Origin of the sequence: Streptomyces sp. NBC_00285, assembly GCF_036174265.1 — a bacterium.
Classification (GTDB): Bacteria; Actinomycetota; Actinomycetes; order Streptomycetales; family Streptomycetaceae; genus Streptomyces.
In genome coordinates this window covers 5,426,244-5,483,914 of record NZ_CP108055.1, presented here as the reverse complement: position 1 = coordinate 5,483,914, position 57,671 = coordinate 5,426,244, and the positions used below count along the sequence as shown (strand labels likewise).

Below are 57,671 nucleotides of genomic sequence, written 5' to 3'. Positions count from 1 at the left end.
GAGATGACCATCGGCATCCTCCAGGCGCTGGAGTACTCGCACCGGGCCGGCATCGTCCACCGCGACATCAAGCCCGCGAACGTCATGCTGACGCGCAACGGCCAGGTCAAGGTCATGGACTTCGGCATCGCCCGCGCCATGGGCGACTCCGGGATGACGATGACGCAGACCTCCGCGGTCATCGGCACGGCCCAGTACCTCTCGCCGGAACAGGCGAAGGGCGAGCAGGTCGACGCCCGTTCCGACCTGTACTCCTCGGGCTGCCTGCTCTACGAGCTGCTGACGGTACGGCCGCCCTTCGTCGGGGACTCCCCGGTCGCGGTGGCCTACCAGCACGTCCGGGAGGAACCGCAGCCCCCGAGCGTCTTCGACCCCGAGATCACGCCCGAGATGGACGCCATCGTCCTCAAGGCCCTGGTCAAGGACCCGAACTACCGCTACCAGTCGGCTGACGAGATGCGCCTTGACATCGAGGCCTGCCTCGACGGCCAGCCGGTCGCAGCCACGGCGGCGATGGGCTCCGTTGGCTACGGCGGCTACCCCAACGACCAGCCGACGACGGCCCTGCGCTCCGACGCGGGCGCGACCACCATGCTGCCGCCGATGAGCCCGGACGACGGCGGCTTCGGCTACGACGACCGCCCCGACCGGCGCCGCCAGAAGAAGTCGAACACCTCGACGATCCTGCTGGTGGTGGCGGGCGTCCTGGTGCTCGTCGGCGCGATCCTCATCGGCAAGTGGATCTTCAGCGGCGACGGCGGCGCGAACAACGGCACAGTGTCCGTGCCGAACCTCGTCAACCAGTCGCAGGCCGACGCGGAGAAACTGCTGACCAACAGCGACCTCAAGCTCGGCACGGTCACCCCGAAGGCCTGTGAGAACGCGGCCAAGGGCAACGTCTGTTCGCAGGACCCCGCGAAGGGCCAGACGGTCGACAAGCAGACCAGCGTCAACATCGTGGTGTCCACCGGCGCACCGAAGGTCGCCGTCCCCAGCGTCCTCGGCGATGACGTCGACGAAGCCACGCAGACGCTGCAGGACGACAAGTACCAGTTCGTCGTGAAGACCAAGCAGAAAGTGTCCACCGAGAAGGCGGGCACCGTCCTGGACCAGGACCCGGATCTGGGCGCGGAGGTGGAGAAGGGTTCCACCGTCACCCTCACCATCGCCAAGGCCGAGGAGAAGTCCACGGTCCCGGACGTCACCGACCAGTCCTGCGACGACGCCAAGGCCCAGATGCAGGCGAACAACCTCGTCGGCAACTGCACCGAGGTGGAGACCGACGACACCAACAAGATCGGCAAGGTCATCTCGACCTCGCCGCAGGCCGGCACCCAGGCCGACAAGAACTCGTCGGTGAACATCCAGATCGGCAAGGCGGCGGACAAGACCGAGGTCCCGGACGTCCGCAACCAGACGGTGGGCCAAGCCAAGCAGACCCTTCGCGCGGCCGGCTTCAACAACATCCAGTTCGCGAACGGGAGCGACCAGAGCGACACCGCCCTCGTGATACAGCAGAGCCCGAACGGGGGCGACGAGGTCGATGATCCGGGCAACACCCAGATCACCCTGGCCAGCGTGAGCGCCGGCAACGGCAACAACGGCGGCAACAACGGCGGAGGCTTCTTCGGAGGCACCACCGGAACGGCGGCCCGCACGGAGGACTGACACCCTCCCCGCGTCACGAACAGCGGCCCCGGACCTCGCTACTCACGGAGGTCCGGGGCCGCTGTCGCATACCTGTGCGTCATTCGATCATGTCGTCATACCTGATGACTCGTTGATCGGACGGGGAGGGTTCCACAGCTCTGCCCTGACCACACAAGCGAGTGAGCATCCTGGAAGGGGAAGCGCCCGCGGACAGCGTGAGGCACAACCTCAAAGCAATGACCTGGCAGGCGTTCGAGCATCACGTGGCCGAACTCCTGCGACGTGACGGCTGCACGGATGTCGTCGTACGCAAAGCCCACACCGACCGGGGCATCGACATCACCGCTCGCACCGCCGACGGCCGAACCGTCGCCGTGCAGTGCAAGAACCGCTCCGGCCGCTGGACCGTCCCCAGCGCCGATATGCAGAAGTTCGCCGGCGCGGCCCGAGCCATCGACCGAGTCGACATCGCCCTGTTCGTCGCCACCTGTAACTTCAGCAGCGAAGCGCAGACTGTCGCCGATCTGAGCGGGGTCATCACGGTGAACCGGGACGACTTGGAGACCTGGAGCGCGGGAGCCCGGCTCAAGGCGCTGCGCTGAGCCCAGGGCAAGAGGCCCGAAGCCGCAATAGATGGTTGCGGCTTCGGGCCTCTGTCACCGCAGTTCCTTCGGCAGCGTCCGCTCGCTGTCCACCTTCTCCGTGCGGACCAGCTCGCCCCACACCACGTACCGGTACCGCGAGGTGTACACCGGCGTGCACGTCGTCAGCGTGATGTAGTGGCCGGCCTTCTTCTTGCCGGACTCCTTGGGGATCTGCCCGAGGACCTTGACGTTGTACTTGGAGGTCTCGGCGAGGACCGCGTAGACCTTGTAGACGTACCACTCGTCCTTGGTCTCGAAGACGACCGCGTCGCCCTTCCTGACCTTGTCGATGTTGTGGAACTTCGCACCGTGGCCGTCGCGGTGGGCGGCGAGGGAGAAGTTGCCCTTCTTGCCGCTGGTGGGGAGCGCGGCCTTGACGGGGTCCGTGTAGTAGCCGGCGACGCCGTCGTTGAGGATCTTCGTCGAGGTGCCCTTCTCGACCAGGACCTCGCCGTTCTTCATCGCGGGGACGTGCAGGAACCCGATGCCGTTCTTGGTGTCCAGCGCTCCGGGACCGCCGGTGGTCCGTTCGTTCCAGCTGTCGCGCACCTTGTCGGCCTGTTTGTCCGCCTCGCGGTCGGCGACGACGTTCGTCCACCACAGCGAGTAGACGACGAACAGGCCGAGCACCAGCCCGGCCGTGATGAGGAGTTCACCGAAGACGCTCACCGCCATGGCGATCCGGCCGGTGCCGCGGCGGCGCGGCGCGGGCTGCTCGGATCTCCGGATGTCGGTGTGCTCTGCGGTGCCGTCGGTGGTCGGTGCCACTAGTCATCTGCCCTTACTGGACGAGCTCATCCGGTTTGCCCTTGCTGCGCGGCCGTTCCTCGACCATCTTGCCCCAGACGATCAACCGGTACTTGCTGGTGAACTCCGGTGTGCACGTGGTGAGAGTGATGTAGCGCCCGGCCGTGGTGAACCCGGACCCCTTGGGGATGGGGGCGATCACACTCGTGTTGCTCGGGGCCGTCACCGGGAGCGTCGACGTCATCTTGTAGACGAAGTACTCGTCCTGCGTCTCGACGACGATCGAGTCACCCGGGCTGAGCTTGTTGATGTAGCGGAAGGGCTCGCCGTGCGTGTTGCGGTGGCCGGCGAGAGAGAAGTTGCCGGTCTTGGCGTCGGGCATCGCCGTCTTCAGCGCGCCCTCGCTGTAGTGCCCGACCATGCCCTTGTCGAGCACCTTCTTGTTGCTGACGCCCTCGGCGATCGGCACGACCACGTCCAGCTTGGGGATGTGCAGCAGCGCGAAGCCCTGGCCCGGCTCGAAGGAGCCCGGGGCGCCCTTGCCGCTCGCCCAGTCGTTCTGGAGGCTGCTCGCCTCCTTGTCCGCCGCCGCGTGCGCCCGGACGTTGGTCCACCACAGCTGGTAGCTGACGAACAGCAGCATCAGCACGCCGGTGGTGATGAACACCTCACCCACCGCCCGGCTCGCGACGACGGCCGGACCGGGTTTGCGTGCCTTGGCCTGCCGACGGGCCTCGACGCGGGAAAGCGGCTTCCCGTCAGGCGACCCCGCCGCCCCAGACGACTCCGACGACTCCTGCTCCGACTCGGGGAGAGCCGCGCTGCCATGACGCCCGTGACGCCCCTTGGCGGCCTTTCTACGGGCCGCACGGCCACCATGTGGGGTCCCAGTGGCGGATGTGACGGAAGAGCCCTCAGAGGCGGATATCGGGGGCGGCGGCGGATCGGGTATCCGCAGCGCCACCGTCTCGTCGTCGCCGAGGGGTACGTACGGCGCCCGCGCCCCGCCCGAGGGCGCTCCGCCCGCGGGTCCCGCGGCATGGGACCGCCGCCTGGTGCCGGAACCGCCGAAGGACTCCCCGCTGTAGGGATCGCCGCCGTAGGACTCGTACGACGCATCGCCGTGCAAGTCCTCGCGCTCGGGGCGCAGGGCCGTCACGCCGTGGCCCTGCCCACCACCGGGGCGAGCCCCACCGACCTCGCCACCGCGCCCTGGTCCCCGCACTCCACCAGCCAGTTGGCCAGCATCAGATGGCCGTGCTCCGTCAGCACCGACTCGGGGTGGAACTGCACACCCTCGACGGGCAGCTCACGGTGCCTCAGCCCCATGACGATCCCGTCGTGCGTCCGCGCGGTGACCTCCAGCTCGGCCGGGACCGTCGCCGGCTCAGCGGCCAGGGAGTGGTACCGGGTCGCCGTGAACGGCGTCGGCAGACCGGCGAAGACGCCCTTGCCCCCGTGCTCCACGAGGGAGGTCTTGCCGTGCAGCAGCTCGGGCGCGCGGCCCACGACACCGCCGTACGCCACCTGCATCGACTGCATGCCCAGGCAGACACCGAAGACCGGCACCCCGGTCGAGGCACAGTGGCGGACCATGTCCACGCACACGCCCGCCTCCTCCGGCGTCCCCGGACCCGGCGACAGCAGCACGCCGTCGAAGCCGTCCTGGGCGTGCGCCGTCGACACCTCGTCGTTGCGCAGCACCTCGCACTCGGCGCCCAGCTGGTACAGGTACTGGACCAGGTTGAAGACGAAGCTGTCGTAGTTGTCGACGACGAGAATGCGCGCGCTCACTGGTTGTCCACCGTCACATCGTTGAAGGGCAGCAGTGGTTCGGCCCACGGGAAGACGTACTGGAAGAGGACGTAGACCACAGCAAGCGCCAGCACGAGTGAGAGCAACGCCTTCACCCATGCGTTCCCCGGCAGATTCCGCCAGATCCAGCCGTACATGCCGTCCCTTCCGTCGCATCACGGCACCAGACACCCGCCGTACCACACCAGACTAACGGCGCAGGGCAACAGGCTTGCCGTCCTCCACAGGCTGTGTGGAGTCCAGGTGTGCCCAGACGATCAGCCGGTGACTGTGTCCCCACTCCGGATCGCACGTGGTCAGCGTGAGATAGCGGCCAGGCCGCGTGTACCCGGAATTACGTGGCACAGGATCGATCACCTCAATGTCGGTGGGCACTGTTTTGTAAGGCCCTTTGTCGATCCGATACGTGAACCAGGTCGACCCGTCGGTCAGCACCACGGCGTCACCCCGCCGCAGCTTCGGGAAGTCCTTGAACGGATCGCCGTACGTGCGCCGATGCCCGGCGACGGAGAAGTTGCCCTGCTGCCCGAGCTGCGCGGTGTTCGCGTAGTGGCCGAGCCCCTTCTTCAGGGTGCCGACCTCGGTGCCCTGAAGAACCGGCTTGTTCCACGTGAAACCAAGCCTCGGGATGTACATGATCGCGAAGGGCTTCCCGCTCCGGTACGGCGCCGGTTCGGACGCAGCCGCGGACGCGGTGGCACCGGCGGTCACCTTCGGCTGCTGCACGCTCCCCTGCGACCACTGGTTCTGCAACTGGTCGATCTGGTCGTTCATGACGGTGTCGGCCTGCACTCCGGTCCAGAAGAGCACATAGGTGACGAACAACACGATCAGGGCGCCGACGGTGATGCACAGCTCGCTGACGGTCCTGACGACGACACGCACCGGCGACTCCAGGGACTCACACCGTGCTCACTCCACGGGCTTGGCGTACTGCAGATCCACTGTGCCCGAGTAGCCGGGAAGAGTCACCGTGCCGTCGTCGACGACATTCCAGCCGAGGCCGTAGACGTTGACGTAGACCATGTAGTTCTGGATCGCCTTGGAGTCCGCGAGCGCCTGCTTCAGCTTCCCCGGGGCGCCGACCGCCTGGATCTTGTACGGCGGCGAGTAGACGCGGCCCTGGAGGATCAGCGTGTTGCCGACACAGCGCACGGCACTGGTGGAGATCAGCCGCTGGTCCATCACCTTGATGCCCTTGGCGCCGCCCTTCCACAGGGCGTTGACCACGGCCTGGAGGTCCTGCTGGTGGATGACCAGGTAGTCGGGCTGCGGCTCGGGATAGCCGGGAAGCTTGGCGGTGGCGTTCGGCGGGGCGTCGTCGAGCGTGACCGTGACCGCGTCGCCCTTGATCTTCTGGGTGCCCGCCCTGTCCTCCAGGGCGGCGAGCTTGGCGTCCTCGGCCTTGGTGCTGCCGTCGTCCCGCTCGGCGAGCGACTCGACGTCCCGGCGCAGCGAACCGTTGGACTCGTCGAGCCCGGCGTTCTTGTGACTGCGCTCCTGGATGAGGTCCGAGAGCTTCAGCATGGACGCGTCGGTGCGGATGTCGGTGCCCTTGGCCGTGTTGAAACTCGTGAAGAAGATGAGCCCCGCGAGAGCGAAGACGCCCACCGTGAGCACCCTGACCGGCCGGAAACCCCGCCTTTGGACAGGACTGGATCCGGACTGGGGAGAGTCGGCAGAATTGCTCAACGTACCCTTATCTCCTTCGGCGCCGCGGAAGCACTACGCTAACGGACGCCCGGGGGAGTGCTCAGTGTCCCCTTGTACGCTGCCCGGAGCCCGACCCAGTTACCTGCGCGGCCACGCAGCGCATCGACAGGAGAGACCCTCGTGCCGAAGTCACGTATCCGCAAGAAGGCCGACTACACGCCGCCCGCGGCGAAGCAGGCGACCGTCATCAAGTTGAACAGCCGTGCCTGGGTCGCCCCTGTGATGCTGGCCATGTTCCTCATCGGGCTGGCCTGGATCGTCGTCTTCTATGTGACCGACGGTTCGCTGCCCATCGATGCTCTGGACAACTGGAACATCGTGGTGGGATTCGGCTTCATCGCCGCCGGATTCGCCGTCTCCACCCAGTGGAAATAGCTCTGCCCACGGGTATCCACTGAGTTATCCACAACCCCTGTCCACACGCTGGGGAAAAAAGAAGACGATCTGTGGATAACTCCTCGGGTGTTGACGCTGGTACGACCATCGCACCACCCCCGCAAGCTTGTTCGCCCCCTGTCTGACCTGCAGAAACACTGGTCGATGGCAGGGGGCACAGCTGTTCCCGCACTGTATGCACAAGATTCGCCACTCACTGTGGACAACGTGCTGGTCAGGTGAGCTGCGAGGTCCTCACGAGGGTCACGACCACGACGACCAGCAGGACCAGCGCACTGGTGCCGTACTGCACCAGCGACCGCCGCTCACGCGGGGCGTGGACCATCCCGTACCCCGTGACGATGCCGGCGACCAGCCCGCCGATGTGGGCCTGCCAGGAGATGTTGAACGCCGGGTTGAAGGTGAAGATCAGGTTGATCACCAGCAGCGCGATGATCGGCCGCAGGTCGTAGTTGAGCCGGCGCATCAGGACCGCGGTCGCTCCGAAGAGGCCGAAGATGGCACCGGAGGCGCCGAGCGTGGCCGTGTTCGGGGAGGCGAGTAGATAGGCCAGTGCGCTGCCCGCGAGTCCGGAGACGAAGTAGACCGCGAGGTATCGGGCACGGCCGAGGGCGGCTTCGAGGGGACCGCCGAGCCACCACAGGCTCATCATGTTGAAGCCGATGTGCCAGTACTCCTGGTGCGCGAACATCGAGGTCACCAGGCGGTAGTACTGCCCGTCGGCGACGCCCTCGGTGGGCGCGAAGGGCGCCGGCGGCCAGGCGCCGAGCAGCACCACGTCGTTCAGGAGCGACGGACGCGCCTTGATGGCGATGAACATCGCGAGGTTGATCCCGATCAGGATCTTGGTCAGCAGCCGGGGGTCCGCCGTGACGGTGCCGCCCGCGATGGTGCGGGGCCGGGACGCGGCCGGAGCGGGTCCGGTGCCGCCGCCGTCGCGCACGCAGTCGGGGCAGTGGAAGCCGACGGAGGCGTTGACCATGCACTCGGGGCAGATCGGGCGGTCGCAGCGGGTGCAGCGGATGCCGGTCTCGCGGTCCGGGTGCCGGTAGCAGCCGGGCAGGCTCTGCGCCTGAGGTGATCCGCCTGCCGCCTGTTCCATGACATCCCCTAGATCGTCGTACGCACATGCACCGCCCCGCTCATCCTTACGGTTGAGCGGGGCGTTCGGTTCCCTTCGCGGAGTTTTCCGCGGGACCTCAGCGGGTCTCGACGACGACCGACTCGATGACGACCTCGTTCACCGGGCGGTCGTTGGGCCGGCTGGTCTTGACTCCGGCGATGACGTCCACGACCTTCTGGCTGGCCGCGTCCGTGATCTCGCCGAAGATGGTGTGCTTGCGGTTTAGCCAGGCCGTCGGGGAGACGGTGATGAAGAACTGCGAGCCGTTGGTGCCCGGGCCGGCGTTCGCCATGGCGAGCAGGTAGGGCTTGTTGAAGCCGAGGTCGGGGTGGAACTCGTCCTCGAACTCGTAACCCGGGCCGCCGATTCCGGTGCCCAGGGGGTCGCCGCCCTGGATCATGAAGCCGCTGATGACGCGGTGGAAGACCGTGCCGTCGTAGAGCTTCTTCGTGGACGTCTCGCCGGTGCCGGGGTGGGTCCACTCGCGCTCGCCCTGGGCGAGTTCGACGAAGTTCCTGACGGTCTTCGGGGCGTGGTTCGGCAGCAGCCGGACTTCGATGTCGCCGTGATTGGTCTTCAGGGTGGCGTAAAGCTGCTCGGCCACGATCTGCCTTCCGTTGTCTTCTCTTGCCCCACCGATCCTCGCACGGATCCGGCCGAGGAGGCTCCGGACAGGGGCGCGGAGCGGCGATCCGTGGCATTGTCGTCGACAAGCTCCTGTTGCCACGTATTCATCCGCTATTGATCCGGATGCCCACCCCTCAGGTGCCGGGTTGTGCCCCGGCATGCATGATCCGGAAAAGGGTGGAAAGTCGAAATACCGTACGCCACCGAGGAGGAGGATCCCGTGACCCGCATTGACAGCGTGCGCGCCGCGACCGGCTCGGCGAAGGACAGCGTGCTGCACGCCGCGGAAGTGGTGGCGCCCTACGCCGACACGGCCAAGGACAAGGCCTCGCACTATGCGCAGGAGGCACGCGTACGGCTCGCGCCGAAGGTCACCCAGGCGGCCGGCCAGGCGCGTGTCCAGTACGGCGCCCATGTCGCGCCGCGTCTTGAGCAGGCTCGCACGCATGTTCCGCCCAAGGTCGATCAGGCCGCCCACGAGGCGGCCGTCCGTACCCGCAAGGCGGCCCGCCAGGCCGCCGACTACTCACGTCCGAGGATCGAGCAGGCCGTCGCCGCGGCCGGACCGGTCCGGGAGGAGGCCACGGCACGGAGCGCGGCCGCACTGGCCGCGCTGCGTGGCCAGGTCACGCCCAAGGAGGTCCGGAAGCTGGTCCGCAAGCACGAGCGGCGGGCCCGCGCCGGACGGCTCGCCAAGGCGCTGGCCATCGCGGGCGTCGTAGCCGGCGGGGCCTACGCCGCCTGGAAGTGGTGGGACAAGCAGGCCAATCCGGATTGGCTGGTCGAGCCCCCCGCCGCGACCGAGATGCCCGAGACGGGCCGTCTGACGTCCGTGGACGGCAGCGGCCAGTCCGTCCTTGACCCGGAGGTCCAGGTCAAGGAGGCCGAGGAGGACGCCGCAAAGCACGACGAAGGGCGCTGACGCCGTTTCGACGGCGTGTGTACCAGTGGTGGGGCGGAAAAGTTCCGCCCCACCGTTGTGTTCACCCGACGGTGTGGCCGAGCCGGTACGGGAGGGCTCGGGTGCGTCACAGTCTCGGGACCATGTCCCCCGACCGGATGGACCCGCCGTCTCATGAAGCCCTCGCGCCGCGGGCCGGCCGCCCTGGCCGCCGTACTGCTGCTCCTGGCGGCCTCCGCCTGTACCGCTCGCGCCCCTGAACCGGCTTCGGTGTCCGCGTACGGCGCCTACGTCGGATACGAGCCCTCCGACGTGGGGCGCCTGGGTGAACTCGGTGCCTGGCTCGGCGGGCCCGCGCCCCGGGTGGGACACGTGTATCTGCCCGGTGACCGCTGGAGCAACATCGAGGGCGCTCCGGGCTATCTGGAGTCCTGGGCGGCGTGGCGGCGGGCCGCTCCGCAACGGATGTTCGTCCTCAACGTGCCGATGCTGGAGCGCACGGAGGCCCACCTTCCGGACAGCATGGTCCGTGCGGAGCTCCGGCTCGGGGCGAGCGGCGCCTACGACGGTCATTTCCGCGCCCTGGCCCGGCGGTTGGTGGATCTGGGCGTACCGGACACGATCGTCGTGCTGGGCTGGGAGATGAACGGCACCACCTACACCCACCGCTGCGGCCCGGACCCGGCCGCTTGGAAGGCCTATTGGACGAGGATCGTGCACGCGATGCGCTCGGTTCAGGGAGAGCGTCTGCGCTTCGAGTTCACGCCCAACCGCGGCCGCGACGCGATCCCGTGGCCGCGCTGCTATCCGGGCGACAAGGTCGTCGACATCATCGGCATGGACGCCTACGACGCCCCGCGCGGCCTGCGCTTCGCCGCTCAGGTCGATGAGCCGTACGGCCTGCGCGCCCATGTCCGCTTCGCCCGCGCCCACGGCAAGCCGATCTCGTACCAGGAGTGGGGCCTGTACAGGAACGGTGACAATCCGGCCTACATGCGCGGCATGCTCACCTGGTTCGCCCGCCAACGCCCTCTCTACCAGTCGCTCAGCGACTACTGCCCGCACGGCGTGTGGGAGTGCCGTTCCCATCCGAGGTCGGCGGCGGTGTACCGCTCCTTGATGGGCGGCGGGTCGGCCGCACGGTGAGCGAGGGTGCGCGGGAAGGCGCCGGGTACGTGGTCAGTCGGGTGCCGCCCGCGCCAGGTCCAGTGCGTACTCCGGCCACCAGTGACCGGCCGGCGGTCCGCCCCGGCAGGTCCCGTCCGACTCCCCCGGCCGTTTGATCCACAGGTAGGCGTCCACGCCAGGGACTCCGGTGTCCGTCGTGGGCGGGCTGCCCAGCGCGCGGCCCGGCGGATTGCACCACGCGTCGACGCCTGTGTAGGGGCCGTTGCCGTTTCGGCTGGTGTCGACGACGAAGTGCGCACCGCCGCCGAGCGCGTCCGCCACGCGTCGTCCGTACGACAGGACGCTCTGCGTGGTCTGGAAGTTGGAGACGTTGAGCGCGAAGCCGTCGGCCCCGTCCACGCCCGCCTGACGCAGCCCGCGGGCCAGCCAGGACACGTCAGGCATCCAGTCGGGGTTCCCGGCGTCGACGTAGACCCGGGCACGGGGCTGCTGCTTGAGGCGCTCGACGGCGTGGGCGAGCAGTGCGAGAGGGTCCGCCGTGCCGGTCTGGGGGCAGTCGGCCAGGGCCTGCGGCACGGCGTCGGGTTCGAGGACGACGAGGGCGCCCCGGTCGCCGAGTCCCTCGGCGAAGGAGTCGATGTAGGCCCTGTAATCCCGCTCGTTGTCCGCGCCGCCCGCGGAGAAGGATCCGCAGTCGCGGTGGGGGAGGTGGTAGGCGACGAGCAGCGCGGTACGCCCGGCGAGGGCGGCTTCCGTGGTGAGGGCGCGCACGGCGGGGCCGGGGTTAGCACCGGTCAGCCAGGTGGCCTGCGGGCGGGTGGCGATCCTGTCGATCAGCGCCGCGTCCTCGGTCCGGCCCAGGCGACGGTATGCGGCGGCCTGGAGCGCGGCGGGGGTGTTCGGATCCAGCCAGAGGGACAGCGGGTCCGGGGCTTGCGGTGCAGGGGCTTGCAGTGCGCGAGCTTGCGGCTCGGGGGACGTCGGGTGGCCGACGGCGGGTGCCGCGGCCACGGACAGCAGGCCGAGGGCCGCGAGCAGTCGGGGGAGGGATCGGACGTGGCGTCGGTGCATGGCGTATCCGCTGTGCGTCGGGGCGGTCGAGTGCCGTCGAGTGCCGTCGAGTGCCGTCGGGGAGGGGGAGAGCGGCCTGGTCCGATCATGTCCCGACAACACGCCACCGGCATTCCGGACTACTCCCACCCCACCTCACGCACCAAAAACCCCTCCGCCTGCGTTTCCGCAGGTCGGAGGGGTTTTGTGGAGTGGAGCCTAGGGGAGTCGAACCCCTGACATCTGCCATGCAAAGACAGCGCTCTACCAACTGAGCTAAGGCCCCGAGAGGAGATACGTCCGCCGGAAGAACCACGTACCGGTGGGCGTCGCAGACCAGAGTACCGGGTCACCCCGGGTATTCCGCAAAATGATTAGGGCTCCCCGCGAACGACCACTCTCCGTAAGATGCTCGGCGTGGTTCGCTGTCGCGAACCACGGATTTTGGGGAAGCGATGGGGAGACGCACATGGACGCCGCACAGCAGGAAGCGACCGCAAGAGCGCGGGAGCTTCAGCGGAATTGGTACGGGGAGCCGCTGGGGGCGCTCTTCCGTAAGCTCATAGACGACCTGGGCCTCAACCAGGCTCGTCTCGCGGGGGTACTGGGACTGTCCGCGCCGATGCTGTCACAGCTGATGAGCGGTCAGCGGGCGAAGATCGGCAATCCCGCCGTGGTCCAGCGCGTGCAGTTGTTGCAGGACCTGGCGGGGCAGGTCGCCGACGGCAGCGTGAGCGCGGCCGAGGCGACCGAGCGCATGGATGAGATCAAGAAGTCGCAGGGGGGCTCGGTGCTCAGCAACACCACGACCACGACGAGTAGTTCGGGTGCGCCAACGGTCAAGCGGGTCGTTCGCGAGATCCAGTCGCTGCTGCGCTCGGTGGCCGCCGCCGGAGACATCATCGACGCGGCCGACAGCCTCGCCCCGACCCACCCGGAACTGGCAGAGTTCCTCCGGGTCTACGGTGCCGGCCGCACTTCCGACGCGGTCACGCACTACCAGTCCCACCAGAGTTGAGCCGTCCGCCCGGCCGCCGGAGGGGGTTCGGCAGCCGGGCCGAGGGCCGTACGCGGGCCACGGGGGAGCGCGAGGGGGTCGCGCTCCCCACCGGTGACTGACACACGGGGGTGTGTCAGTCACCGAGGAGACGAGGAACACGGGCCGTATCTCTCATCAGGGAGGCCACGAGGGGTCGTATCGCTCATCGAGGGGGAAGCAACGGGGGTAAGCGCAGGGGGAGGAGCGACGCACAGCCATGGGTGAGGTGTTCGCCGGCCGGTACGAACTGGCCGATCCGATCGGACGCGGAGGCGTCGGCGCCGTCTGGCGTGCCTGGGACCATCGGCGCCGCCGTTATGTGGCCGCCAAGGTTCTGTTGCAGAGCGACGCGCACTCCCTGTTGCGCTTCGTCCGCGAACAGGCCCTGCGGATCGACCACCCCCATGTCCTCGCGCCGGCCAGCTGGGCCGCCGACGACGACAAGGTCCTGTTCACCATGGACCTGGTCGCCGGCGGTTCGCTCGTCCATCTGATCGGGGACTACGGTCCCCTGCCACCCGCGTTCGTCTGCACCCTGCTCGACCAACTCCTCGCGGGGCTGGCCGCGGTGCACGCGGAAGGCGTCGTCCACCGCGACATCAAGCCCGCCAACATCCTGCTCGAAGCGACCGGCACCCGGCGCCCCCGGCTGCGCCTGTCCGACTTCGGCATCGCCATGCGGCTGGGCGAGCCGCGCCTGACCGAGACCAACCTCGTCGTGGGCACGCCCGGCTATCTTGCCCCCGAGCAGATGATGGGCGCGGAACCCGACTTCCCCGCCGACCTGTTCGCCGTCGGCCTGGTCGCGCTGTACCTCCTGGAGGGCGCCAAGCCCGACGCCAAGGCACTCATTCAGTACTTCGCCGCCCACGGCACCCCCGGCGCGCCCCAGAGTGTCCCCGAGCCTCTCTGGCAGGTCGTGGCCACGCTCCTCCAGCCGGACCCCCAGGCCCGCTTCCGCACCGCCACAGGCGCCCGCAAAGCCCTCGCCGCCGCCAGGGAGCTCCTCACGGAGCCCGGCGCCGACGACGAGTCGATCGAGATATTCGACCAACTCGGGCCCCTGCCCCCGGGATTCGGCCCGGAGGGTCCGCTCAAGCCGGCCCCGGGAGTGGATCCGAGCAGGACGCGGCATGGAGGCACGGGAGCATCGGGAGAGACCCGCTTCCGGACCGGTGACGGTAGTGGGCCACCGTCGGGGAGCAGTGAGGGCAGCGGGGTGCCGTCCGGGAGCGGCGGGGCAAGCGGGATGCCGTCCGGGGTTGGCGGACAGAGCGCGACGCCACCCGGGGTGGGTGGAGGAAGCGCGGATTTCGACGCGCGGGGCGAACACGGGGGTTCTTCCTGGCCCGGTTACGAGGCTGGTGCCGATGCTGGTTCCAGTGCTGGTGCTGGTGCTGGTCCCGGGCACGCGGGTGGGATGCCTCCCTGGCCCGACGAGGGGAACAGGTTGGCGCCCCGGACCGGGGAGGCGGGTGGGGCGTCCTCCTGGTTCGGCGAGGGGAGCGGAAGGCATTCCCAGGCGCGCGAGCCAAGTGAGGCGCCTTCCCATCCCGGTGGAGCGCACAGGGTGCCTCCTCGGCCCGGTGAAGGAAACGGGGAGTCCAGGCCCGGCGAAGGAAACGGGCCGTCCTGGCCCGGCACAGGAAACGAGGTGTCCAGGCCGCCCGGCACAGGAAACGACGAGTCCTGGCAAGCGGCAGGAAACGCAGCCGCCCGGCCCGGTGAAGGAGGTCCACAGTCCTGGCCCGGTGAAACGAGTTCGCCTTCCTGGCCAGGGCAAGCGAGTCCGCCGCCTTGGTCCGAGCAGGCCGACCCGCCGTCCTGGCCCGCCGGGACGAGCCTCCCGCCCTCTCCAGGTGCCGCCCCCTTCGGCCCAGGTGCCAACGCCCCGTCCGCCCCTTCCGGCAGCAACGCATCCTCCCCGACCACCGACCCCGGAACGGACTCCAGAACTCCCTGGGCCACGCACCACACCCCGCCCGCTCCCGCCAGGCCGCCCTCGACGTCGGACACCGGCAGCTTCCATCTGCCACCGCCCCAGTCCCAGTCCCCGTCCCAGCCCTCGGTCCCGCCGGAGCACGAGCAGCAGCCCTACCAACACCGTCCACAGGCGCAGGCCCACTCCGCCTACGCCTCCCCCCACGACCCCACACCCCCCACTCACGTCCTGCCCTCCCCCCAACCTCACGCCCCACGCTTCCCCACGCAGGCTCAGAAGCCGATCCCGCACCAGCCCCGTGCCGATGCCTCTACTGCTTCGTACACCGCTCAGAGCCCGCAGGTTCCGCCTTCCGCCCGGGCAATTTCGCGAGCACGCCGCAGCGGGCCGCCCGCCAAGGTGGCGATCCCCCTCCTGATCCTGGCCCTGGCCTGCTACGCCGTGGGGTTCTGGGCACTCACCCAGATCTGAGAGCCCGGCATCCCGGAAGAACCCACCAGCCGGAGCTGCCCGCGCGACGGGCGCCCCGCGGTCCTGAATCACGCCTGGTTTCAAGTCCCCCGCGGTGTGAGGTCACCCGCGTCCTCACATCCCCGCGAGCCCCAGCCGCCCGGGTTCCTGGATCAAGCACAAGCCCAAACGTCACGCAATCCGAAACAGGTGCCCGGTGCCCAACCCCCTGCCCGCCGGCGCCCGACCCCCGCCGCGTCACACACCGGCAGCCCTCCGCCGCCCCACCGCGGTCCACACCCCGAGAACCACCAACACCACGGTCCCCGCCCCGATCCCCCCGACAGCCACCAGCTTCATCCCGGCGCCGGCGCCCCCGCCGCCGTTCCCCGCGGCCGCGCCGTCCCCAGCGTCCGCCCCCTGCCCAGGAGGCCCGACCTGGAAGATCCCCGAGGGCTCGGACTGCCCCGCGTAGCCGGGCCCTTCCGTCGCCTCCCCCTTCACCCGCACCCGCAGCGTCAGCCCGAGCGGCCCGTCGCCGAACTCCCCGCCCACCCGCGCGGCGAGATGCACGACGAGGTAGTAGGCCCCGGCGAACCGCATCCCGCTGACCCGGTCGGAGACGGCGTACCGGTTGGCGTACCCGACCGGCGGCAGGGCGGCGAGAGCCCCCGACTTCTGGCTGCCGTTGTAGCTGACGCTCGTGGTGTCGACGAGCCCGCGCACGGGGTTGTACAGGGCCAGATTCACCGCCCCCGGCACGAAGGCGCTCCCGCTCGGCCCGCCATCGCTCGAACTGCTCAGATCGGCGGTGGCGTACAGCTGCTGCCCCCAGCCGACCGGCACCTTGTAGAACACGGTCTGCCCCGGCCGTAGGTCATCCCGCCAGACCCCCTGTTCCAGCACCGCCGCCGAACCGAAGCCCGCACCGCCCCGGAGCTGCGTGGCCGCACCACCGGGAGGTGAGGGGGTGGCGGAGTCCCAGGCCTCGGGGGCGCTGGTCGAACCTGCCTGACGCAGACGGGGTTCCCGGACGGGCGAGAGCTCCAGGCCCCAGACGCCGGGCGAGGACTCGGTGCGCAGTACCCGTTCGACGACGACGTAGTACGTTCCGGAGCCCTGGCACAGGGACCGGTTGGACGGGAGTACCCGCGCGCCCCACGCGGTCAGGGGGCGCGGGCTGCGGCCGGCGCCGATGGTGGCCGTGTCCGCCGCGGAACAGGAGTGGCCGTCGGAGTCCTGCACGGACACCCTGACGCCTTCCGTGGCGGTGACCACGGCATCCGCCGGAGGTACGGCCGTGGCGGCGACGTACACGGTCGACGTGCCGTCGAGTTCGAGGCGGTAGCGGACCTTGCCGACGCTCGGCAGCGAACTCCGGTAGGTCGTGCCGGGCTCCAGGAGTTCGGCGCCCGCGGTGTCCACCGCGCCCGTTACCGACAGGGCGCCCTCGGCGAAGGCGTACGAGGAAGCCGTAGCAGAGGAAGAGGGAGAACTCGGAAGGGAGTCGGAGGTGGACACGGAAGGAGAAGGAGAGCCGGAGGCAGCGAAGACGGGAACCCCGGGTGCACCGGCCACCGCTCCAAGCACCGCCACCACGACGGCCGCCCGCCACCACGCCGTACGCCGCCCCATCCCGCGCCACCCCTCCGTGCCCGCGCCCAAGCTCCTCCGGCCGTCCACACGACGTGACCGAGACAGACCGCTCATACGACAGAAGCGACGTACGACCTGAACTCTGCTGCGACCCTGCCGGGTCGCCTCGCCGCCTCGCTACCTCGTCGCTGACAGATCGCACAGCCGACCGTGGCCCATCCTGCCCCGCCGGACGCCCACCCACCCTTGCAATCCGCACGGCCGTCCGAAACCCCAACCCGGCCCAGGCAACACAAAACCCCGACCGCAACCACGGCCGGGGTCTGCTCAGAATCGAATCTCGGTACTCACGAACCCGTGGGCACGGAGTCAGTTGCCTCCGTCCACAGGTCCTGCTCGGCGCGATCCGCCTGGATCTGGCGGTACACGAGGAGCCCGCCGATAGCGGCCAGTGCGACCAGGAGAAGCTTCTTCACCGCGCGACCTCGTCTTTCCTTGACGTTGGGGACCTCTGGCGCCCGACTATACACACCGACCGAGACCGATCGGTGACCTGCGTCAGGCCCTCAACTCCCGTCCGGGACAGCCCAGTAGATGCGGAATAAGGACCTCCGATCAGAGGGTGATCACATCTCCACGGAAGGTCACTTCGGCCTCGATCGCCCCGCTTCTCCTCTTTTTCTACCGGCTTGCACCCATCCGTGTGGTGTTCATCTGAAGATCGACGCGCCACAGGCGCCGGTCCGTGATTTCGCGGCGCATATACACATCATGAGGAAAGTACGCAAATCGCCCAAGCCGAAAGTGAGGGACCATGGCTCAGAACAAGGTCATGAAGTTGTGGACCGTCGTCATCACCGCCTTCCTCGCGCTGTTCACCGCGCTCGGACTCATCACGACCACCGCCGCGGCCGCCGTACCGCAGACCCAGCCGGCCCGCAACAGCAGCGCCGTGCACCCGGAGTCGCCCGCGGTGTCCCCGGCACTCTGGTCCCACCCCCGGTCTCTGCCTCCGACGATGAAGCAGCGCATCCGCGCCGAGGCTCACGGCAAGACCCCCCACGGCCGCCACCGCTCCCCCGCGGACACGGAGAACGACGCGGACACGGCGGCGACCGAGGCCCTTGCCGACCGTGCCTCCGACGCCCTCCGGGACCACTGACGGTGCGGAGCCACATGCGCCGGCGCCCACAGAACCGCGACGCAGTGGCGGTCCCGAGTACACCACCCCCCGGAAACACACCGGGAAAAGCCGAAGACCCCCAACCGGAATCGGCTGAAGGTCTTCGTGGTGGTGGGGCTAACAGGATTTGAACCTGTGGCCTCATCCTTATCAGGGATGCGCTCTAACCAACTGAGCTATAGCCCCGCCGCGCTCTGCGGGGTGTGACCCGCGCGCTGACTCCTGAAGATTAGCGCACGACGTGGGCAGTCCCAAAATCGGTTACCCGAGGACCGCCCCCACAGGTTTGAAGCACTGGTTACTCGTCTTCGGCCAGCGTCAGTTCGACGCCGCCGACGAAGCCCGCGGAGAGGTTGTAGATGAACGCGCCGAGAGTCGCGAGTGCCGTCGCGAGGACGACGTCGATGACCGCGATGATCGACGTGAACATCAGGACGTTCGGCAGGGAGAGGAACGCCTGGAGGTCGAAGCCGTTCGACTCGTTCGAACCGGTCGCCTCGGAGATCGTCCCGCCGACCGTCGAGAAGACACCCATCGCGTCCATGACCATCCACAGCACGGCGGCCGCGACGATCGTGCAGATGCCCAGCGCGATGGAGAGCAGGAAGCTGACCTTCATGACGGACCACGGGTCGGCCTTGGCCACCCGCAGACGTGCTTTGCGCGTACGGGGCGTGGTGCGCGCACCGGTGCGCGGGCGGCGTACGGCACCGGCCGGGGTGGCCTGTGTCGGGTAGGCCTGCGGCGGGTGGTACGGACCGGTCTGCTGCTGCGGCTGGCGTTCCCCCGGCAGCGGAGAGGGCGCCTGGGGCTGAGCCGCGGGATGCGGCTGGGCCGCCGCCTGCGGCGGTGCGGCGGGCGCCGTCGGCCGGGCCGGCGGCTGGGTGTCCGTCACAGGTCCCCCCTGGGATCCATGCGTCTCAGGCGAGCGCGGCTCCGTCGCGGGAGGCTTGATCGCCTTGAGTTGAGTCGTGTGCGTATCCGTCGTGTTCGCTTCTGTCGCACGCGCGGCAGAGCCACGGCCGCCGCCGTCCGCCCCCGTGCCGGGGGAAGACCCCGTAGAGGTTCCGGTCGATCCGGCGCCCGTGGCTCCGCTCACGATGACTCTCTCCTCGTGCTACTCGACCGAGGGTGCCTCACCCTCGTCCGTGCCGATGGTCTCGACGGCATCCTCGGCGGTCTCGTCGTCGGCCACATCGCCGTCGATCTCCTCCGCCTCCCGTCCCGCCTCGGCGTTACGCGCAATGCCGACCACGGCATCGCGCTTGCCCAGGTTGATCAGTTGGACGCCCATGGTGTCACGGCCCGTCTCCCTGACCCCGCTGACTCGCGTACGAATCACACCGCCGGACAGCGTGATGGCAAGGATCTCGTCACTCTCCTCGACCACCAGCGCACCGACGAGCGATCCACGGTCCTCCACGATCTTGGCGGCCTTGATACCGAGGCCACCGCGACCCTGGACGCGGTACTCGTCGACAGGGGTCCGCTTCGCGTACCCGCCGTCCGTAGCAGTGAACACGAACGTACCGGGTCGAACAACATTCATCGAGAGCAGCTCGTCGCCTTCGCGGAAGCTCATGCCCTTGACACCGGAGGTCGCACGGCCCATGGGACGCAGTGTGTCGTCCGACGCCGTGAACCTGATCGACTGTGCTTTCTTGCTGATCAGAAGCAGATCACTGTCGGCCGAGACGAGTTCTGCTCCGATCAGTTCGTCGTCCGAACCGTCCTCGCGCTCACGCAGGTTGATGGCGATGACACCACCGGAACGCGGAGAGTCGTAATCCTTCAGTGACGTCTTCTTGACCAGACCCGCCTTCGTCGCGAGCACCAGGTAGGGCACCGCGTCGTAGTCGCGGATCGCGAGGATCTCGGCGATCGCCTCGTCCGGCTGGAAGGCCAACAGGTTGGCGACGTGCTGGCCACGCGCGTCCCGTCCGGCGTCCGGCAGCTCGTACGCCTTGGCCCGGTAGACGCGGCCCTTGTTGGTGAAGAACAGCAGCCAGTGGTGCGTGGTCGACACGAAGAAGTGGTCGACGATGTCGTCTTCCTTGAGCTTCGTGCCGCGTACGCCCTTGCCGCCGCGCTTCTGGGCGCGGTAGTCGACGGCCTTGGTGCGCTTGACGTAACCGCCGCGCGAGACCGTGACGACGATGTCCTCTTCGGCGATCAGGTCCTCGACGGACATGTCACCGTCGTAGGGCACCAGCATGGTCTTGCGGTCGTCGCCGTACTTCTCGACGATCGCGGCCAGTTCCGCGCTGACGATGCCGCGCTGGCGGACCGGCGAGGCCAGGATCTCGGTGTACTCGGTGATCTTCGCCTGGAGCTCGTCGTGCTCCTGGATGATCTTCTGGCGCTCCAGGGCGGCCAGTCGGCGCAGCTGCATCTCGAGAATGGCGTTGGCCTGGATCTCGTCGATCTCCAGGAGCTGCATCAGGCCCCCGCGCGCGATGTCGACGGTGTCGCTGCGCCGGATCAGCGCGATGACCTCGTCGATGGCGTCCAGGGCCTTCAGCAGGCCGCGCAGGATGTGCGCCCGCTCCTCGGCCTTGCGCAGCCGGAACTTCGTCCGCCGGACGATGACCTCGATCTGGTGCGCCACCCAGTGCCGGATGAACGCGTCGAGCGAGAGGGTGCGCGGGACGCCGTCGACGAGCGCCAGCATGTTGGCGCCGAAGTTCGACTGGAGGTCCGTGTGCTTGTAGAGGTTGTTCAGTACGACCTTGGCGACCGCGTCCCTCTTGAGCACGATGACCAGACGCTGACCGGTACGGGAGCTGGTCTCGTCCCGGACGTCCGCGATGCCGCCGACCTTGCCGTCCTTCACCAGGTCGGCGATCTTCTGCGCGAGGTTGTCGGGGTTGGTCTGGTACGGCAGTTCCGTGACCACCAGGCACTGGCGGTTGTGGATCTCCTCGACCGCGACGACGGCGCGCATGGTGATCGAGCCACGACCGGTGCGGTAGGCCTCCTCGATGCCCTTGCGGCCCACCACAAGGGCGCCGGTCGGGAAGTCGGGGCCCTTGATGCGCTCGATGAGCGCGTCGAGCAGCTCCTCGTGACTCGCCTCAGGGTTCTCCAGGTACCACTGGGCGCCGGACGCGACCTCGCGCAGGTTGTGCGGCGGGATGTTGGTCGCCATGCCGACCGCGATGCCGGCGGAGCCGTTGATCAGCAGGTTGGGGAACCGGGCCGGCAGGACGGTCGGCTCCTGGGAGCGGCCGTCGTAGTTGTCCGTGAAGTCGACGGTCTCCTCGTCGATGTCACGGACCATCTCCATGGACAGCGGCATCATCTTGCACTCGGTGTACCGCATGGCGGCCGCCGGGTCGTTGCCGGGAGATCCGAAGTTGCCGTTGGAGTCCACCAGCGGCATCCGCATCGACCACGACTGCGCGAGGCGGACCAGCGCGTCGTAGATCGAGGAGTCGCCGTGCGGGTGGTAGTTGCCCATGACGTCGCCGACGACGCGGGCGCACTTGTAGAAGCCCTTCTCGGGCCGGTAGCCGCCGTCGTACATGGCGTACAGGACGCGGCGGTGGACGGGCTTGAGACCGTCCCGGACGTCCGGCAGCGCACGGGACACGATGACGGACATCGCGTAGTCCAGGTACGAACGCTGCATCTCCGTCTCGAGCCCGACGGGCTCGACACGCATCACGAATTCGCCGCCCTCTGCAGGGGTGACGGGAGTCTTCTCGTCGGCCATTGCTGGTGAAGATCCTTTCTGGTGCGGTCAGCTGAGACCGACTCAGATGTCGAGGAACCGGACGTCCTTGGCGTTGCGCTGGATGAACTGGCGGCGGGCCTCGACGTCCTCGCCCATCAGGACGGAGAACAGGTCGTCGGCCTGGGCGGCATCGTCCAGGGTGACCTGGCCGAGGACGCGGTGCTCCTGGTCCATGGTCGTGATGCGCAGCTCCTCGGCGTTCATCTCGCCGAGGCCCTTGAAGCGCTGGATGGAGTCCTCGCGGATGCGCTTGCCGCGCTGCCGGCCCATCTCGATCAGCGCGTCGCGCTCGCGGTCTGAGTAGGCGTACTCGATGTCGTCCCGGCCCCACTTGATCTTGTACAGCGGGGGACGGGAGAGGTACACGTGCCCGGCCTCGACCAGCGGCCGCATGAAGCGGAACAGGAAGGTCAGCAGCAGGGTGGAGATGTGCTGTCCGTCGACGTCGGCGTCCGCCATCAGGATGATCTTGTGATAGCGCAGCTTCGCGATGTCGAAGTCCTCGTGGACTCCGGTACCGAAGGCCGAGATCAGCGCCTGGATCTCCTGGTTCTGCAGGATCTTGTCGATCCGCGCCTTCTCGACGTTCAGGATCTTGCCGCGGATCGGGAGGATCGCCTGGTACTCGGGGTTACGGCCGGACTTGGCCGAACCCCCGGCGGAGTCACCCTCGACGATGAAGATCTCGCACTTGATGGGGTCGTTCGACTGGCAGTCGGAGAGCTTGCCCGGCAGGGACGCGGTCTCCAGCAGGCCCTTGCGCCGGGTCAGGTCACGGGCCTTGCGGGCCGCCACGCGCGCGGTGGCCGCCTGGATGCTCTTGCGGATGATGTCCGCGGCCTCGACGGGGTTGCGGTCCAGCCAGTCGGTGAGGTGCTCGTAGACGACCTTCTGGACGAAGGTCTTCACCTCGGTGTTGCCCAGCTTGGTCTTGGTCTGGCCCTCGAACTGCGGCTCGCTCAGCTTCACCGAGATGATCGCGGTCAGACCCTCGCGGATGTCGTCACCCGTGAGGTTGTCGTCCTTCTCACGGAGCAGCTTCTTGTCGCGCGCGTACTTGTTGACGAGGTTCGTCAGCGCCGCGCGGAAGCCCTCCTCGTGCGTACCGCCCTCGTGCGTGTGGATGATGTTCGCGAAGGAGTAGACGCCCTCGGTGTAACTGCTGTTCCACTGCATCGCGACTTCGAGGGAGAGGAGCTTGTCCTTGTCCTCGGCCTCGAGGTCGATCACGGTGGGGTGCACCACATCGCCCTTGCGGGAGTTGAGGTACTTCACGAAGTCGACGATGCCGCCCTCGTAGTGGTACTCGACGGTCTTGACCTCGGCCTTGTCGTCGGCGCCCGCTTCGTCCGCACCGGTGGTGGCCTTCGCCGACTCACGCTCGTCGGTGAGTTTGATCCTCAGACCCTTGTTGAGGAACGCCATCTCCTGGAAGCGCCGCGAGAGCGTCTCGAAGGAGTACTCGGTCGTCTCGAAGATGTCGCCGTCGGCCCAGAAGGTGACCGACGTGCCGTGCTCGTCCGTCGCCTCGTGCTGGGCCAGCGGAGCCGTCGGGACACCCAGCTTGTAGTCCTGTGTCCAGCGGTAGCCGTCGGTCTTGACCTCGACGGCGACCCTGCTGGACAGGGCGTTCACCACGGAGACGCCGACGCCGTGCAGACCACCGGAGACCGCGTAGCCGCCGCCGCCGAACTTGCCGCCCGCGTGCAGGACCGTCAGCACGACCTCGACGGCCGGCTTCCCCTCGGAGGGGACGATGCCCACCGGGATACCGCGGCCGTTGTCGATGACGCGGACACCGCCGTCGGCGAGGATCGTCACGTCGATGGTGTCCGCGTGTCCGGCCAGCGCCTCGTCGACGGAGTTGTCGACGACCTCCTGCACCAGGTGGTGCAGGCCACGCTCACCGGTCGAGCCGATGTACATACCGGGTCGCTTGCGGACCGCGTCCAGACCCTCGAGGACGGTGATGGCGCTGGCGTCGTACGAGGCGGTGACCTCGCCGTTCGACGAGGTCGCCGCGGCGTCGGTGGACGGGATGTTCTCGTTGGGGTTGCCGGAATCGGCCACGAAGCGCCCTTTCTGGCACAGCACGAGCCAGGCTCGTCGGCGGGTTGCCGGAGCGGCTGCGGCATGTTGCGTTGGTAAGCCTTGATCAGCGTTGCTCAGCGTTTCCCGGGCGGTCCCCACGTTTGGGGCGGGATTGGCTTCCAGTCTACCGGTAGCGCCGACAGTGATGGGGGTTTGCCGGTACCTGAGTCCTCATGTGCCGCCCTCAACCGGCGTCTTCCGGGTCCCCATATACGGAGCGGGGCTCCAGGAGGCTCAAGGAGGCTTTCAGCGCTTCGGGCTGTCAACCCTTGGCTACTTGGGAGTCACGTCGCGATTCGCAACCGCGCGCGGTGCTACGACAAAGGCGTCGGCGGCGCCCCAATGGCACCGCCGACGCCCTTGATGTGATGTCTGTCACCCGTAGGTGTCACCGGGTCCCACGCTGCCGGGGGCGCGCAGCGGGCCGTAGCGACGGGGGGCACCACCGGGGCCGTTCACCTTGATCACCTTCACGGCGCCGTGGCCGAGATCCTCGTTCAGACGGGCCACCAGCTGCGGCGCGAGCAGTCGCAGATTCGTCGCCCACGCCGTCGAGTCGCAGCGCACCACCAGCACCCGCTCGTCCTCGTCGTACGTCTGCGGCGCACAGTGCTTGGCCAGGTCCTCGCCCACGATCTGCGGCCAGCGCCCCATCACCCCGCCCACCGCGGCGGGCGTCTCCCAGCCGCGCTCGGTGATCAGACGGTTGATGGCGGCGCCGAAAGCCATGGGGTCGCGACCGTCGGCGCGCGCCCCGGAGCGCAGGCCGCCACCACGGCGTGCCTGCTTCTTCTGCTGCGCCGCGTCCCCACGCGCGCGTGCCTGCTCCTTGGCGGCCCGCAGCGCCACGCGCGCGAGGTCGACACCGGACGGCTCGGCCGGCCCCGGGGGGGTCTTGGCCTCTTCGTCGCTCATACGCGCTCCACCGCCCCCTCGGACACCGCGTACCGCGTCCCCGTCAGCACGTGCGGCACGTCGTCGTCCACCGCCGCCGTCACCAGCACCTGCTCACCGGGCGCGACCAGCTCGGCCAGGCGTTCACGGCGCCGGGTGTCCAACTCGGCGAACACGTCGTCCAGGATCAGCACCGGCTCGTTTCCCTCCGCCCTGAGGAGGTCGTACGACGCAAGGCGCAACGCCAGCGCGTACGACCAGGACTCGCCGTGCGAGGCGTACCCCTTGGCGGGCAGCTGACCGAGTTTGAGATTCAGATCGTCCCGATGCGGCCCCACGAGGGTCACGCCCCGCTCGATCTCCTGCTTGCGCACCTCCGCGAGAGCGGCCATCAGCTGCTCCAGGAGATCCTCGCGCGTGTGCGCCTCACCCGGCGCGGACGGCTTGTACTCCAGTGCGACCGGACCACCGCCGGGCGCCAGCTGCTCGTACGCCTTGTCTGCCAGCGGCTGCAGCGCGGCGATCAGATCGAGCCGCTGGGCGAGCAACTCCGCACCCACGCGCGCGAGATGCTGGTCCCAGACGTCGAGCGTCGACAGATCCATCGAACGGCCGCCGTGCCGTCGCGCGAGCGCGGCCGACTTCAGCAGCGTGTTGCGCTGCTTGAGAACACGCTCGTAGTCGGAGCGCACACCCGCCATGCGCGGGGAGCGCGCAGTGATCAGCTCGTCCAGGAAACGGCGCCGCTCACCCGGATCGCCCTTCACCAACGCGAGATCCTCCGGCGCGAACAGTACGGTCCGCACGATCCCGAGCACATCACGCGGCCTGACCTGCGAAGACCTGTTGATCCGGGCCCGGTTCGCCCGGCCGGGGTTCAGCTCCAGCTCGACCAGCTGCTGCCGCTCACCCTGTCTGACCTGCGCCCGCACGATGGCACGGTCGGCGCCCATGCGGACGAGGGGGGCGTCGGAGGAGACCCGGTGACTGGCGAGCGTGGCGAGATAGCCGATCGCCTCGACCAGGTTCGTCTTGCCCTGCCCGTTGGGACCCACGAACGCGGTGACGCCCGGGTCCAGCGGAACCTCGACCCGGGCGTACGAGCGGAAGTCGGCAAGCGACAGATGCGTGACGTGCATGGTCGGGCGCCGACCTCCCCCAGCTTGTGGACCGTCGGCCTGAGATCGCCGAACAGCCCTGTGGATTACTTCGTCTCGACCGCGTGGCCGCCGAACTGGTTGCGCAGCGCCGCGATCATCTTCATCTGCGGCGCGTCGTCCTGGCGGGACGCAAACCGCGCGAACAACGACGCGGTGATCGCCGGCAGCGGCACCGCGTGGTCGATTGCGGCCTCCACGGTCCACCGGCCCTCGCCGGAGTCCTGTGCGAAACCGCGCAGCCTCTCCAGATGCTCGTCCTCGTCAAGGGCGTTGACCGCGAGGTCGAGCAGCCAGGAACGGATGACTGTGCCCTCCTGCCAGGAGCGGAAGACCTCCCGGACGTCGGTCACGGAGTGGACCTTCTCCAGGAGCTCCCAGCCCTCGGCATAGGCCTGCATCATCGCGTACTCGATGCCGTTGTGGACCATCTTCGCGAAGTGGCCCGCACCGACCTTGCCCGCGTGCACCGCGCCCGCGTCGCCCTTGGGCTTGAGGGCGTCCAAGACCGGCTGCACCTTGGCGACGTTCTCCGTGTCGCCGCCGTACATCAGCGCATAGCCGTTCTCCAGGCCCCACACACCGCCGGAGACACCGCAGTCGACGAAGCCGATGCCCTTGGCGGCCAGTTCCCCGGCGTGCTTCTCGTCGTCCGTCCAGCGGGAGTTCCCGCCGTCCACCACGACGTCCCCCGGCTCCAGGAGCTCGGCCAGCTCGTCGACGGTGGCCTGGGTCGGCGCACCGGCCGGGACCATCACCCACACGACCCGCGGGCCCTCAAGCGCGTCCACAAGCTCCTTCAGGCTGTGGACATCGGCGAGGTCCGGGTTGCGGTCGTATCCGATCACGGTGTGGCCTGCGCGGCGGATCCGCTCGCGCATGTTGCCGCCCATCTTGCCGAGGCCGACGAGACCGAGCTCCATCAGATGTTCCTTAGGTTGCGGTGGCGTGTGAGGCACTTTCGTACCCACGTCCGAGCCTAAACCCGGACGCTCACGCACACCTGTGGGCATACGCGCTCAAACGTATGCCCTCACCTGGGGCTTTCGGACAGCGACCGCCCAGCCGCTGCGAGCGTATGGGGGAACAACCCCCCGCAGCCCCGGCAGGCGTCCCGGCCTAGCGGCCGACATGCTCAGCCGCTGAGGCGCACCGGCATGATCAGGTACTTGTAGGCCTCGTCAGCCTCGGCGTCCAGGGCCGGCTTGCCGCTCAGCAGCGCGGGCTTGGTGGACGTCGTGAAGGAGAGCTGGGCCACCGGGGAGTCGATCGCGCTCAGGCCGTCCAGCAGGAAGGTCGGGTTGAAGGCGATCGACACGTCGTCGCCCTCCAGCTGGGCGTCGACCCGCTCCACAGCCTGTGCGTCGTCGCTGGAACCGGCCTCCAGGATGAGCACACCCTGCTCGAAGCTGAGCCGCACGGGGGTGTTGCGCTCGGCGACCAGGGCCACACGCTTGACGGCCTCCACGAACGGGGCGGTCTCGATGACGGCGATGGAGTTGAACTCCGTGGGGAACAGCGAGCGGTACTTCGGAAGGTCGCCCTCCAGGAGCCGCGTCGTCGTACGACGGCCGGCGCCCTCGAAACCGATCAGCCCTTCGCCCGCACCCGAGCCGGACAGCGCCAGGATGACGCTGTCGCCGCTCGTGAGCGCCTTGGCGGTGTCCAGGAGCGTCTTGGCGGGCACCAGGGCCACCGCGGACGCATCGGGGTTCTCCGGCTTCCACAGGAACTCACGGACCGCGAAGCGGTAGCGGTCGGTGGAGGCCAGGGTGACGGTGTCGCCCTCGATCTCGATGCGCACACCGGTCAGGACGGGCAGCGTGTCGTCACGGCCGGCCGCGATGGCGACCTGGGCGGCGGCGGAGGCGAAGACCTCACCGGGGACGGTGCCGGTGGCGGTCGGCATCTGCGGCAGCGCCGGGTACTCCTCCACAGGCAGGGTGTGAAGTGTGAACCGCGAGGAGCCGCACACCACCGTCGCCCGCACACCGTCTGTGGAAATCTCCACCGGGCGGTTGGGGAGGGCACGGCAGATGTCGGCGAGCAGGCGGCCGGAGACCAGCACCGTGCCCTCCTCCTCGACCTCGGCTTCCACCGACACCCGCGCGGAGACCTCGTAGTCGAAGCTGGACAGGCTCAGCTGGCCTTGCTCGGCCTTCAGGAGAAGGCCGGCGAGGACAGGCGCCGGCGGACGGGCCGGGAGGCTGCGTGCCGCCCAGGCCACTGCCTCCGCGAGTACGTCGCGTTCCACCCGGATCTTCACTGTTGCCGCCTCCTGCTGTTGCCGGCGCTGCTCGGCCTGCCTGGCTTCGTCGTCTGTCTCGGTGTCGTCGGCCCCTGTGGCGGGAAGGACACCGGGGAACAGTCTGACGCACCCCACTGACAGTAGGTGCCTCTCGGGTCAAGTCGTGACGAGGGGCAGCCGGGCACCGGACAGCGAGTTGTGCACAGGACCCCCTTCTAAACGGATTCCTAGCTCTCTCTAGTTGGGAGTAGTAGTAGGGGCTGTGGATACCGTGGATAACCCTGTTTTCCCAGCTCAGAGGGGAAATTTTGTCCACTGGCCCTGTGGGCGGAGGCGGTGGACAACCAGGCGTCTCTGTGGAGAACGAAAAGTTCTGCACACTCCGTGCACAGCTTGAGGCGAGTTCTCCCCAGCGCCGTCCCCAGCTTTACCCCCGTTTCCCACAGGCCGACCCGGCACCTTCGTGTGACGCCTTTCACTCGACCCGGTGAGGAGGCGCGTCGCGTTGCCGAACAGTGGACAGGCATGTGGAGAAGCCACTGATCGCTGGGGACAACCAGGCCCAGCCTGTGGGTTGTCGGTGGACAACTCGACGCACAGCCTGTGGATCATCTCGCTGTCCACAGTCTGTGGAGATCCTTCGTCCACGAATCCACAGCCAGCTGACCTGGGCCGACGGTCTTTCGGCAGCCGGCCTGTGGACCGCGATCTGGACAACTTCGCAGTCCCCAGGATGTGGACGGGAGAAAGTGCCCGAATCTGTGGAGGGAGGCCGTAACCCGGCGGCTAATCGAACAGCCGGCTACGGCGGCATGACGAAGGGCGCCCTCGGGATCTCGTCCCCAGGGCGCCCTTCCGTGCCGAAAACCGGCTGACTCCGCTGGTGTCAGCCGTTCTTGATGCGGTTCGTCAGCTCGGTCACCTGGTTGTAGATGGAGCGCCGTTCGGCCATCAGATTGCGGATCTTGCGGTCGGCGTGCATCACGGTCGTGTGGTCACGGCCGCCGAACAGCGCGCCGATCTTCGGCAGCGAGAGGTCCGTCAGTTCGCGGCACAGGTACATGGCGATCTGGCGGGCGGTGACGAGCGCGCGGCCGCGCGAAGTGCCGCACAGGTCCTCGATGGTCAGGCCGAAGTAGGCCGCCGTGGCGCTCATGATGGCGGTGGACGTGATCTCCGGGGCCGAGTCCTCGCCGCCGGGGATCAGGTCCTTGAGCACGATCTCGGTGAGGCCCAGGTCCACCGGCTGCCGGTTGAGCGAGGCGAACGCCGTCACCCGGATCAGCGCGCCCTCCAGCTCACGGATGTTGCGCGAGATGCGGGAGGCGATGAACTCCAGGACCTCCGGCGGCGCGTTGAGCTGTTCCTGCACCGCTTTCTTGCGGAGGATCGCGATCCTCGTCTCCAGCTCGGGCGGTTGGACGTCGGTGATCAGGCCCCACTCGAAACGGTTCCGCAGCCGGTCCTCCAGCGTCACCAGCTGCTTGGGCGGCCGGTCGCTGGAGAGCACGATCTGCTTGTTGGCGTTGTGGAGTGTGTTGAACGTGTGGAAGAACTCCTCCTGCGTCGACTCCTTGTCCGCGAGGAACTGGATGTCGTCGACGAGCAGGATGTCCATCTCGCGGTAGCGCTTGCGGAAGCTGTCGCCCTTGCCGTCGCGGATGGAGTTGATGAACTCGTTGGTGAACTCCTCCGAGCTCACGTACCGCACGCGCGTGCCGGGATACAGGCTGCGCGCGTAGTGCCCGATCGCGTGCAGCAGGTGCGTCTTGCCGAGTCCGGACTCCCCGTAGATGAAGAGGGGGTTGTACGCCTTGGCCGGCGCCTCGGCGACCGCGACGGCGGCCGCGTGTGCGAATCGGTTGGAGGCGCCGATGACGAACGTGTCGAAGAGGTATTTCGGGTTCAGCCGAGCGGTGGGCTCCCCGGGCCTCGTCGCCGGTGCGGGCTGTGCGGCCAGCGGACCGGGGGCGCCGGTGGTGGGCAGGCTGGAGCCGACGGGTCCGCCGCGGTGCACTCGCCCGGTGCCGGAGGGAGGCTCGGACAGGTCGCGGCGGTTGTCGCGCTGGTCGTAGTCGCGCGGCTTGTCGTAGTCGGGACGGGGCTTGTCGTAGTCCGGCCGCTGATCGTAGTCGGGGCGCGGGTTGTCGTACGGCTGCCGTTCCATCGGCTGTGGCCGGTAGTCCTGTGACGGGGCGCCGTAGGGCTCCTGCGGGTACGGCTCCTGCGACGGCGACGCGTACGGGTCGCGCTCGGGGAAGCCGAGCCGCTGTTGCTGCCAGCTGTACTCGTCCTGCGCGGGGCGCGGCCAGGCACCGGGCTCGGGGCGCTGGTACTCCGAGGGGTACGCGGGGCGGGGGGTGGGGAGCTGGTCCGCACGTGGGGCGTGGTCACCCTGGGGCCCGGGGCGTGTTTCGCCGCGGGACGGCCTGGAGTCGTCGGCGCGGTGGCGGCCGTAGCCCTTGTACTGGTTGTTGTCGTACTGGCTGCCGTACCCGTCGTCGTACTGGCCGGAGGGGAGCTCGGGCTCCTCGTAGCGCTGCTGATGCCGGGGGGCCGGGGGCCCGGGCGGCGGCGCGGGTTCACCTGCGGTGTCGTCGACGGTGATCGCGATCCGGATCGGGCGGCCGCACTCGCGGCTCAGCGTCTCGCTGACGGCCGGAGCCAGTCGGCCCTCCAGTACGCCTTTCGCGAACTCGTTCGGTACGGCGAGCAGGGCGGTGTCGGCGACCAGCGCGAGCGGCTGGCAGCGCCGGATCCAGTGCTCGTCCTTCGCCTCGACCCCCTGTACGCGGTCCTCTCCGAGGAGTTGATCGAGTACGCGTGGCCACACTGCGGCAAGATCGGCAGGTACGTCAGCCACAGGGCACGCTCTCTCACGGGTCCCACGAACGTGTGGTTGTGGGACGAGTCGGGATTCAAAAGGGGTGGAGCCGAAATGAAGGGGTCAGGGGAACGAGTCGGAGTTCAGCCACGGTAGTCAGGGCGACGGGTGCGGTTCAAGTTGTTGTCCCCAGCCTGTGGATAGTGTCTCCTGGTGACCGCTGGTTTGACCGGATGGCGTAGCCCCGCGTACCGTGACCAGGTCGAGTTGTCGATGGCTGCTGCCGCCTGCCTCCGATGGGCACAGATCGCTTCGGGTGATCGGGAAGCGGTGCACTCGGGCGTTACTGCGAGCTTCTCGTGGGCGCACGGTGACAGCTAGGACGGCACCCGCCACTACCGATTTATTTCTGGAGCCCCCGAGTGAGCAAGCGCACCTTCCAGCCGAACAACCGTCGCCGCGCGAAGACCCACGGTTTCCGCCTGCGGATGCGTACCCGTGCCGGTCGCGCGATTCTCGCGAACCGCCGTGGCAAGGGTCGCTCGAGCCTGTCCGCCTGATTCTGATCAGGTCATGACGTCGTGCTGCCTACCGAGCATCGGCTGAGGCGGCGCGAAGACTTCGCGACCGCGGTACGACGGGGGCGCCGGGCAGGCCGCCCGTCCCTCGTCGTCCATCTTCGTAGCGGTGCCACGGACCCGCACGCGCCTGGGGAGAGCGCTCCCCCGACGCGTGCGGGTTTCGTCGTGAGCAAAGCAGTGGGAGGCGCGGTCGTGCGCAACAAGGTGAAGCGCAGGCTTCGCCATTTGATGCGCGACCGCGTCGCACTGTTGCCCCCCGGTAGCCTGGTAGTCGTACGGGCGTTGCCCGAGGCGGGCGACGCCGATCATGAACAACTGGCCCGAGACCTGGATGCCGCCCTACAGCGGCTGCTGGGAGGGGGCACACGATGAAGTACCCGCTGCTGGCGTTGATCAAGCTGTACCAGTGGACCATCAGTCCGCTGCTCGGACCGGTGTGCAAGTACTACCCGTCGTGCTCTCACTACGGCTACCAATCCATCGATCGGCACGGTGCGATCAAGGGCACGGCGCTCACCGCCTGGCGCATCCTGCGGTGCAATCCGTGGTCGCTGGGGGGTGTGGATCATGTCCCGCCACGCAAGCGGCCCCGGTGGCACGAAATGCTGCGTAACGCCTGGCGTGCACGCAGGGGCGGGCCCCCCGCCGCCGACTCGGCCGCCGAGGGACAGACTCCTTCGAGCCCGGCCGCCGAGACTCCGTCCCATGCCCAAGGAGCATGATTAGTGGACACGATTGCCAGTCTTTTCAGCTTCATCACGACACCCGTCTCCTGGGTCATCGTCCAGTTCCACACGGTGTACGGCAAGCTCTTCGGCCCTGATACCGGTTGGGCCTGGGGCCTGTCGATCGTGTCCCTCGTGATCCTGATCCGTATCTGCCTGATCCCGCTCTTCGTGAAGCAGATCAAGTCGACGCGGGCCATGCAGACGCTCCAGCCTGAGATGAAGAAGATCCAGGAGCGCTACAAGAACGACAAGCAGCGTCAGTCCGAAGAGATGATGAAGCTGTACAAGGAGACGGGTACCAACCCGCTCTCCTCGTGTCTTCCCATCCTGGCGCAGTCCCCGTTCTTCTTCGCCCTGTACCACGTGCTCAACGCCATCGCGACGGGTGACACCATCGGTGTCATCAACGAGTCGCTTCTGGCCAGCGCTCGCAAGGCGCACATCGTCGGCGCCCCGCTCGCCGCGAAGTTCAAGGACGGTTCCGCCACCGTCCAGGCGCTGGGCGCCACGGTCACCGATGTGCGGGTCGTCACCGCGATCATGATCGTCATGATGTCGGCGTCGCAGTTCTACACGCAGCGCCAGCTGATGACGAAGAACGTCGACACCACGGTCAAGACGCCGTTCATGCAGCAGCAGAAGATGCTGATGTACGTCTTCCCCGTCATGTTCGCCGTCTTCGGTATCAACTTCCCGGTCGGTGTCCTCGTCTACTGGCTGACCACCAACGTGTGGACCATGGGCCAGCAGATGTACGTGATCCACAACAACCCCACCCCGGGTTCCAAGGCTCAGGCCGCCTACCTGGAGCGCCTGACCAAGCACGTCACGAGCCATGGCAAGACGCGCAAGCGCAGCGAGCGCACGATCATCAAGGCGATCGTCGCCAAGGGCCGTGACCGCAACGAGTTCGAGCGCAAGTTCATCAACGGTCTGAACAAGTCGGGTCTCGCGGCCCAGACCGACGGCAACGTGATCCAGAGCGAATCCCAGGCCGTGGTCCAGACCGAGGACGGCTCGCCGGCCGGTACGGCCACGCCCAAGCGCCAGCAGCCCAAGCGGCAGAGCAAGTCCCAGCGCCAGTCGGGTGGTGCGGTGGGTGCCGCTGCGGGCGGCTCGACGGCCGCTGATGACACCCCGTCGTCGGAGCCGACCTCGCTGACCAAGTCCGACGAACCCGAGGACGCCAAGCCTGCCGCTCCCGCCAAGAAGCAGCCCGGCGCCGGCACCCGCAGTAAGGCCCAGTCCGGACAGCGCAAGGGTCCGCAGCGGCCCAAGTCCCCGTCCAAGAAGTAAGAAGGAGTCCATCCCGTGACGGAAGGCACCACCACCTCCGCCGCTGCCGAGGGCGCAGACACACTGAACCGCCTGGAGCAGGAAGGCGAGATCGCGGCGGACTACCTCGAGGGTCTGCTCGACATCGCCGATCTCGACGGCGACATCGACATGGACGTCGAGGCCGACCGTGCCGCTGTCTCGATCATCAGCGACTCGGGCGGCCGTGACCTCAACAAGTTGGTCGGCCGTGACGGCGAGGTGCTGGAAGCCCTCCAGGAGCTCACGCGCCTGGCCGTGCACCGGGAGACCGGCGACCGCAGCCGACTGATGCTGGACATCGCCGGTTACCGGGCCAAGAAGCGCACAGAGCTCTCCGAGCTGGGCGCCAAGGCCGCTGCCGAGGTCAAGAACACCGGCGAGTCCGTGAAACTCAGCGCGATGACGCCGTTCGAGCGCAAGGTCGTGCACGACGCCGTCAAGGCCGCCGGCCTGCGCAGCGAATCCGAGGGCGAGGAGCCGCAGCGCTTCGTCGTTGTGCTTCCCGCCTGATCGGTTCGTACGTTCCTCCGGCCCCGTCTGTAGAGCAGGCGGGGCCGAACTTTGTCAGCCTGATAGTTCTGGTGGTCGGCGCCCGGTGCGCTGATGCGCTACGGAAGGACGGTTCCCCGTGACGGAGGCAGCGGAGCTTCCTCCCGCGCCCGAACAGGCGCGAGAGGTGTTCGGTGATCGCTACGCGGACGCGGTGCGTTATGCCGAGCTGCTGGCGGAGGCAGGTGTGCAGCGTGGTCTCATCGGCCCGCGAGAAGTGCCCCGTCTGTGGGAACGGCATCTGCTGAACTGCGCGGTGCTCTCAGAAGTTGTTCCCGAGGGCGTGACGGTGTGCGATGTCGGCTCCGGCGCAGGCCTGCCCGGTATCCCACTGGCTCTCGTCCGTGAAGACCTGAAGATCACGTTGCTGGAGCCACTGCTGAGGCGTACGACCTTCCTGACCGAGGTCGTGGAGATGCTGGGCCTGGACCATGTGACGGTTATCCGGGGCCGGGCTGAGGAGGTCATGGGCAAGGTGACGCCGGTACACGTGGTGACAGCACGAGCTGTCGCCCCGCTGGACAGGCTGGCGGCCTGGGGCATCCCTCTGCTGAGGCCCTACGGGGAGATGCTTGCGCTCAAGGGCGACACCGCGGAGGAGGAGCTCAAAGCCTCGGCCACGGCGCTGAGCAAGCTCGGTGCGGTGGAGACGTCCATCCTGCATGTGGGTGAAGGAGTGGTGGATCCGTTGTCCACGGTGGTGCGAGTCGAGGTGGGGGAGAGCCCCGGTGGTGTGCGTTTCGCAGCCAAGCGAGCCAAGGCCGCCCGGACCGGACGCACTCGTCGACGTCGTTGATCCGTCCTGACGACGAGACGTACTCCACACAAGCTGCCAAACCTACGCACGCCGGAGTGTCGCGGCAGAACGGCCCCGACTGCTGTGCATCGTGTTTCACGTGAAACGTCGCTCACTGCTGCACGGCATCATCAGCCGGGGCCGCGCCGCGGCCGAACCCCGCGACCGGAAGCCTCTCGGGTCACTCAGAGAGGTAACGGAGTTGTCCACAGAGGTGGATTTCTCCACAGAACAACAGGCCTCACTGGTTCATGACCCCGAAGACATGGGAGGCTCTGTTCATTGCGAGCCTGAAGTCGAGGAGAGTGAATCCGTGCGGTCCGACGCCAACATCGCGGGACCGATGACCGATCCGGTCCCCGGTCCCCGAACCGAGTCGATGGGGGACGATGTTTCACGTGAAACACCGCCCCCGATGGACGACACTCCGATCGGTCGTGCTGCCCAACTGGCAGTGGAGGCTTTGGGTCGTGCCGGCGAAGGTCTGCCACGGCCCGAGCAGACCCGGATCATGGTCGTCGCCAATCAGAAGGGTGGCGTGGGCAAGACGACGACAACCGTCAACCTTGCTGCTTCGCTGGCTCTGCACGGCGGCCGTGTCCTGGTGATCGACCTCGACCCCCAGGGCAACGCGTCCACCGCACTGGGTATCGACCACCATGCCGAAGTCCCTTCCATCTACGACGTTCTGGTCGACAGCAGGCCGCTGGCTGAGGTCGTCCAGCCGGTCTCTGATGTCGAAGGCCTCTTCTGTGCCCCTGCCACGATCGATCTCGCCGGTGCGGAGATCGAGCTGGTGTCCCTGGTGGCACGTGAGAGCCGATTGCAGCGAGCGATCCAGGCGTACGAGCAGCCCTTGGACTACATCCTCATCGACTGCCCGCCCTCGCTCGGCCTGCTGACGGTCAATGCGCTGGTGGCCGGTGCGGAGGTCCTCATCCCGATCCAGTGCGAGTACTACGCACTGGAGGGCCTGGGCCAGTTGCTGCGCAACGTCGACCTGGTGCGGGGCCACCTCAACCCCACCTTGCACGTATCAACCATCTTGCTCACCATGTACGACGGCCGGACGCGTCTCGCGTCGCAGGTCGCGGACGAGGTGCGTACCCACTTCGGCAATGAGGTGCTACGGACGAGCATTCCCCGCTCGGTCCGTATCTCCGAGGCGCCGAGCTATGGACAGACGGTGCTGACCTACGATCCCGGATCGAGCGGTGCGCTGTCCTACCTTGAGGCGGCGCGAGAGATCGCGTTGAGGGGCGTCGGAATCAGCTACGACCCGACGCAGGCGCACATCGGCGCACAGAGCAACCCGAGCATGGTGGAAGGGATCCAGTGAGTGAGCGACGGAGGGGTCTGGGTCGTGGTCTCGGCGCACTCATCCCTGCTGCCCCGACAGAGAAGACGCCTACCCCAGCAGCGATGGGAGGCGCTGGTTCCGCGTCCCCGACGTCGGTCCCGGTATTGACGACCGACCGTGGAGTGGCTGCGGCGAAGGTGGCCATGCTGCCGCCTGTTTCACATGAAACCGAGGAGCCGTCGGTCAACGGCTACGGAGACACGCCCGCTCCTCCTGTGGGCGCGTACTTCGCGGAACTCCCCATCGACTCCATCACCCCGAACCCGCGCCAGCCGCGTGAGGTCTTCGACGAGGATGCGCTTCAGGAGCTGGTGACCTCCATCCAGGAGGTCGGTCTTCTCCAGCCGGTCGTCGTGCGGGAGCTGGGCGCCACCCGTTACGAGCTCATCATGGGTGAGCGCCGCTGGCGAGCGTGCCGCGAGGCGGGCCTGGATGCGATCCCGGCGATCGTGCGGGCCACGGACGACGAGAAGCTTCTCCTGGACGCGCTCCTGGAGAACCTGCACCGCGCTCAGCTGAACCCGCTGGAAGAGGCAGCCGCCTACGACCAGCTGCTGAAGGACTTCAACTGCACGCACGACCAGCTGGCGGACCGCATCGGCCGGTCCCGCCCGCAGGTCTCGAACACTCTGCGTCTGCTGAAGCTCTCACCGGCTGTGCAGCGTCGAGTGGCTGCGGGAGTGCTCTCCGCCGGACACGCCCGGGCACTGCTCTCCGTCGACGACTCGGAGGAGCAGGACAGGCTGGCTCACCGGATCGTGGCCGAGGGACTCTCGGTGCGCGCCGTCGAGGAGATCGTGACCCTCATGGGGTCGCGGCCGCAGACTGCCCAGCGTCCCAAGGGGCCTCGGGCCGGCACTCGGCTCTCTCCGGCCCTGAGTGATCTGGCCGGCCGTCTCTCGGACCGCTTTGAGACGCGGGTGAAGGTCGATCTGGGGCAGAAAAGGGGCAAGATCACGGTCGAGTTTGCCTCCATGGAGGACCTCGAGCGCATCCTCAGCAGCCTCGCCCCCGGTGAGGGGCCGGTCCTCCAGAAGAGCCTGCTGGACGGCGACGACGAGGAGACGGAAGGCTGAAACCGGGCCTCGCCGGGGTGATGCCACTCGGGCAGAGCACGAAGAGCGGGCCGTGGCCGGTACACACCGGCCACGGCCCGCTCTTTGCGTTCAGGCGGTTTCGATGGAATCGCTGTGTGGATACGATGCGACTGGGTGCGGTACATCCACCCGGCAGTCCCTCTGAGGGGAGGCAGGGGTTATGCGAACGATGAGCCGAAGCGGATTGGTGAGCGCGGGCCTGGGAATCGGGGCGGTCGGCGGATTCGTCGGCAGCTTGTTCAGGGAACGGAATGCTCTGACTGCCGCCCGCGACGCTGCGGGCGAAGGAAGCGAGGAACAGCCTTCATGGGGCGTCGGCTCGTACCGCTCACGCTGGACAACCTTCCGGACCTTCCCAGGCGTTGTCGCTCGTGCGTCTTCTGGGAGTTGGACCCAGTCAGTGGAGAAGCCGCGGTAAAAGCGGGAACCCCTGCTGTGGAGAAGGAATCCTGGATCTCAGCCGTCCTGCTGGACTGGGGATCGTGCGGTCGGGTCGTCTACGTCGACGACGTGCCAGTCGGCTTCGTCCTCTACGCTCCTCCCGCGTACGTGCCCCGCGCGACTGCGTTTCCCACGAGCCCGGTCTCTCCGGACGCCGTCCAGTTGATGACATCGTTCATCATGCCGGGCTACCAGGGACAGGGACTGGGGCGAATGATGGTGCAGACGGTCGCCAAGGATCTACTGCGGCGGAACTTCAAGGCAATCGAGGCCTTCGGTGATGCCCGCTGGAAAGAGCCCGCCTGTCTCCTACCCGCCGATCATCTCCTCGCGGTCGGCTTCAAGACGGTCAGGACGCATCCCGCATACCCCAGGCTGAGGCTGGAGCTGCGTACGGCGCTCTCCTGGAAGGAAGATGTGGAGATGGCACTGGACCGGCTTCTTGGAGCGGTACAGAAGGAACCAGCGCTGCGACCCCTGTAATACGACGGGGGCCGACCCTTCCGGGTCGGCCCCCACCGTGTTTCACGTGAAACATCACTCGGCGATGAAGTCCTCAAGGTCGCGGACGATCGCGGCCTTCGGCTTGGCACCGACGATGGTCTTGGCGACCTCGCCACCCTGGTACACGTTGAGGGTCGGGATGGACATGACGCCGTACTTGGCGGCCGTACCCGGGTTTTCGTCGATGTTCAGCTTGACGATTTCGATCTTGTCGCCGTACTCGGCGGCAATCGCCTCGAGGGACGGCGCGATCTGGCGGCACGGACCGCACCAAGCGGCCCAGAAGTCCACCAGGACGGGCTTGTCGCTCTTCAGGACGTCCTGCTCGAAGGAATCGTCGGTCACATTCTTCAGGGTGCCGGCCACGGCGGGCTCCTTAACTATTTGGTGCGGTGGGGCGGGACGGGGGGATCAGACAGCGGTCTTCTCGGGTTCGGCCTTCTCCGCGTCCGCGAGGGCGGCGAGGAAACGCTCGGCGTCCAGAGCGGCGGAACAGCCGGTGCCGGCTGCGGTGATGGCCTGGCGGTAGGTGTGGTCGACCACGTCACCGGCACCGAAGACACCCGTGACGTTGGTGTGGGTCGAGGGCGCCTCTACCTTGAGGTAGCCCTCACCGTCCAGGTCGAGCTGGCCCTTGAAGAGCTCCGTGCGCGGGTCGTGGCCGATCGCGATGAACAGGCCGGTGACCGCCAGGTCCGAGAGCTCGCCGGTCTTGAGATTGCGCAGCTTCAGGCCCGAGAGCTTCGGGTCACCCTGGATCTCGGCGACCTCGCTGTCCCACACGAACTTGATCTTCGGGTCGGCGAAGGCACGCTCCTGCATCGCCTTGGAAGCGCGGAGGGTGTCCCGACGGTGGACGATCGTCACGGACTTGGCGAAGCGTGAGAGGAAGGTCGCTTCTTCCATCGCGGTGTCGCCACCGCCGATGACGGCGATGTCCTGGTCCTTGAAGAAGAAGCCGTCACAGGTGGCACACCACGAGACACCGCGGCCGGAGAGGGCGTCTTCGTTCGGCAGGCCGAGCTTGCGGTGCTGCGAACCGGTGGTGACGATCACGGCCTTCGCCCGGTGGACCGTGCCCGAGGTGTCGGTGACGGTCTTGATCTCACCGGTCAGGTCGACGCTGACGATGTCGTCCGGAATGAGTTCGGCACCGAAGCGCTCGGCCTGGCCGCGCATGTTGTCCATGAGCTCGGGGCCCATGATGCCGTCCTGGAAGCCGGGGAAGTTCTCCACCTCGGTGGTGTTCATCAGCGCGCCGCCCGCGGTGACGGCGCCCTCGAACACCAGCGGCTTCAGCGACGCGCGCGCGGTGTAGAGCGCCGCCGTGTAGCCGGCGGGCCCGGAGCCGATGATGATCACGTTACGAACGTCGCTCACGGCTTGGTTCCTCGTCTCTGGACTGCGTCGTCGGACCGGTGGAGCCCCTCTCAGAACTCTCACCCCACCCAACGGATCCTAAGGGGCGCGCATTCCCGGTGTGTCCGGGCACACGGAGAGGCCACACGGTACGAAATACCACGCGTGACGGAGACGAAGCGTGAACGCTCAGGAGTGTGCGTAGGACTGCTTCAGAAGAATCTTCGCTGTACCGGCCGGAGCGTTCTTCACGCAGGACGCATCCATGATGTAGGCGTTCACCCGCGTGCTGTCGGAGGGGTCGCGCAGTACGACAAGCAACGCGTCCGCCCCCTTGTAGATGCCGCCCTCGGTCGCGAGGGCCGTGCCGTTGTTGTGCATGCCCCTTTTGATGCACGCGGGGACCAAGGGCTCCTTCTTCAGGAAGGGTTGACGGTCGCCACTGGGGACGGACTCCACGCCCATGCTGTTTGTGTCCTGCGGGGAACGGGACCCACTGGTGGCGGATCGGTCCGCAGCGAGGAGATCGGAGATCTCCTTCTCAAGCGTGCTGTCGGAGAAGGTGTCGGCCGCGGAGACCGGGCCGTTCGACTGCTTGCCGTCGTCCAGCGATGACAGCAGTACGGAACCGAATCCCAGAGCTGCGACCGCGAAGACAGTGCCCAGAACAACGGTCCTGCGTCGGCCGTTCCGCTGACGTTCCTTGCGGCCGGGTCCGGTGGTCGTTGTGCGGGCGTGTCCTGTGGGTCGGTCGGCGGTGGGCGATGTTTCACGTGAAACATGCGCGCTCTCGACCGGTGGTGGGGCGTTCACCGTCCCAGGAGCCGTTGCGTGCAGGAGAGCTTCCGCGGCTAGAGCAGCGTCGATCCTGCCAGCGACGTCGGCGGGCATACGCGGGGGGCCCGGAAGCGTGCCGAGCAATCCGCGGATCTCCTCCAGGGACGCGTGGACGTCCGCGCAGAGTTCGCATTCGTCCAGATGCCGACGTACATCCGCGGTCCTGGACACTGGGAGGATGCCTTCGGTGAGGTCGGAGAGCTCCGCGACATCCGGGTGCCCGGCTGTGTCTGTCGTGGAAGTCACGCTCGCCCACCTCCGCCCTTCACTACAGCTGAATCGCTTGGTCCCGAATCCGGCGGACCCTCTGACGGAGGTTCCGCTGCGGGTGGGACGGAAGTCCCCTGCGTCCGGTTCCGTCCTGAGCCCCTCTGAGTGCCGTCTCTGGCGTTTTCCGGCCGGAGGTGGGTCAGGAGGGGGAGGAGTCTGGCTCTGCCTCGGGCGCAGCGGCTCTTCACTGTCCCCGTCGGCACGTCGAGTATGTGAGCGGCTTCGGCGACCGGGTACCCCTGCATGTCCACCAGAACGAGAGCGGCGCGCTGGTCAGGTGGAAGTGTGCCGAGTGCCTCCAGCAGTTGGCGGTGGAGGTCGTTGCGCTCGGCAGGCGCCGAGGCCTCCTCGTGCGGCTCCAGGAGCTGTTCCAGGCGCTCGGTGTCATCGACCGGAGAGGTCTTGCGGGAGGCAGCCTTGCGGGCTCGGTCCAGGCAGGCGTTCACCGTGATCCGGTGGAGCCAGGTCGTGACGGCCGACTGACCCCGGAAGGTGTGGGCGGCCCGGTAGGCGGATACAAGGGCGTCCTGGACGGCGTCAGCGGCTTCCTCACGGTCCCCGAGAGTCCGGAGAGCCACGGCCCACAACCGATCCCGATGTCGGCGAACGATCTCACCGAAGGCGTCGTGGTCGCCCGCTACATGGCGGGCCAGGAGGTCCTGATCGCTGGTGTCGCCATACGCGGTGTCATCTGCCATCGGACCCCCTCCCCTTGTCTGCGGTGAACTCTCAGCCGGTGAACTTCACGTTGGTGATGGCCTGTTTGTAGCCGGCGTCGCTGTAGTTGGCGGAATCGGCTCCGGAATACGGCAGGGCGGTCAGCCAGACCAGCACGTAACGGCTCTTCACCGGCTTGTCGACCTTCACGTTCGCTGAGGCGCTGTTTGTCTTCGTCCTGCCCAGCTTCTGCATCGAGCTCAGTGGTGTGGACGAGCTGAGGGAGTCGGTGGCATACAGCTCAACCGTCGTGTGGTTGCCGCCGTATCGGAACGACAGGGTCGCTGCGGACAATTCCTGGGCGGAGCCGAGGTCGTAGACGATGCCGACGCCGGGCTTTATCACCATGTCCGGACCGTTTGTGTAGCTGCTGGTCCGCCATCCTGTGGTCGAGCTGCCGTCGTAGGTCAGCTTCACGTCGCCTGGATGCTGTGCGTCACCCTTGGCGACGTACTCTTCGGCGTCATCGATGCTGAGCGTCTTCGTCGGTTTCGGCGTCGCGCTGTTCTTGTCGCCGTCGTCGGTCGTCTGGTTTTGGTTCTCGTTCGACTTTCCGCCCTGATCCATCAGAGCGTCCGCGAGCTGCCAACTGCCCAGGCCCAGCGCGGCGATGAGGAGGGCCGAGACCGCCCACTTCAAGGCTCGGCCGGTGCGGCTCTGCAGTGGTGGGGGCGGCACCGAGACCGGCTGGGTGAAGCCAGGACGCGGTGCGGGGCGGCCGTACGTCCCCTGTTGATACGTCGTGCGCTGGTACTCGGGCGGGGCCGTGAACACCGGCTCCGGCGGGCGGATGCGGGGCATCTCACCGATCGCCTTGACCAGTTCCTCGGGTGTGGTGCACGCCGACTCGTGACGGGAGGCCGTCGCACCGTCGTTGGAGAGGGCCCTCATCGCCAGCTCGGACAGCCCGCGGTGGACGCCCGCCCGCACCTGGTCGGGTGCGATGAGGCCGACGTCCTTGGGCAGACCGGCGAGGCCGTAGGCGTCGTTCTCGTACGGCCAGCGCTGGGTGAGCGCCGCGTACAGGAGGGCGCCGATGGCCTCCGTGTCCGTCCGCTGCGGTGTCTCCGAACTGGCACCGCGCAGCGCGGCGTTCACGGCGAGACCGCGGATGCGCCACTGACCGCTCGATGTCCGCAGGATCGCGTTCGGATTCAGCCGCAGGTGCGCGAGGCCTTCACGGTGGGCAGCTGCCATGGCGGAGGCCACCTGACTGACCATCTGATAGGCATCGAACACCTCCAGCGGGCCCGAGGCGAGGAGTGCGGTCAGTTCGGTCGCGTCGGGAAGCCACTCGTGGACGACGTAGACGAGATCGTTCTCCTCGACGGCGTCCAGGACCTGCACGAACCGCGGGTCGCCCAGCAGCGCGGAGGAACGGGCCGCGGCCAGGACGGAACGTGCCCGTGCATGGTCCGCGGGCAGGATGTGCACGCCGACGGCCCGACGGAGTTTCTCGTCGACGGCCCGCCAGCTGCTGAAGCCGTCCAGACGGGTGACGCACTCCTCGAGACGGTAGCGTCTGGCGAGTTTGTGGCCGCTGTGCAGTTCCGGCGGTGATGCCTTGCCGGGATTGTCGGTCCCGCCACTCCCCTGTGCCTCGACGTCTTCCGTGTCCCGCTCCCGGTTCTTGGCCACGCCGTCGGCCGTGGACTGGTCCGCCTTGGCGGTCAGCGGTTCGTCACCGCTGTTGTCTGCCACGTCGACGGCAGCCGTGCTCCGTTCCGCCACCGTCGTTCCCTGCCTCCCCATTCATTGCGCGTCGTGTGACGCAGAACCCAATTGTGCCCACAGTCCGCCGCTATGCACGACACACGGTGGCGGACGATGGTTGTGCGCGTACCCCCGCCTCAGCGCCCCAGACGCCCCCGGACCATGCCGACCAGGGAGTTCAGCTCCTCGATACGCATCTTGCGTGCCGCGACAAAGAAGATCCCGAGCAGAACAGCTCCGCCCGCGATCAGCGCGGCGAACGAACCGATGACGCCCTGACCGAGCGAGTGACCGATGCCGTAGCAGGCCGCCCCACTCAGCAAAGCCGCCGGTACGGAGGCGATGCAGAGACGGGCGTAGGTCCGCAGGACGCGCTTGCCGTCCAGGTCGCCACCGAGGCGCTTGCTCAGCCGGCGCCAGGCCACGCCGACCCCGATCGAGTAGGCCAGACCGTAGGCGGCGGCCATGCCGACCACAGCCCAGCGGGGCGGCAGGACGGCGTAACAGACGGCGGAGGCGGCGGCGTTGACGGCTGCCACGATCACGGTGTTGTAGAAGGGCGTCCGGGTGTCCTCGTAGGCGTAGAAGGCACGCAGGACGACGTACTGCACCGAGTAGGGGATCAGACCGAGGCCGAAGGCCATCAGCATGTAGCCCATGTTCGTGGCGGCGCCGGTGCTGGAGGCACCGAAGATCAGGGTGCACATCGGGATGCCGAGTGCGAGGAAACCGAAGGCGATCGGGACGATCGCGACCGCCGTGGTGCGCAGCCCCTGGGAGATGTCGTCGCGGACTGCCCCGGCGTCGTCCTCCGCGGCCGAGCGGGAGATACGCGGCAGCAGGGCGGCCATCAGCGAGACGGTGATGATGGCCTGCGGGAGCCCCCAGATGAGCTGGGCGTTGGCGTAGGCACTGAAGCCCGTGCCGGGAATCTTGGTGTCGGCGACGGCCGCGGTGGCGAGCTGGGTGACGACGAGGGCGCCCGCCTGGTTGGCGAGGACGAACAGGATGGTCCACTTCGCGAGCATGGCGGCCTTGCCGAGGCCGTGGCCCTTCCAGTCGAAGCGCAGGCGAAGCCGGAAACCCGTCTCGCGCAGATACGGGATCATCGCGAGCGCCTGCACCACGAGTCCGAGCAGGATGCCCACACCGAGCAGCCGTTGCCCCTCCGGCGGGATGTTCGTGACGTTCATGCCGGAGTGCCTGGCGGTGCCGTACACCCAGAGGAACATCCCGAGCGTCACGATGATGACGATGTTGTTGAGGACCGGAGTCCACATCATCGCGCCGAACTTGCCGCGCGCGTTGAGGATCTGCCCCATCACCACATGGATGCCCATGAAGAAGATGGATGGCAGGAAGTAGCGGGTGAAGGTGATGGCGACATCATTGGCGGCCGGATTGGTCGCCACGGAGTTCGACAGCGCACGCACCAGGAGTGGTGCCCCGAGCATCGTGAGTGCGGTGAGGGCGGCGAGAGCCACGATGACGAGCGTCAGGAGCCGGTTCGCGAACGCCTCACCGCCGTCGTCGTCCTCCTTCATGGCGCGCACGAGCTGTGGCACGAAGACGGAGTTCAGACCGCCGCCGACGGTGAGGATGTAGATCATGGTCGGCAGCTGGTAGGCCACCTGGAAGGAGTCGCCCAGCAGGGCGGTACCGAGCGCCGACACGATCAGCGCCGAGCGGATGAAGCCGGTGAGGCGGGAGACCATCGTGCCGGCCGCCATCACGGCGCTCGACTTCAACAGGCCCGTGGCCTTCCCGCCCTTCTTGGCGGGAGCCGTGGGAGCAGCGGGGGGTGCCGTCTGCGCGAGGGCCGGCGCGGTCCCGAGGTTCATGGTCTCGTCGGCCGAGGGCGTGGGCGCCGCGGGTGCCTGGAACTGCGGGGTCCGTGACGGGCCGCCAGGGGCCGGTGTCGGGCCGGGTACCGACGGGGGATCCGTCGGGCGGCCGCCACCCTGCTGCTGGTCGCGGAAGAGGTGCGCGAAGGCGTCCGGCTCGTGACGCTCCTCGCCGGCCTGGGTCACCAGGTCGTCGACGCCCACGAACTGGGTGGTGCGGGGGTTGTCGCCGTACGGCAGGAACTGCGTCGGGCCCTCCGGCTCCGGCGCCGGGGTCTGCGCCCACACGTGCGGGTCGGGAGCGTACGGGGACTGGGGCGGCTGCGAGTACAGCGGTTGCTGCGGCTGATAGGTGCCAGGCGGCGGCGGGGGGTGTGCCGCACGGTCGTAGAGGGCCTCCGTGACCGGGTCCTGGGCGTGGAGGTCCTGCGCCCGGTACGGGTCCTGGTCGTAAGCGTCCTGGAGGTACATGTCCGCGGGCGGCTGCGGCGGAACCTGGCCGGGCTCGGGCGGTGGGCCTTCGGGGCGACCCGAGTTGCCCGCGCCCTGACTGTCACCGTCGTACGGCGCGTTCATGGTTACCCACCTCATCGTCCCGGGCCCACCGGCCACGACATCCTCAACGGTCCACTCTCTCACCCGTGCCGGACGGCCCGGCGCTTTCCGCTGCGGTGTCCGCTGTCAGGTCACTCGGCTGCTCCGGGTCGTCTGCCCCGGTGCCGGTGCCGGACTCTTCCTTGAGACGGTCATCGGGACCCTCGGGGTTCTCCGGGTCATCCACGGCCTCGCCGGCCTCGTCATCGGGGCCGTTCTGCTCGGCCTCACGGGCGGCCGCGCGCTTGCGCTGGGTGTACATCCGGAATCCTGCCAGCACCAGAAGCAGCACCCCGCCGCCGATGACCAGCATGACCGTGGCCGTGAACTCGGTGACCTTCACGTCGAACCTGACGGCATTGCCGTAGGGCTGGCCGTCCTCCGTGTACAGCTGGGCGACCACCGCGGCCTTGCCGTTGGCGTTGGCCGTCGTGGTGAACTTCACCGTCTGGCTGTGGCCGCCCGAAACCTCGACCGCCTGCTCGGAGTACGAGTAGCCGCCGATCTCGAGCCGGTTCGCACTCAGCGACGTCAGCCGCAGCCTCAGGTGCTGCACGCCCTGCACGAGGTTGTTCTGAACCGTCACGGGGATGGTGGCACTGCGGCCGGAGAGCTTGGTCTCCGACTTGTCGATCAGGCTGACCTGGGAGGTCAGTTGGTCGAGGTAGGTCTTTACATCGCTGCGGAAGCCGCTCGCCTCGGCGGCGCGGCCCCGCCACGACGTGGACATCTCGCGGTTCACGGCCCGCCCGAATGGGGTCACGACGCGGGACTGGTCGGACAGGATCACCTTGAAGTTGTCGAGCTTGTCCTGCGTGCTCGCGACCTGCTGGAAGGCCGACTTCGACAGCTCCTGCTTGCGCAGTGAGGCGGGGTAGGCGGATGCCGAGGGCACCTTGGTGGTGGCCCCGGGATCGGGCTTGGCCGCGGCCGCCGCCGTGAGCTTCTGGGTCTCGGACCAGTTCCCGCTCTCCAGGGCGGTGATCGCCTCGGCCATGGCACCGGCCTGGCTCGCCGTCGGCATGCGCTGCGGGGCGACGACGATGCTGCGCTGCTTGTCCGTCTGGAGATCGAGAGTGAGGCTCTGGGCGAGGAACTTCTGGACAGCGAGGGTAGCGGTCGAAGCCTTCGTCAGATCGCCCTGGAACGCCGTCGACAGCCGGGCGTCTGCGACGACAGCCGTGGTGCCGCCACCGATGGGACGGGCAGCGGACGGCGTGTAGGAGAGGCCACCGGTCTCCTGGAGGCTGTCGCTGCGTGTGATCACCTTGTCGGCGCCGGCGGAGGTGGCGACCTTGACGATGGACGGATCCACCGCGCCGTTCACGGGCCAGGCGAAGTCGCTGCTCGGTGTCACGTGGAGCACGGTCTTCACCGTGGTGGCCGCGACGTCGGTGGCCTCGTCGAGATGGCTGAGCGAGCCGCTGACACTCGTGCCGTTGTGGGCGAGGGAGGCGAGGTCGGGATCGGCGAAGGGCAGCGCGACGACCTCCTGGCCCTCCACCGCCTTCTGCAGCTTTGCCAGCCACTGCTTGGCGATTGCCTGGTGGGTGCCCGCCGTGGTGGTGTCGCCCTCGCCTCGGATCCGGTAGCTGCGGGTCATCGCGTCGACGGACGCAAGCAGGTCCGGGTCGATCACCCAGGTGACATTGAGGTCCTCGCCCAGCGACAACATCTGGTCCAGTCGGCCGCCCGCCGAGATCTCCTCGGCGAGGTCGTCGTTGAGGAAGACCGGTGTCTGCTGTGCGTTCGATCCGGTCTCCGCCGTCATGTGGACGGTGGAGATCAGCGGCCACAGGAACGTCGTCCTGGTCTTCGTGTCCGCCTCGTCGGACTGCCACGGCAGGAAGGTCCGTCGGACGCCGAGCATCTGGTCCCACGACTGCGCCGAGGTCTTGCCCGAGAGGGAGACGGCGAACTGGTAGACACCGGCGCTGCCGAGGTCCAGCTTGTCGACCGGCACGGAGATGGAGAAGGGCTGGGCGACGCCGGGGGTCAGCTGCGAGAACTTCGCGACGTACTTGCCGCCGACCTCCGATCCCGTGGCGTCCTGAAGGGAGTCGCTGTCTTCGGTGACGGTGTCGATCGACGAGCGGGTGTTCAGCTCGGGGCCCACCCACAGTCCCACATGGGCTGCGGTGACGGCCTTCTTCCCGTTGTTGGTCACCGTCCCGGACACGGTGATCGTGTCACCGTCCGTAGGTGCGCTGGGGCTGAGTGTGTCGACGGCGACGGACACCGAACCGGAGTCGGCAGCGGCCTGGGCGGGTGGGGCGGCGGAGATCTGGCACAGGCCGGCCAGTAGCGGCACCCCTGCCAGCAGGACACCGGTGCGCCGCAGCCAGCGGCGGGCAGGTGAGGGACACGTCCCCTGGAAGTCTGCCGCCTCGGCCACGCGCTCGCCCGTCCCTCGTCGTCGTCAGTGGTCGTCGGAATGTGCGTCCACGCATGGTAACGATGCGCGCTGAGGGGAAGTGCCGCGGACTGCTCCACAAGATCGGTTGAGGCTGCCGTGCTGTCCCGAATGTGTGCGTATAAAGGGGAGCGGGTCCGTGAGTCTCCGGGGCAGACCTTGTGCAGGGATGGATGAAGACTCGGTGCACGTTTAATGGAGGCGCTCAGGGCTGCCCGGGCCACGTACCCTCTTCTGTTGTGCCGAACGCCGACGAAAACCTTCTCAGTGCCCCCAGCCAGGCGCAGCCTCACACGGTGAATGAACTGTTGCGGTTCGCCCCTGTCGCCGACGACCTCGCGCGTCGTTTCCAGGCGGCCGGCTTCTCGCTCGCCCTGGTCGGCGGGCCTGTCCGGGACGCACTGCTGGACCGGCCCGGTAACGATCTGGACTTCACGACGGACGCTCGCCCACAGGACGTACTGAAGATCCTCAAGAAGTGGGCGGACTCGGTGTGGGAGGTCGGGATCGCCTTCGGCACGGTGGGGGGGCAGAAGGACGGCTTCCAGGTGGAGGTGACCACCTACCGGTCCGAGGCGTACGACCGGACCTCGCGCAAGCCGGAGGTCGCTTACGGGGACTCCATCGAGGCGGACCTCGTCCGGCGTGACTTCACGGTGAACGCGATGGCGTTCTCGCTTGCCGAGAAGAAGTTCATCGACCCGCACGGCGGCCTCGACGACCTCGCAGCGCGTGTACTTCGTACCCCGGGCACCCCCGAGGAGTCCTTCTCCGACGACCCGCTGCGGATGATGCGCGCGGCGCGCTTCGCTGCCCAGCTCGACTTCGAGGTGGCCCCCGAAGTCGTGGCGGCCATGAAGGACATGTCCGGGCGTATCGAGATCGTCTCGGCCGAGCGTGTCCGGGACGAGCTCAACAAGATCATCCTGTCCGCCAACCCCCGCAAGGGACTGACCCTGCTCGTCGACACGGGTCTCGCCGGGCATGTCCTTCCGGAGCTCCCGGCCCTGCGCCTGGAGAGCGACGAGCACCACCGGCACAAGGACGTCTACGAGCACACGCTGATCGTTCTGGAGCAGGCCATCGAACTGGAGGAGGAAGGGCCCGACCTGACTCTCCGCCTGGCCGCGCTTCTCCATGACATCGGCAAGCCGCGCACCCGCCGCTTCGAGAACGACGGTCGTGTCTCGTTCCACCACCACGAAGTGGTCGGAGCGAAGATGACGAAGAAGCGGATGACAGCACTCAAGTACTCCAACGAACTGGTGAAGGACGTCTCCCAGCTCGTCGAACTGCATCTGCGCTTTCACGGGTACGGCACCGGGGAGTGGACGGACTCGGCGGTACGCCGCTATGTGCGGGACGCGGGCCCGCTGCTCGACCGGCTCCACAAGTTGACCCGCTCGGACTGCACGACCCGGAACAAGCGCAAGGCGGCCACGTTGTCGCGTGCGTACGACGGTCTGGAGGAGCGGATCGCCCAGCTTCAGGAGCAGGAGGAGCTCGACGCGATCAGGCCCGACCTCGACGGCAACCAGATCATGGAGATCCTCGATGTGGGCCCGGGTCCTGCCATCGGCCACGCCTACAAGCACATGTTGGAGCTTCGTCTGGAGCACGGGCCGATGAAGCATGACGAGGCGGTGGCCGCACTCAAGAAGTGGTGGGTCGAGCAGAGCTGAGGCCGTGAAACGGGGTCATGTTTCACGTGAAACATGACCTTCGAGTAGGTCGAGGGGCGATGTTTCACGTGAAACATCGCCCCTCATCGTTCCCCCACCATCCGTCGTTCCCTCGCCATCCCGGCGGCGACCACTGCGTAGATGACGGCGACGGTTACTACCAGGGTCACCGAGCGGCCGTCCGGCGGCAGGATCAGGGCGGCCGCGGCGGCGGCGCCCACGAAAGCGATGTTGAACAGCACGTCGTAGACCGAGAAGATCCGGCCCCGGAAGCCGTCGTCGACGGAGGACTGCACGATGGTGTCCGTGGCGATCTTCGCGCCCTGGGTGATCAGACCGAGGACGAACGCCGCCATGAGCATGGGGGCGGTGGCGAAGGGGAGTCCGAGGGTGGGCTCCAGTACCGCGGCGGCTGCGGCGCACACAACGATCCAACGCTCGGGCCCGAGTCTGCCCGCGGCCCAGGGGGTGAGGACGGCGGCGGCGAAGAATCCGGCGCCGGAGATTCCCAGAGCCAGTCCCAGCAGGGCGAGTCCGTCGTCAGGATCGGAACTCAGGGCGTAGCGGCAGAGCATCAGCACCATGACGAGCAGTGCGCCGTAGCAGAACCGCATCAACGACATCGCACCCAGCGCCCGGGCGGCAGACCGGCGTGATGGTGCGGCCAGATGCCGTACGCCGGCCACCAGATCGCGTGCGGTACCGGTCAGCGCGGTACCGAGGCGGGGCTGGAGCAACTCGGTTTCGGGACCCAGCAGTTCCGGTGGGATGCGCAGTGCGGCGAGTGCGCCGCACAGATACAGCCCCGCTCCCAGCAGCACGACGGCCGCGTCGGAGTCGGCCACCACCAGCCGTACGGCGAAGGCGAGGCCGCCCCCTGCGGTGGCGGCGAGGGTTCCGGCCGTCGGGGAAAGGGAGTTGGCGATCACCAGCCGCTCCTCGTCGACGACACGGGGCAGGGCGGCGGACAGGCCGGACAGGATGAAGCGGTTGACCGCGGTGACGCACAGGGCGGAGACGTAGAAGAGCCAGTCGGGAACGTCACTGAGCATCAGTGCCGCCGTCGCCGATGCCAGTAGGGCACGCACGAGGTTGCCGTAGACGAAGACCTGGCGACGGCGCCAGCGGTCCAGGAGGACGCCGGCGAAAGGACCCACCAAGGAGTAGGGGAGAAGTAGGACAGCCATCGCGGAGGCGATCGCGGTGGCCGAGGTCTGCTTCTCCGGGGAGAAGACGACATAGGCGGCGAGTGCGATCTGGTAGACGCCGTCTGCACCTTGGGAGAGCAGGCGGACAAAGAGCAGGCGCCGGAAGTCCCGGAGCCGCAGCAGGACCTGCAGATCAGGCACGACGGACATGGGGCACAGCCTCACATACGACGAGGGTCCCCCGGGGTGCGACCCGGGGGACCCTCGACAGCCCTGGCAGGAGCGTTTGGATGAGCCTCAGCCCGTGATGCTCTGTCTCACCAGCGCACTGTGCCCTGCTTCTCTAGCGCTCGACCTCGCCCTTGATGAACTTCTCGACGTTGTCGTAGGCCTCGTCGTCGAAGTACTGGACCGGCGGGGACTTCATGAAGTACGAGGACGCCGAAAGGATCGGGCCGCCGATGCCGCGGTCCTTGGCGATCTTCGCGGCACGCAGGGCGTCAATGATGACACCGGCTGAGTTCGGGGAGTCCCAGACCTCGAGCTTGTACTCCAGGTTCAGCGGGACGTCACCGAAGGCACGGCCCTCAAGACGGACGTACGCCCACTTGCGGTCGTCCAGCCAGGCCACATAGTCCGACGGGCCGATGTGGACGTTCTTCGCGCCCATGTCGCGGTCGGGAATCTGTGAGGTGACCGCCTGCGTCTTCGAGATCTTCTTCGACTCGAGGCGGTCCCGCTCCAGCATGTTCTTGAAGTCCATGTTGCCGCCGACGTTGAGCTGCATGGTGCGCTCAAGACGGACACCACGGTCCTCGAACAGCTTGGCCATCACGCGGTGCGTGATGGTGGCGCCGACCTGGGACTTGATGTCGTCGCCGATGATCGGGACGCCCGCCTCGGTGAACTTGTCCGCCCACTCCTTGGTGCCGGCGATGAAGACCGGAAGGGCGTTGACGAAGGCGACCTTGGCGTCGATGGCGCACTGGGCGTAGAACTTCGCCGCGTCCTCGGAGCCGACCGGCAGATAGCAGACGAGGACGTCGACCTGCTTGTCCTTCAGGATCTGAACGATGTCGACAGGGGTCTCGGCGGACTCCTCGATGGTCTCGCGGTAGTACTTGCCGAGGCCGTCGAGCGTGTGGCCACGCTGTACCGCGACGCCCTTGTTCGGGACGTCGCAGATCTTGATCGTGTTGTTCTCGCTGGCACCGATGGCGTCCGAGAGGTCGAGGCCGACCTTCTTCGCGTCGACGTCGAAGGCGGCGACGAACTCGACGTCACCGACGTGGTACTCGCCGAACTGGACGTGCATCAGGCCGGGGACCTTCGACGCCGGATCGGCGTCCTTGTAGTACTCGACTCCCTGCACCAGTGACGCGGCACAGTTGCCCACGCCGACGATGGCTACGCGCACCGAACCCATTCCGGTTGCTCCCTGTGTGTACGAGTGAGGCCCTGGCAGGGACCTCACGTGGTGGTGTCGCCGGGCGTATCCGGCCCGGGGGTGTCCCCGGGCCGGGGCAGGACGCCCGGCGCTCCCTCTGTGGTGTCGCGAGTGGGCTCTCCATGGCCGGGACCCTTCAGGTTCCGGCCGGCCCGCTCGCTCTCGATGAGCTCGTTCAGCCAGCGCACTTCGCGCTCCACGGACTCCATCCCGTGGCGCTGGAGCTCAAGCGTGTAGTCGTCGAGGCGCTCCCGGGTGCGTGCCAGCGAGGCACTCATCTTCTCCAGGCGCTCCTCCAGCCGGCTGCGGCGGCCTTCGAGGACTCGCATGCGGACGTCGCGTGAGGTCTGCCCGAAGAAGGCGAAACGAGCGGCGAAATGCTCGTCCTCGTACGCGTCGGGGCCGGTCTGCGAGAGCAGCTCCTCGAAGTGCTCCTTACCTTCCGCCGTCAACCGATAGACGATCTTGGCGCGACGTCCTGTGAGTGGTGCGGCGAGGGCGTCCTCGGTGGTGTTCCCCGGTTCCTCGATCAACCAGCCGTTGACGACCAGTGTCTTGAGGCAGGGGTAGAGCGTGCCGTAGCTGAACGCACGGAACACGCCCAGTGACGTGTTGAGGCGTTTACGCAGCTCATAGCCGTGCATCGGGGACTCGCGGAGCAGGCCGAGTACGGCGAATTCGAGGATCCCGGCACGCCGGCTCATCGTCGCCTCCTCGTCTCTGTCTCGCACCGATGTATCGACTCGATACATCAAGACGATAGAACGGCCTTCCGGAAGGGACAAGTGGGAGGACGGTGAACGGGATCACATCAATGATTCATGTGATCCAAGTTGCCTGATTTGGGGTGAACTTCGGAGCTCGGCAGGTTTTGACGGTGCGTAGTCTGTGCGGCATGCACACCACCGGGAGCCGAGTGACGCCTGGGGGGCGTCGGTGTTCCGGGTGCAGTACGGATGAATGCGGAACCGACCACATCCGTACTTCGGGGGGACCGGAAACCAGTCGCCGTTTCCAGGCGCGCAAAGGTGCGCCTGCCCGAGGAGTAGTCGTTCGATGAGCGAGCACCGTCGCAAACCGCCGCAGCCGCAGGGTGGCGGACGTGCCGCGGCCCGACGCGGCCAGTCCGGCTCGTCCTCCGGCCGCCGCGCCGCTCCGCGAGGCGCCACCGGATCTCTTGCCGACTCCTATGGGACGAGCTCCCAGGAGTCGGCTTATGGTCCGGGAGGCGACGACCGTCTGCCCGGCAGCCGTACCGAGGCCCGTCGGGCGGCCCAGAGAAGCACGGGCGGTGGTCGCCGCCGAGGGGCAGAGCCGGTCCGTGGAGGCCGACGCGGGTCCCCGACCGGTCGGGGACGTGCTTCCGATGCCGGCAGGAAGCGGCTCATCGACTATCCGCGCGCGGGCAAGTACGGGGTGGCGCGCTGGGTGCCGTCCTGGAAGCTGGTGACGGGGCTGTTCATCGGCTTTGTCGGAGGCTTGGTCGCGGTCGCCGGCGTCGGGTACGCACTGGTGAGCGTTCCCAAAGTCGCTGACACCGCGACGGCGCAGAACAACGTCTACTACTGGTCCGACAAGACCGAGATGGTCTCCACCGGTGGTGAGACGAACCGTCAGATCATCAATCTCGCGCAGATCCCGAAGGCGATGCAATACGCCGTCGTTTCGCAGGAGAACAAGACCTTCTACACCGACAGCGGCATCGACCCCAAGGGCATCGCCCGCGCCGTGTTCAACATGGCCAGGGGCGGCAACACACAGGGTGGCTCCACCATCACCCAGCAGTACGTCAAGAACGCACGCCTCGATGACCAGTCCCAGACCATCACCCGCAAGTTCAAGGAGATCTTCATCTCCATCAAGGTGGGTGCCACGGTCAAGAAGGACGACATCATGGCGGGCTACCTCAACTCCGCGTACTACGGCCGCAACGCCTACGGCATCCAGGCGGCCGCGCGCGCGTACTTCAACAAGGACGCCAAGAATCTGAACCCGGGCGAGTGCGCCTTCCTTGCCGCCACGCTCAAGGGCGCCACGTATTACGACCCGGCGGGCGCGCCGTCCATCGATCCGACGAATGCCACGCCTGCGGCCAACAGCGCGCGGGCCCTGCGGCAGATGCAGAACACCCTCGACAAGATGGTCGAGTACGGCCACCTCGGCGCGGCGGACCGGGCCAAGTACAGGACGCTTCCCAAGTCGCAGAACCCCCGGTCCAACACCCAGCTCAAGGGACAGATCGGCTATCTGGTCGACCTCGCCAAGGCGTACCTGATCAACAACAAGATCATCAGCGCCGACAAGTTCCAACAGGGCGGCTTCTCGATCTACACGACCTTCGACAAGAACAAGGTCAACGAACTCGAGGCAGCCGTCGCGAAGGTCCGCAAGGAGAACATCGACCCGAAGAAGCGGCCGACCAAGGACACCTACGTTCAGTTCGGCGGGGCGTCCGTGGAGCCGGCCACCGGTGCGATCCGGGCCTGCTACGGAGGTGAGGACGCGACCAAGCACTTCGCCAACAACTGCGACTCGACCGGCGCCCAGGTCGGTTCGACGTTCAAGGCGTTCGTGCTCGCGGCGGCGATGAAGTGGGGAGTGCGCGACCCGGACCTGGGGGAGAGCCAGGCGCAGGACGAGCGCACGGTCGTCAACGCGAAGAGCCTGTTCAGCGGCGAGAACGGCCTCAAGATCAAGAACTACGACGGTTCGATCTGGGAGAACGAGGAGGGCAAGGAGTGGAACCAGGAGAACGACGGCAAGGAGTCCTACGGCTCTCCTCCCAAGTACCAGATCGACCTGCGTGAGGCGATGCGGGAGTCGGTGAACTCCGCCTTCGTGCAGCTCGGCATGGATGTCGGCCTGGACAAGGTGAAGGAGGCGGCCATGGATGCCGGTCTCAAGGAGAACAGCCTGGCCGGTACCAGCTTCCCGTCCTTCTCCATCGGTATCTCCGACCCCAGCGCCATTCGTATGGCGGGCGCGTACGCCACCTTCGCGGCCAGCGGCAAGCAGAACGAGCCGTACTCGGTCGAGAGTGTGACGAGCAAGGACGGCGACATCTTCACCCACCGGGCGAAGCCGACGCAGGCCTTCGAGAAGAAGGTCGCCGACAACGTCACCGACGTCCTCAAGACCGTGGTCGACAAGGGCACCGGTACCAACGCCCAGCTGGCCGGCCGTGAGGTGGCGGGGAAGACCGGTACCACCGACAAGAACAAGTCCGCGTTGTTCGTGGGGTACACCCCACAGCTGTCCACCTCGATCATCATGTTCCGGCTGGACGACGACGAGACCAAGAAGAATCGCACGTTCCTGGAGATGTACGGCACGGGCGGCCAGGAGAAGATCCACGGCGCCTCGTTCCCGTCCGAGATCTGGCACGACTACATGGAGCAGGCGCTGAAGGGCGAGAAGTCCGTGGACTTCCCGACGCCGGAGGCCATCGGCGAGATCCTCAACGACGATCCCACCCCGACGCCCACTCCGACGCCCACGGAGACCGAGTCGCCCACCCCGACACCGACTCCGACGCCCACCCCGACACCGACTCCGACGCCCACGCCGACCGAGTCCTGCCGGTTCTCCTGGCAGTGCACCGACTCGGGCGGCACCGACAACGGTGGCACCGACGGAGGCGTGTCCTCGACACCGACGGCCACATCGACGGATGAGAACGGCGGCAACACCAACGGGAACGGCAACGGGGGGCTGTTCGGAGGATCGAGCGGATAGCACGCTCCCTGCTCTGTCTCACATGAGGCGCATTCGGGCCCTTCGTGGCCGCGGATGCGCCTCTGTGCTTTCCCGTCATCACCTGAAGTCCATGGTCCGGCGGCCGCTTCCCCGTAGCCCACGGCGTGCTCCCAGCCTCGTACGGCAGGATGTGCGGCATGCCCAGTGCTGAATCGACGCCAGCGAGCGTGCACGAGTCGGAGCCAGTGCGTCCGACCAAGGACGACGAGATCTCCAGGAACGGCAGCGAGTTCATCGGTGGCCCTCTCGGGCGGCGTGCCCTGCTGGGGACGTCCTGGTGGACCCCCGTCCGGGTCATCGCACTCGTGGCCATCGGCTTGTTCGCGCTCGGCCTGGTCCAGAAGGCGCCCTGCTACAACGGCGGCTGGTTCTTCGGTGCCAGCTCCCAGTACACCCACGCGTGCTACTCGGACATCCCCCACCTCTACCAGGGACGCGGCTTCGCCGACGGACTCGTCCCGTACTTCGACAAGCTTCCCGGCGACATGCAGTACCTCGAATACCCGGTGCTGACCGGTGTGTTCATGGAGGTCGCCGCCTGGCTCACGCCCGGCAGCGGCAGCATCCAGGACCAGGAGCAGTGGTACTGGATGGTCAACGCAGGGATGCTGATGGTGTGCGCGGCCATCATCGTCGTCTGCGTGAGCCGTACGCATGCCCGTCGCCCCTGGGACGGCCTGCTGGTCGCCCTGGCACCCGCCTTCGCGCTGACCGCCACCATCAACTGGGACCTGCTGGCGGTCGCTCTGACGGCCTCCGCGATGCTGATGTGGGCGCGGGGCCGTTCGCTCGCCTTCGGTGTCCTCCTGGGGCTCGCCACGGCCGCCAAGCTCTATCCCGTCTTCCTGCTCGGGGCGCTGTTCGTGCTCTGTTGGCGAGCGGGCAAGTGGCGGGACTTCGGCAAGGCCCTGGGCGGCACGGTCGTCTCATGGCTCGTGGTGAACCTGCCCGTGATGTTCTTCGCCTTCGACGGCTGGTCGAAGTTCTACACGTTCAGCCAGGAGCGGGGCGTGGACTTCGGCTCCTTCTGGCTGATCATCGCCCAGAACTCCAGCGACCCGTTGAGCACCGACACCGTCAACACGCTCGCCACGTCGCTGATGCTGCTGAGCTGCGCGGGCATCGCGGCGCTGACCCTGACCGCTCCCCGCCGGCCGCGGTTCGCCCAGCTCGCGTTCCTGATCGTCGCCGCGTTCATCCTCACCAACAAGGTCTATTCGCCGCAGTACGTACTGTGGTTGGTGCCGCTGGCCGTGCTGGCCAGGCCGAAGTGGCGGGACTTCCTCATCTGGCAGGCGTGCGAGGTGGCGTACTTCCTGGGGATCTGGATGTACCTCGCGTACACGACCAGCGGCGATGCCCACAAGGGACTGCCGACCGACGGCTATCACTGGGCCATCGGCCTGCATCTGATGGGCACGGCGTACCTCTGCGCGATGGTCCTGCGCGACATCCTCATGCCGGAACGGGACGTGGTGCGGCGGGCCGGTGACGACGATCCCTCGGGCGGTGTGCTCGACGGTGCGGCGGACGCCTTCGTGCTCGGTGCCGCCGCCCACCGGCC

49 protein-coding genes and 2 tRNA genes (2 of these 51 cut by a window edge) are annotated in these 57,671 nt (G+C 67.7%); 20 read left to right on the top strand and 31 right to left on the bottom strand.

What is annotated here, in order from left to right:
• Both pknB and OHT57_RS25215 read left to right on the top strand, forming a co-directional pair.
• Window positions 1-1,668: the 3' portion of a Stk1 family PASTA domain-containing Ser/Thr kinase gene (gene pknB / locus OHT57_RS25220; protein ID WP_328748759.1), read on the top strand. It extends 348 nt beyond the left edge of the window; the window shows 1,668 of its 2,016 coding nt (coding positions 349-2,016); the start codon falls outside the window, past its left edge; its stop codon occupies window positions 1,666-1,668.
• A gap of 218 nt (window positions 1,669-1,886) precedes the next feature.
• On the top strand, window positions 1,887-2,252 hold the full coding sequence (locus OHT57_RS25215; protein ID WP_328748758.1) for a restriction endonuclease: 366 nt from the start codon (window positions 1,887-1,889) through the stop codon (window positions 2,250-2,252).
• A 54-nt stretch (window positions 2,253-2,306) separates the two neighbouring features.
• On the opposite strand, the gene OHT57_RS25210 is transcribed toward OHT57_RS25215, so the two are convergent.
• From OHT57_RS25210 to OHT57_RS25185, 6 genes are read right to left on the bottom strand one after another with little or no spacing between them, the layout of a single operon-like run.
• Window positions 2,307-3,062, bottom strand: coding sequence for a class E sortase (locus OHT57_RS25210; RefSeq protein ID WP_328748756.1), 756 nt, complete (start codon window positions 3,060-3,062; stop codon window positions 2,307-2,309).
• Window positions 3,063-3,075: 13 nt separating this feature from the next.
• Window positions 3,076-4,200: a class E sortase gene (locus OHT57_RS25205; protein WP_328748755.1), complete on the bottom strand. Its 1,125-nt coding sequence runs from the start codon at window positions 4,198-4,200 to the stop codon at window positions 3,076-3,078.
• On the bottom strand, window positions 4,197-4,835 hold the full coding sequence (locus OHT57_RS25200) for an aminodeoxychorismate/anthranilate synthase component II (protein WP_328748754.1): 639 nt from the start codon (window positions 4,833-4,835) through the stop codon (window positions 4,197-4,199). The genes OHT57_RS25205 and OHT57_RS25200 overlap by 4 nt, the downstream gene beginning before the upstream one ends.
• The gene (locus OHT57_RS25195) at window positions 4,832-4,993 is read right to left on the bottom strand and encodes a hypothetical protein (RefSeq protein WP_328748753.1); all 162 of its coding nucleotides are present in this window, start codon (window positions 4,991-4,993) and stop codon (window positions 4,832-4,834) included. Before OHT57_RS25195 ends, OHT57_RS25200 begins: the two co-directional genes overlap by 4 nt.
• Window positions 4,994-5,045: 52 nt before the next feature.
• Window positions 5,046-5,741 carry a class E sortase gene (locus OHT57_RS25190; protein WP_328748752.1) on the bottom strand — a complete coding sequence of 232 codons (696 nt, stop codon included), beginning with the start codon at window positions 5,739-5,741 and terminating at the stop codon, window positions 5,046-5,048.
• A gap of 27 nt (window positions 5,742-5,768) precedes the next feature.
• Window positions 5,769-6,548: a DUF881 domain-containing protein gene (locus OHT57_RS25185; protein ID WP_328748751.1), complete on the bottom strand. Its 780-nt coding sequence runs from the start codon at window positions 6,546-6,548 to the stop codon at window positions 5,769-5,771.
• A gap of 141 nt (window positions 6,549-6,689) precedes the next feature.
• Here OHT57_RS25185 and crgA point away from each other — a divergent pair, with 141 nt between their 5' ends.
• Complete coding sequence (crgA, locus tag OHT57_RS25180; RefSeq protein WP_328748750.1) at window positions 6,690-6,944, top strand: cell division protein CrgA; 255 nt, start codon at window positions 6,690-6,692, stop codon at window positions 6,942-6,944.
• 235 nt (window positions 6,945-7,179) lie between these two features.
• Here crgA and OHT57_RS25175 read toward each other — a convergent pair whose 3' ends face one another.
• Both OHT57_RS25175 and OHT57_RS25170 read right to left on the bottom strand, forming a co-directional pair.
• Window positions 7,180-8,067, bottom strand: coding sequence for a rhomboid family intramembrane serine protease (locus OHT57_RS25175; RefSeq protein WP_328748749.1), 888 nt, complete (start codon window positions 8,065-8,067; stop codon window positions 7,180-7,182).
• 97 nt (window positions 8,068-8,164) lie between these two features.
• A complete protein-coding gene (locus tag OHT57_RS25170; protein WP_328748748.1) occupies window positions 8,165-8,692 on the bottom strand; it encodes a peptidylprolyl isomerase in 528 nt (175 codons plus the stop codon).
• A 243-nt stretch (window positions 8,693-8,935) separates the two neighbouring features.
• Here OHT57_RS25170 and OHT57_RS25165 point away from each other — a divergent pair, with 243 nt between their 5' ends.
• Both OHT57_RS25165 and OHT57_RS25160 read left to right on the top strand, forming a co-directional pair.
• Window positions 8,936-9,637, top strand: coding sequence for a DUF5324 family protein (locus tag OHT57_RS25165; protein WP_328748747.1), 702 nt, complete (start codon window positions 8,936-8,938; stop codon window positions 9,635-9,637).
• A 153-nt stretch (window positions 9,638-9,790) separates the two neighbouring features.
• Entirely contained in the window at window positions 9,791-10,762 is a 972-nt protein-coding gene (locus OHT57_RS25160) for a glycoside hydrolase family 26 protein (RefSeq protein WP_328748746.1), read from the top strand.
• A gap of 33 nt (window positions 10,763-10,795) precedes the next feature.
• On the opposite strand, the gene OHT57_RS25155 is transcribed toward OHT57_RS25160, so the two are convergent.
• Both OHT57_RS25155 and OHT57_RS25150 read right to left on the bottom strand, forming a co-directional pair.
• Window positions 10,796-11,815 (bottom strand): glycoside hydrolase family 6 protein, encoded by a 1,020-nt coding sequence (locus OHT57_RS25155; RefSeq protein ID WP_328748745.1) that lies wholly within the window; start codon window positions 11,813-11,815, stop codon window positions 10,796-10,798.
• A 192-nt stretch (window positions 11,816-12,007) separates the two neighbouring features.
• Window positions 12,008-12,080 (bottom strand) — tRNA-Ala (locus tag OHT57_RS25150).
• Window positions 12,081-12,263: 183 nt separating this feature from the next.
• Between OHT57_RS25150 and OHT57_RS25145 the strand changes: the two genes are divergently transcribed.
• Both OHT57_RS25145 and OHT57_RS25140 read left to right on the top strand, forming a co-directional pair.
• The gene (locus OHT57_RS25145) at window positions 12,264-12,812 is read left to right on the top strand and encodes a helix-turn-helix domain-containing protein (protein ID WP_328748744.1); all 549 of its coding nucleotides are present in this window, start codon (window positions 12,264-12,266) and stop codon (window positions 12,810-12,812) included.
• 238 nt (window positions 12,813-13,050) lie between these two features.
• On the top strand, window positions 13,051-15,246 hold the full coding sequence (locus OHT57_RS25140; RefSeq protein ID WP_328748743.1) for a serine/threonine-protein kinase: 2,196 nt from the start codon (window positions 13,051-13,053) through the stop codon (window positions 15,244-15,246).
• 237 nt (window positions 15,247-15,483) lie between these two features.
• Here OHT57_RS25140 and OHT57_RS25135 read toward each other — a convergent pair whose 3' ends face one another.
• A complete protein-coding gene (locus OHT57_RS25135; protein WP_443053482.1) occupies window positions 15,484-16,860 on the bottom strand; it encodes a hypothetical protein in 1,377 nt (458 codons plus the stop codon).
• Window positions 16,861-17,168: 308 nt separating this feature from the next.
• Window positions 17,169-17,297 carry a DLW-39 family protein gene (locus OHT57_RS25130; protein ID WP_003999697.1) on the bottom strand — a complete coding sequence of 43 codons (129 nt, stop codon included), beginning with the start codon at window positions 17,295-17,297 and terminating at the stop codon, window positions 17,169-17,171.
• A 338-nt stretch (window positions 17,298-17,635) separates the two neighbouring features.
• On the opposite strand from OHT57_RS25130, the gene OHT57_RS25125 reads away from it, so the two are divergent.
• Window positions 17,636-17,983 (top strand): DUF6344 domain-containing protein, encoded by a 348-nt coding sequence (locus OHT57_RS25125; protein WP_328748741.1) that lies wholly within the window; start codon window positions 17,636-17,638, stop codon window positions 17,981-17,983.
• 130 nt (window positions 17,984-18,113) lie between these two features.
• Here the strand turns inward: OHT57_RS25125 and OHT57_RS25120 are convergent.
• From OHT57_RS25120 to dnaA, 9 genes are all read right to left on the bottom strand, one after another.
• Window positions 18,114-18,190: transfer RNA gene (locus tag OHT57_RS25120), tRNA-Ile, on the bottom strand.
• A gap of 112 nt (window positions 18,191-18,302) precedes the next feature.
• Window positions 18,303-19,103 (bottom strand): DUF3566 domain-containing protein, encoded by an 801-nt coding sequence (locus OHT57_RS25115; RefSeq protein WP_328748740.1) that lies wholly within the window; start codon window positions 19,101-19,103, stop codon window positions 18,303-18,305.
• A gap of 18 nt (window positions 19,104-19,121) precedes the next feature.
• Entirely contained in the window at window positions 19,122-21,719 is a 2,598-nt protein-coding gene (gene gyrA, locus OHT57_RS25110; RefSeq protein ID WP_328748739.1) for a DNA gyrase subunit A, read from the bottom strand.
• Window positions 21,720-21,761: 42 nt separating this feature from the next.
• On the bottom strand, window positions 21,762-23,834 hold the full coding sequence (gyrB, locus tag OHT57_RS25105) for a DNA topoisomerase (ATP-hydrolyzing) subunit B (RefSeq protein ID WP_328748738.1): 2,073 nt from the start codon (window positions 23,832-23,834) through the stop codon (window positions 21,762-21,764).
• A 372-nt stretch (window positions 23,835-24,206) separates the two neighbouring features.
• Window positions 24,207-24,746, bottom strand: coding sequence for a DUF721 domain-containing protein (locus tag OHT57_RS25100; RefSeq protein WP_328748737.1), 540 nt, complete (start codon window positions 24,744-24,746; stop codon window positions 24,207-24,209).
• Window positions 24,743-25,864, bottom strand: coding sequence for a DNA replication/repair protein RecF (gene recF / locus OHT57_RS25095; RefSeq protein WP_328748736.1), 1,122 nt, complete (start codon window positions 25,862-25,864; stop codon window positions 24,743-24,745). Before recF ends, OHT57_RS25100 begins: the two co-directional genes overlap by 4 nt.
• 65 nt (window positions 25,865-25,929) lie before the next feature.
• Window positions 25,930-26,805, bottom strand: coding sequence for a phosphogluconate dehydrogenase (NAD(+)-dependent, decarboxylating) (gene gnd / locus OHT57_RS25090; protein ID WP_328748735.1), 876 nt, complete (start codon window positions 26,803-26,805; stop codon window positions 25,930-25,932).
• 212 nt (window positions 26,806-27,017) lie between these two features.
• Window positions 27,018-28,148 carry a DNA polymerase III subunit beta gene (gene dnaN / locus OHT57_RS25085; protein WP_328753320.1) on the bottom strand — a complete coding sequence of 377 codons (1,131 nt, stop codon included), beginning with the start codon at window positions 28,146-28,148 and terminating at the stop codon, window positions 27,018-27,020.
• Between the two features lie 868 nt (window positions 28,149-29,016).
• Complete coding sequence (gene dnaA, locus OHT57_RS25080; protein WP_328748734.1) at window positions 29,017-30,993, bottom strand: chromosomal replication initiator protein DnaA; 1,977 nt, start codon at window positions 30,991-30,993, stop codon at window positions 29,017-29,019.
• 383 nt (window positions 30,994-31,376) lie between these two features.
• Between dnaA and rpmH the strand changes: the two genes are divergently transcribed.
• The 9 genes from rpmH (at window position 31,377) to OHT57_RS25035 (ending at window position 38,306) form a co-directional block, all read left to right on the top strand.
• A complete protein-coding gene (rpmH, locus tag OHT57_RS25075; protein WP_003967884.1) occupies window positions 31,377-31,514 on the top strand; it encodes a 50S ribosomal protein L34 in 138 nt (45 codons plus the stop codon).
• A 21-nt stretch (window positions 31,515-31,535) separates the two neighbouring features.
• A complete protein-coding gene (gene rnpA, locus OHT57_RS25070) occupies window positions 31,536-31,907 on the top strand; it encodes a ribonuclease P protein component (RefSeq protein WP_328748733.1) in 372 nt (123 codons plus the stop codon).
• Window positions 31,904-32,257, top strand: a complete 354-nt coding sequence (gene yidD, locus OHT57_RS25065; protein WP_328748732.1) for a membrane protein insertion efficiency factor YidD — start codon at window positions 31,904-31,906, stop codon at window positions 32,255-32,257. The genes rnpA and yidD overlap by 4 nt, the downstream gene beginning before the upstream one ends.
• Window positions 32,258-32,260: 3 nt before the next feature.
• A complete protein-coding gene (gene yidC / locus OHT57_RS25060) occupies window positions 32,261-33,559 on the top strand; it encodes a membrane protein insertase YidC (protein WP_328748731.1) in 1,299 nt (432 codons plus the stop codon).
• Window positions 33,560-33,574: 15 nt separating this feature from the next.
• Window positions 33,575-34,090, top strand: coding sequence for a Jag family protein (locus OHT57_RS25055; RefSeq protein WP_328748730.1), 516 nt, complete (start codon window positions 33,575-33,577; stop codon window positions 34,088-34,090).
• A gap of 118 nt (window positions 34,091-34,208) precedes the next feature.
• Window positions 34,209-34,925: a 16S rRNA (guanine(527)-N(7))-methyltransferase RsmG gene (gene rsmG, locus OHT57_RS25050; protein ID WP_328748729.1), complete on the top strand. Its 717-nt coding sequence runs from the start codon at window positions 34,209-34,211 to the stop codon at window positions 34,923-34,925.
• A gap of 265 nt (window positions 34,926-35,190) precedes the next feature.
• A complete protein-coding gene (locus tag OHT57_RS25045; protein ID WP_328753319.1) occupies window positions 35,191-36,264 on the top strand; it encodes a ParA family protein in 1,074 nt (357 codons plus the stop codon).
• Window positions 36,261-37,361 carry a ParB/RepB/Spo0J family partition protein gene (locus OHT57_RS25040; RefSeq protein ID WP_328748728.1) on the top strand — a complete coding sequence of 367 codons (1,101 nt, stop codon included), beginning with the start codon at window positions 36,261-36,263 and terminating at the stop codon, window positions 37,359-37,361. The genes OHT57_RS25045 and OHT57_RS25040 overlap by 4 nt, the downstream gene beginning before the upstream one ends.
• Before the next feature lie 327 nt (window positions 37,362-37,688).
• On the top strand, window positions 37,689-38,306 hold the full coding sequence (locus OHT57_RS25035) for a GNAT family N-acetyltransferase (protein ID WP_328748727.1): 618 nt from the start codon (window positions 37,689-37,691) through the stop codon (window positions 38,304-38,306).
• A gap of 54 nt (window positions 38,307-38,360) precedes the next feature.
• Here OHT57_RS25035 and trxA read toward each other — a convergent pair whose 3' ends face one another.
• The 7 genes from trxA to OHT57_RS25000 form a co-directional block, all read right to left on the bottom strand.
• On the bottom strand, window positions 38,361-38,693 hold the full coding sequence (trxA, locus tag OHT57_RS25030) for a thioredoxin (protein WP_007383275.1): 333 nt from the start codon (window positions 38,691-38,693) through the stop codon (window positions 38,361-38,363).
• A gap of 45 nt (window positions 38,694-38,738) precedes the next feature.
• Entirely contained in the window at window positions 38,739-39,707 is a 969-nt protein-coding gene (gene trxB, locus OHT57_RS25025) for a thioredoxin-disulfide reductase (RefSeq protein WP_328748726.1), read from the bottom strand.
• A 168-nt stretch (window positions 39,708-39,875) separates the two neighbouring features.
• Complete coding sequence (locus OHT57_RS25020; protein ID WP_328748725.1) at window positions 39,876-40,769, bottom strand: anti-sigma factor family protein; 894 nt, start codon at window positions 40,767-40,769, stop codon at window positions 39,876-39,878.
• Entirely contained in the window at window positions 40,766-41,491 is a 726-nt protein-coding gene (gene sigM, locus OHT57_RS25015; RefSeq protein ID WP_328748724.1) for an RNA polymerase sigma factor SigM, read from the bottom strand. The genes OHT57_RS25020 and sigM overlap by 4 nt, the downstream gene beginning before the upstream one ends.
• A gap of 31 nt (window positions 41,492-41,522) precedes the next feature.
• Entirely contained in the window at window positions 41,523-43,241 is a 1,719-nt protein-coding gene (locus OHT57_RS25010) for a protein kinase family protein (protein WP_328748723.1), read from the bottom strand.
• A gap of 119 nt (window positions 43,242-43,360) precedes the next feature.
• Window positions 43,361-45,643, bottom strand: a complete 2,283-nt coding sequence (gene murJ, locus OHT57_RS25005) for a murein biosynthesis integral membrane protein MurJ (protein WP_328748722.1) — start codon at window positions 45,641-45,643, stop codon at window positions 43,361-43,363.
• 43 nt (window positions 45,644-45,686) lie between these two features.
• On the bottom strand, window positions 45,687-48,056 hold the full coding sequence (locus tag OHT57_RS25000; RefSeq protein ID WP_328748721.1) for a DUF6049 family protein: 2,370 nt from the start codon (window positions 48,054-48,056) through the stop codon (window positions 45,687-45,689).
• Window positions 48,057-48,313: 257 nt separating this feature from the next.
• On the opposite strand from OHT57_RS25000, the gene OHT57_RS24995 reads away from it, so the two are divergent.
• Window positions 48,314-49,756 carry a CCA tRNA nucleotidyltransferase gene (locus OHT57_RS24995; RefSeq protein ID WP_328748720.1) on the top strand — a complete coding sequence of 481 codons (1,443 nt, stop codon included), beginning with the start codon at window positions 48,314-48,316 and terminating at the stop codon, window positions 49,754-49,756.
• An 83-nt stretch (window positions 49,757-49,839) separates the two neighbouring features.
• Here OHT57_RS24995 and OHT57_RS24990 read toward each other — a convergent pair whose 3' ends face one another.
• The 3 genes from OHT57_RS24990 to OHT57_RS24980 form a co-directional block, all read right to left on the bottom strand.
• A complete protein-coding gene (locus OHT57_RS24990) occupies window positions 49,840-51,114 on the bottom strand; it encodes an MFS transporter (protein WP_328748719.1) in 1,275 nt (424 codons plus the stop codon).
• Window positions 51,115-51,247: 133 nt separating this feature from the next.
• Complete coding sequence (locus OHT57_RS24985) at window positions 51,248-52,330, bottom strand: inositol-3-phosphate synthase (protein ID WP_328748718.1); 1,083 nt, start codon at window positions 52,328-52,330, stop codon at window positions 51,248-51,250.
• Between the two features lie 44 nt (window positions 52,331-52,374).
• Window positions 52,375-53,055, bottom strand: coding sequence for a PadR family transcriptional regulator (locus OHT57_RS24980; RefSeq protein WP_328748717.1), 681 nt, complete (start codon window positions 53,053-53,055; stop codon window positions 52,375-52,377).
• Between the two features lie 352 nt (window positions 53,056-53,407).
• Between OHT57_RS24980 and OHT57_RS24975 the strand changes: the two genes are divergently transcribed.
• Complete coding sequence (locus tag OHT57_RS24975) at window positions 53,408-56,086, top strand: transglycosylase domain-containing protein (protein WP_328748716.1); 2,679 nt, start codon at window positions 53,408-53,410, stop codon at window positions 56,084-56,086.
• A 158-nt stretch (window positions 56,087-56,244) separates the two neighbouring features.
• Window positions 56,245-57,671 carry the 5' portion of a glycosyltransferase family 87 protein gene (locus OHT57_RS24970; protein WP_328748715.1) on the top strand. Its footprint extends 76 nt past the window's final position, so 1,427 of the gene's 1,503 nt are visible here — the first part of the coding sequence; its start codon is at window positions 56,245-56,247; the stop codon falls past the right edge of the window.

Coding starts and splice junctions, on each gene's coding strand:
- OHT57_RS25215 (WP_328748758.1), top strand. CDS start 1,887: ATGACCTGGCAGGCGTTCGAGCATCACGTGGCCGAACTCCTGCGACGT.
- OHT57_RS25195 (WP_328748753.1), bottom strand. CDS start 4,993: ATGTACGGCTGGATCTGGCGGAATCTGCCGGGGAACGCATGGGTGAAG.
- OHT57_RS25175 (WP_328748749.1), bottom strand. CDS start 8,067: ATGGAACAGGCGGCAGGCGGATCACCTCAGGCGCAGAGCCTGCCCGGC.
- OHT57_RS25160 (WP_328748746.1), top strand. CDS start 9,791: ATGAAGCCCTCGCGCCGCGGGCCGGCCGCCCTGGCCGCCGTACTGCTG.
- OHT57_RS25155 (WP_328748745.1), bottom strand. CDS start 11,815: ATGCACCGACGCCACGTCCGATCCCTCCCCCGACTGCTCGCGGCCCTC.
- OHT57_RS25145 (WP_328748744.1), top strand. CDS start 12,264: ATGGACGCCGCACAGCAGGAAGCGACCGCAAGAGCGCGGGAGCTTCAG.
- OHT57_RS25140 (WP_328748743.1), top strand. CDS start 13,051: ATGGGTGAGGTGTTCGCCGGCCGGTACGAACTGGCCGATCCGATCGGA.
- OHT57_RS25135 (WP_443053482.1), bottom strand. CDS start 16,860: ATGGGGCGGCGTACGGCGTGGTGGCGGGCGGCCGTCGTGGTGGCGGTG.
- OHT57_RS25125 (WP_328748741.1), top strand. CDS start 17,636: ATGGCTCAGAACAAGGTCATGAAGTTGTGGACCGTCGTCATCACCGCC.
- gyrA (WP_328748739.1), bottom strand. CDS start 21,719: ATGGCCGACGAGAAGACTCCCGTCACCCCTGCAGAGGGCGGCGAATTC.
- OHT57_RS25100 (WP_328748737.1), bottom strand. CDS start 24,746: ATGAGCGACGAAGAGGCCAAGACCCCCCCGGGGCCGGCCGAGCCGTCC.
- recF (WP_328748736.1), bottom strand. CDS start 25,864: ATGCACGTCACGCATCTGTCGCTTGCCGACTTCCGCTCGTACGCCCGG.
- gnd (WP_328748735.1), bottom strand. CDS start 26,805: ATGGAGCTCGGTCTCGTCGGCCTCGGCAAGATGGGCGGCAACATGCGC.
- yidD (WP_328748732.1), top strand. CDS start 31,904: ATGAAGTACCCGCTGCTGGCGTTGATCAAGCTGTACCAGTGGACCATC.
- OHT57_RS25045 (WP_328753319.1), top strand. CDS start 35,191: ATGGGAGGCTCTGTTCATTGCGAGCCTGAAGTCGAGGAGAGTGAATCC.
- OHT57_RS25035 (WP_328748727.1), top strand. CDS start 37,689: ATGGGGCGTCGGCTCGTACCGCTCACGCTGGACAACCTTCCGGACCTT.
- sigM (WP_328748724.1), bottom strand. CDS start 41,491: ATGGCAGATGACACCGCGTATGGCGACACCAGCGATCAGGACCTCCTG.
- murJ (WP_328748722.1), bottom strand. CDS start 45,643: ATGAACGCGCCGTACGACGGTGACAGTCAGGGCGCGGGCAACTCGGGT.
- OHT57_RS24990 (WP_328748719.1), bottom strand. CDS start 51,114: ATGTCCGTCGTGCCTGATCTGCAGGTCCTGCTGCGGCTCCGGGACTTC.
- OHT57_RS24985 (WP_328748718.1), bottom strand. CDS start 52,330: ATGGGTTCGGTGCGCGTAGCCATCGTCGGCGTGGGCAACTGTGCCGCG.
- OHT57_RS24980 (WP_328748717.1), bottom strand. CDS start 53,055: ATGAGCCGGCGTGCCGGGATCCTCGAATTCGCCGTACTCGGCCTGCTC.
- OHT57_RS24975 (WP_328748716.1), top strand. CDS start 53,408: ATGAGCGAGCACCGTCGCAAACCGCCGCAGCCGCAGGGTGGCGGACGT.